The 44,350-nt window shown below is 68.5% G+C and carries 53 protein-coding genes and 3 tRNA genes; 28 read left to right on the top strand and 28 right to left on the bottom strand.

Features of this window, described 5'->3' with window-relative positions; translation table 11 throughout:
* Both BLQ03_RS14570 and BLQ03_RS14565 read left to right on the top strand, forming a co-directional pair.
* Window positions 1-335: transposase (locus BLQ03_RS14570; protein ID WP_139166751.1), on the top strand; the 335-nt coding region annotated here is incomplete at its 5' end.
* A gap of 17 nt (window positions 336-352) precedes the next feature.
* Window positions 353-802 (top strand): response regulator, encoded by a 450-nt coding sequence (locus BLQ03_RS14565; protein ID WP_090757056.1) that lies wholly within the window; start codon window positions 353-355, stop codon window positions 800-802.
* A 52-nt stretch (window positions 803-854) separates the two neighbouring features.
* Here BLQ03_RS14565 and BLQ03_RS14560 read toward each other — a convergent pair whose 3' ends face one another.
* The gene (locus tag BLQ03_RS14560; RefSeq protein WP_090757055.1) at window positions 855-1,124 is read right to left on the bottom strand and encodes a DksA/TraR family C4-type zinc finger protein; all 270 of its coding nucleotides are present in this window, start codon (window positions 1,122-1,124) and stop codon (window positions 855-857) included.
* Window positions 1,125-1,331: 207 nt separating this feature from the next.
* On the opposite strand from BLQ03_RS14560, the gene ihfA reads away from it, so the two are divergent.
* The 4 genes from ihfA (at window position 1,332) to BLQ03_RS14540 (ending at window position 3,615) form a co-directional block, all read left to right on the top strand.
* Window positions 1,332-1,631, top strand: coding sequence for an integration host factor subunit alpha (gene ihfA / locus BLQ03_RS14555; RefSeq protein ID WP_090757054.1), 300 nt, complete (start codon window positions 1,332-1,334; stop codon window positions 1,629-1,631).
* Between the two features lie 7 nt (window positions 1,632-1,638).
* Entirely contained in the window at window positions 1,639-2,331 is a 693-nt protein-coding gene (locus tag BLQ03_RS14550) for a MerR family transcriptional regulator (RefSeq protein WP_090757053.1), read from the top strand.
* Between the two features lie 67 nt (window positions 2,332-2,398).
* A tRNA-Pro gene (locus BLQ03_RS14545) sits at window positions 2,399-2,476 on the top strand.
* A gap of 65 nt (window positions 2,477-2,541) precedes the next feature.
* Window positions 2,542-3,615, top strand: a complete 1,074-nt coding sequence (locus BLQ03_RS14540; RefSeq protein ID WP_090757052.1) for a 2'-deoxycytidine 5'-triphosphate deaminase — start codon at window positions 2,542-2,544, stop codon at window positions 3,613-3,615.
* 3 nt (window positions 3,616-3,618) lie between these two features.
* On the opposite strand, the gene BLQ03_RS14535 is transcribed toward BLQ03_RS14540, so the two are convergent.
* From BLQ03_RS14535 to BLQ03_RS14515, 5 genes are all read right to left on the bottom strand, one after another.
* The gene (locus tag BLQ03_RS14535; protein WP_090757051.1) at window positions 3,619-3,837 is read right to left on the bottom strand and encodes a hypothetical protein; all 219 of its coding nucleotides are present in this window, start codon (window positions 3,835-3,837) and stop codon (window positions 3,619-3,621) included.
* Between the two features lie 10 nt (window positions 3,838-3,847).
* Window positions 3,848-4,426: an SMC-Scp complex subunit ScpB gene (gene scpB / locus BLQ03_RS14530; RefSeq protein WP_090757050.1), complete on the bottom strand. Its 579-nt coding sequence runs from the start codon at window positions 4,424-4,426 to the stop codon at window positions 3,848-3,850.
* A gap of 44 nt (window positions 4,427-4,470) precedes the next feature.
* Window positions 4,471-5,238, bottom strand: coding sequence for a segregation and condensation protein A (locus BLQ03_RS14525; RefSeq protein ID WP_090757049.1), 768 nt, complete (start codon window positions 5,236-5,238; stop codon window positions 4,471-4,473).
* Window positions 5,239-5,391: 153 nt separating this feature from the next.
* Entirely contained in the window at window positions 5,392-6,012 is a 621-nt protein-coding gene (gene rpsD, locus BLQ03_RS14520; protein ID WP_090757048.1) for a 30S ribosomal protein S4, read from the bottom strand.
* 134 nt (window positions 6,013-6,146) lie between these two features.
* Window positions 6,147-7,355 carry a multidrug effflux MFS transporter gene (locus BLQ03_RS14515; protein ID WP_245688934.1) on the bottom strand — a complete coding sequence of 403 codons (1,209 nt, stop codon included), beginning with the start codon at window positions 7,353-7,355 and terminating at the stop codon, window positions 6,147-6,149.
* A gap of 104 nt (window positions 7,356-7,459) precedes the next feature.
* On the opposite strand from BLQ03_RS14515, the gene BLQ03_RS14510 reads away from it, so the two are divergent.
* The 4 genes from BLQ03_RS14510 (at window position 7,460) to BLQ03_RS14495 (ending at window position 9,212) form a co-directional block, all read left to right on the top strand.
* Window positions 7,460-7,885: a DUF1489 family protein gene (locus BLQ03_RS14510; RefSeq protein ID WP_090757061.1), complete on the top strand. Its 426-nt coding sequence runs from the start codon at window positions 7,460-7,462 to the stop codon at window positions 7,883-7,885.
* Between the two features lie 40 nt (window positions 7,886-7,925).
* A tRNA-Gly gene (locus BLQ03_RS14505) sits at window positions 7,926-7,999 on the top strand.
* 107 nt (window positions 8,000-8,106) lie between these two features.
* Entirely contained in the window at window positions 8,107-8,862 is a 756-nt protein-coding gene (locus BLQ03_RS14500; protein WP_090757047.1) for a sulfite exporter TauE/SafE family protein, read from the top strand.
* Window positions 8,863-8,864: 2 nt separating this feature from the next.
* The gene (locus BLQ03_RS14495; RefSeq protein ID WP_090757046.1) at window positions 8,865-9,212 is read left to right on the top strand and encodes a RidA family protein; all 348 of its coding nucleotides are present in this window, start codon (window positions 8,865-8,867) and stop codon (window positions 9,210-9,212) included.
* Here BLQ03_RS14495 and lpxB read toward each other — a convergent pair.
* The 14 genes from lpxB to pyrH form a co-directional block, all read right to left on the bottom strand.
* A complete protein-coding gene (gene lpxB, locus BLQ03_RS14490; RefSeq protein ID WP_090757045.1) occupies window positions 9,196-10,350 on the bottom strand; it encodes a lipid-A-disaccharide synthase in 1,155 nt (384 codons plus the stop codon). The two genes, BLQ03_RS14495 and lpxB, sit on opposite strands and share 17 nt — an antisense overlap.
* Before the next feature lie 55 nt (window positions 10,351-10,405).
* Window positions 10,406-11,203: an LpxI family protein gene (locus BLQ03_RS14485; RefSeq protein WP_090757044.1), complete on the bottom strand. Its 798-nt coding sequence runs from the start codon at window positions 11,201-11,203 to the stop codon at window positions 10,406-10,408.
* 7 nt (window positions 11,204-11,210) lie between these two features.
* Window positions 11,211-11,996 (bottom strand): acyl-ACP--UDP-N-acetylglucosamine O-acyltransferase, encoded by a 786-nt coding sequence (gene lpxA / locus BLQ03_RS14480; RefSeq protein WP_090757043.1) that lies wholly within the window; start codon window positions 11,994-11,996, stop codon window positions 11,211-11,213.
* On the bottom strand, window positions 11,989-12,477 hold the full coding sequence (fabZ, locus tag BLQ03_RS14475) for a 3-hydroxyacyl-ACP dehydratase FabZ (RefSeq protein WP_090757042.1): 489 nt from the start codon (window positions 12,475-12,477) through the stop codon (window positions 11,989-11,991). Before fabZ ends, lpxA begins: the two co-directional genes overlap by 8 nt.
* Before the next feature lie 67 nt (window positions 12,478-12,544).
* The gene (locus BLQ03_RS14470; RefSeq protein WP_090757041.1) at window positions 12,545-13,198 is read right to left on the bottom strand and encodes a nicotinate-nucleotide adenylyltransferase; all 654 of its coding nucleotides are present in this window, start codon (window positions 13,196-13,198) and stop codon (window positions 12,545-12,547) included.
* A 2-nt stretch (window positions 13,199-13,200) separates the two neighbouring features.
* A complete protein-coding gene (locus BLQ03_RS14465) occupies window positions 13,201-14,022 on the bottom strand; it encodes an OmpH/Skp family outer membrane protein (RefSeq protein WP_090757040.1) in 822 nt (273 codons plus the stop codon).
* Entirely contained in the window at window positions 14,022-16,418 is a 2,397-nt protein-coding gene (gene bamA / locus BLQ03_RS14460) for an outer membrane protein assembly factor BamA (RefSeq protein WP_090757039.1), read from the bottom strand. Before bamA ends, BLQ03_RS14465 begins: the two co-directional genes overlap by 1 nt.
* 100 nt (window positions 16,419-16,518) lie before the next feature.
* Window positions 16,519-17,853 (bottom strand): RIP metalloprotease RseP, encoded by a 1,335-nt coding sequence (rseP, locus tag BLQ03_RS14455; protein WP_090757060.1) that lies wholly within the window; start codon window positions 17,851-17,853, stop codon window positions 16,519-16,521.
* Entirely contained in the window at window positions 17,850-19,025 is a 1,176-nt protein-coding gene (gene dxr, locus BLQ03_RS14450) for a 1-deoxy-D-xylulose-5-phosphate reductoisomerase (protein WP_090757038.1), read from the bottom strand. Before dxr ends, rseP begins: the two co-directional genes overlap by 4 nt.
* 1 nt (window position 19,026) lies before the next feature.
* The gene (locus tag BLQ03_RS14445; RefSeq protein WP_090757037.1) at window positions 19,027-19,842 is read right to left on the bottom strand and encodes a phosphatidate cytidylyltransferase; all 816 of its coding nucleotides are present in this window, start codon (window positions 19,840-19,842) and stop codon (window positions 19,027-19,029) included.
* Window positions 19,839-20,576, bottom strand: a complete 738-nt coding sequence (uppS, locus tag BLQ03_RS14440) for a polyprenyl diphosphate synthase (protein WP_090757036.1) — start codon at window positions 20,574-20,576, stop codon at window positions 19,839-19,841. The genes BLQ03_RS14445 and uppS overlap by 4 nt, the downstream gene beginning before the upstream one ends.
* 4 nt (window positions 20,577-20,580) lie before the next feature.
* A complete protein-coding gene (gene frr, locus BLQ03_RS14435; RefSeq protein WP_090757035.1) occupies window positions 20,581-21,144 on the bottom strand; it encodes a ribosome recycling factor in 564 nt (187 codons plus the stop codon).
* A gap of 87 nt (window positions 21,145-21,231) precedes the next feature.
* The gene (locus BLQ03_RS14430; protein ID WP_090757034.1) at window positions 21,232-22,131 is read right to left on the bottom strand and encodes an MBL fold metallo-hydrolase; all 900 of its coding nucleotides are present in this window, start codon (window positions 22,129-22,131) and stop codon (window positions 21,232-21,234) included.
* A gap of 53 nt (window positions 22,132-22,184) precedes the next feature.
* Window positions 22,185-22,874, bottom strand: coding sequence for a UMP kinase (pyrH, locus tag BLQ03_RS14425; RefSeq protein WP_090757059.1), 690 nt, complete (start codon window positions 22,872-22,874; stop codon window positions 22,185-22,187).
* A gap of 125 nt (window positions 22,875-22,999) precedes the next feature.
* On the opposite strand from pyrH, the gene miaA reads away from it, so the two are divergent.
* Together miaA and BLQ03_RS14415 are read left to right on the top strand one after the other, a co-directional pair.
* Window positions 23,000-23,902 (top strand): tRNA (adenosine(37)-N6)-dimethylallyltransferase MiaA, encoded by a 903-nt coding sequence (miaA, locus tag BLQ03_RS14420; protein WP_090757033.1) that lies wholly within the window; start codon window positions 23,000-23,002, stop codon window positions 23,900-23,902.
* 80 nt (window positions 23,903-23,982) lie between these two features.
* Complete coding sequence (locus BLQ03_RS14415; protein ID WP_090757032.1) at window positions 23,983-24,909, top strand: helix-turn-helix domain-containing protein; 927 nt, start codon at window positions 23,983-23,985, stop codon at window positions 24,907-24,909.
* A gap of 22 nt (window positions 24,910-24,931) precedes the next feature.
* Here BLQ03_RS14415 and BLQ03_RS14410 read toward each other — a convergent pair whose 3' ends face one another.
* The 3 genes from BLQ03_RS14410 to BLQ03_RS14400 all read right to left on the bottom strand — a co-directional run bounded on the left by BLQ03_RS14410 (window position 24,932) and on the right by BLQ03_RS14400 (window position 28,020).
* Window positions 24,932-25,741, bottom strand: coding sequence for an RlmE family RNA methyltransferase (locus BLQ03_RS14410; RefSeq protein WP_090757058.1), 810 nt, complete (start codon window positions 25,739-25,741; stop codon window positions 24,932-24,934).
* On the bottom strand, window positions 25,741-26,871 hold the full coding sequence (locus tag BLQ03_RS14405; RefSeq protein WP_090757031.1) for a Ppx/GppA phosphatase family protein: 1,131 nt from the start codon (window positions 26,869-26,871) through the stop codon (window positions 25,741-25,743). Before BLQ03_RS14405 ends, BLQ03_RS14410 begins: the two co-directional genes overlap by 1 nt.
* A 141-nt stretch (window positions 26,872-27,012) precedes the next feature.
* Window positions 27,013-28,020: a Hint domain-containing protein gene (locus BLQ03_RS14400; RefSeq protein ID WP_245688932.1), complete on the bottom strand. Its 1,008-nt coding sequence runs from the start codon at window positions 28,018-28,020 to the stop codon at window positions 27,013-27,015.
* A gap of 464 nt (window positions 28,021-28,484) precedes the next feature.
* Here BLQ03_RS14400 and BLQ03_RS18400 point away from each other — a divergent pair, with 464 nt between their 5' ends.
* The 5 genes from BLQ03_RS18400 to BLQ03_RS14375 all read left to right on the top strand — a co-directional run bounded on the left by BLQ03_RS18400 (window position 28,485) and on the right by BLQ03_RS14375 (window position 33,300).
* Entirely contained in the window at window positions 28,485-28,655 is a 171-nt protein-coding gene (locus BLQ03_RS18400) for a hypothetical protein (protein ID WP_090757029.1), read from the top strand.
* 3 nt (window positions 28,656-28,658) lie between these two features.
* Window positions 28,659-29,840, top strand: coding sequence for a vWA domain-containing protein (locus tag BLQ03_RS14390; protein WP_090757028.1), 1,182 nt, complete (start codon window positions 28,659-28,661; stop codon window positions 29,838-29,840).
* 41 nt (window positions 29,841-29,881) lie between these two features.
* A complete protein-coding gene (locus BLQ03_RS14385) occupies window positions 29,882-30,568 on the top strand; it encodes a M48 family metallopeptidase (protein WP_090757027.1) in 687 nt (228 codons plus the stop codon).
* 145 nt (window positions 30,569-30,713) lie between these two features.
* Complete coding sequence (locus BLQ03_RS14380) at window positions 30,714-31,919, top strand: hypothetical protein (RefSeq protein WP_090757057.1); 1,206 nt, start codon at window positions 30,714-30,716, stop codon at window positions 31,917-31,919.
* A gap of 25 nt (window positions 31,920-31,944) precedes the next feature.
* Entirely contained in the window at window positions 31,945-33,300 is a 1,356-nt protein-coding gene (locus tag BLQ03_RS14375) for a cytochrome P450 (RefSeq protein WP_090757026.1), read from the top strand.
* Here the strand turns inward: BLQ03_RS14375 and BLQ03_RS14370 are convergent.
* Window positions 33,297-33,689, bottom strand: coding sequence for a group III truncated hemoglobin (locus tag BLQ03_RS14370; RefSeq protein ID WP_090757025.1), 393 nt, complete (start codon window positions 33,687-33,689; stop codon window positions 33,297-33,299). The genes BLQ03_RS14375 and BLQ03_RS14370 overlap by 4 nt on opposite strands.
* A gap of 68 nt (window positions 33,690-33,757) precedes the next feature.
* A tRNA-Thr gene (locus tag BLQ03_RS14365) sits at window positions 33,758-33,832 on the bottom strand.
* 145 nt (window positions 33,833-33,977) lie between these two features.
* On the opposite strand from BLQ03_RS14365, the gene BLQ03_RS14360 reads away from it, so the two are divergent.
* The 6 genes from BLQ03_RS14360 to BLQ03_RS14335 all read left to right on the top strand — a co-directional run bounded on the left by BLQ03_RS14360 (window position 33,978) and on the right by BLQ03_RS14335 (window position 38,468).
* Window positions 33,978-34,190: a hypothetical protein gene (locus BLQ03_RS14360; RefSeq protein ID WP_090757024.1), complete on the top strand. Its 213-nt coding sequence runs from the start codon at window positions 33,978-33,980 to the stop codon at window positions 34,188-34,190.
* Entirely contained in the window at window positions 34,190-35,473 is a 1,284-nt protein-coding gene (gene murA / locus BLQ03_RS14355; protein ID WP_090757023.1) for a UDP-N-acetylglucosamine 1-carboxyvinyltransferase, read from the top strand. Before BLQ03_RS14360 ends, murA begins: the two co-directional genes overlap by 1 nt.
* On the top strand, window positions 35,466-35,942 hold the full coding sequence (locus BLQ03_RS14350; RefSeq protein ID WP_090757022.1) for a DUF2948 family protein: 477 nt from the start codon (window positions 35,466-35,468) through the stop codon (window positions 35,940-35,942). Before murA ends, BLQ03_RS14350 begins: the two co-directional genes overlap by 8 nt.
* A gap of 136 nt (window positions 35,943-36,078) precedes the next feature.
* The gene (gene hisD / locus BLQ03_RS14345) at window positions 36,079-37,383 is read left to right on the top strand and encodes a histidinol dehydrogenase (protein WP_090757021.1); all 1,305 of its coding nucleotides are present in this window, start codon (window positions 36,079-36,081) and stop codon (window positions 37,381-37,383) included.
* 90 nt (window positions 37,384-37,473) lie between these two features.
* Window positions 37,474-37,956 carry a UPF0262 family protein gene (locus BLQ03_RS14340; protein ID WP_090757020.1) on the top strand — a complete coding sequence of 161 codons (483 nt, stop codon included), beginning with the start codon at window positions 37,474-37,476 and terminating at the stop codon, window positions 37,954-37,956.
* Window positions 37,957-37,961: 5 nt separating this feature from the next.
* Entirely contained in the window at window positions 37,962-38,468 is a 507-nt protein-coding gene (locus BLQ03_RS14335) for an arsenate-mycothiol transferase ArsC (RefSeq protein WP_090757019.1), read from the top strand.
* On the opposite strand, the gene hisH is transcribed toward BLQ03_RS14335, so the two are convergent.
* The 3 genes from hisH to BLQ03_RS14320 form a co-directional block, all read right to left on the bottom strand.
* Window positions 38,465-39,100: an imidazole glycerol phosphate synthase subunit HisH gene (gene hisH / locus BLQ03_RS14330; RefSeq protein ID WP_090757018.1), complete on the bottom strand. Its 636-nt coding sequence runs from the start codon at window positions 39,098-39,100 to the stop codon at window positions 38,465-38,467. The two genes, BLQ03_RS14335 and hisH, sit on opposite strands and share 4 nt — an antisense overlap.
* Window positions 39,101-39,712 carry an imidazoleglycerol-phosphate dehydratase HisB gene (gene hisB, locus BLQ03_RS14325; RefSeq protein WP_090757017.1) on the bottom strand — a complete coding sequence of 204 codons (612 nt, stop codon included), beginning with the start codon at window positions 39,710-39,712 and terminating at the stop codon, window positions 39,101-39,103.
* A gap of 70 nt (window positions 39,713-39,782) precedes the next feature.
* Complete coding sequence (locus BLQ03_RS14320; RefSeq protein WP_090757016.1) at window positions 39,783-40,961, bottom strand: hypothetical protein; 1,179 nt, start codon at window positions 40,959-40,961, stop codon at window positions 39,783-39,785.
* Between the two features lie 227 nt (window positions 40,962-41,188).
* Between BLQ03_RS14320 and BLQ03_RS14315 the strand changes: the two genes are divergently transcribed.
* From BLQ03_RS14315 to BLQ03_RS14295, 5 genes are all read left to right on the top strand, one after another.
* Window positions 41,189-42,469: a tyrosine-type recombinase/integrase gene (locus BLQ03_RS14315; protein ID WP_090757015.1), complete on the top strand. Its 1,281-nt coding sequence runs from the start codon at window positions 41,189-41,191 to the stop codon at window positions 42,467-42,469.
* Window positions 42,470-42,601: 132 nt separating this feature from the next.
* The gene (locus BLQ03_RS19215) at window positions 42,602-42,820 is read left to right on the top strand and encodes a helix-turn-helix transcriptional regulator (RefSeq protein WP_090757014.1); all 219 of its coding nucleotides are present in this window, start codon (window positions 42,602-42,604) and stop codon (window positions 42,818-42,820) included.
* On the top strand, window positions 42,817-43,281 hold the full coding sequence (locus tag BLQ03_RS14305) for a hypothetical protein (RefSeq protein WP_090757013.1): 465 nt from the start codon (window positions 42,817-42,819) through the stop codon (window positions 43,279-43,281). Before BLQ03_RS19215 ends, BLQ03_RS14305 begins: the two co-directional genes overlap by 4 nt.
* 72 nt (window positions 43,282-43,353) lie before the next feature.
* Complete coding sequence (locus BLQ03_RS14300; protein WP_139166750.1) at window positions 43,354-44,037, top strand: hypothetical protein; 684 nt, start codon at window positions 43,354-43,356, stop codon at window positions 44,035-44,037.
* 45 nt (window positions 44,038-44,082) lie between these two features.
* Window positions 44,083-44,350 (top strand): transposase (locus tag BLQ03_RS14295; RefSeq protein WP_139166749.1); only part of this gene is annotated, 268 nt, incomplete at its 3' end.

Genomic DNA, 44,350 nt, shown 5'->3' with positions numbered 1-44,350 from the left:
CGGGCCTGCGAGGGCGCCCCCGCACCCGTCCCAAGTATCTCGCGGGCGACAAGGCCTACAGCTACCGGCCCGTCTTCGCCTACCTGCGCCGACGCCGGATCCGGCCGGTCATCCCACCCCGCCAGGGCGGCAACATGGGCAAGGGCTGCCCGCGACGCTTCGACCCTGATCGCTACCGCAGGCGCAATGTGATCGAGCGCTGCGTCGGATGGCTCAAAGGCTGCCGCTCCATCGCGACCCGACATGAGAAGCTCGCCGTCAACTTCGGCGCCATGCTGAAGCTCGCCTTCCTGCGCCAATACCTGCGGACCCTCAGGCCGTCAGACAGGACCTAATTGCGCAGCTTGCTGCGATGTCGCCGCGCGTGCCCGTGGTGCTGGGCCTCTCGGGCGATCCGGAAAACGAGGCCGAGGCGCTGACTGCAGGCGCCGACGGTTTCATCGGCAAGCCGGTCGAAAGCCTGGCGCAGTTCCAGCACGCGATCCTGTCGGCCCTGCCGCCCGAGGCGCGCCCGACCGGCCTGCGCATGGTCAGCGAGGAAACGGTGCATCCCGATCCGGGCGCGCTGCGCGACGACCTTGCGCATGTGGCCGAGGTGCTGGCCTCGTCCTCCGACACAGGCGCGATCGACTACATCGCCCGTTTCCTTGCAGGCGTCGCGCGATCCGCAAGGGACGAGCCGCTGGAACAGGCCGCGACGGCGCTGGCGCGTGATCATTCGGCGGACCGGGCGCTGGCGGCGGATCTCGCCCGGATCAGCGGGCTGGTGCAGGACCGCCTTGCCGCGGCGGGCGGCGCATAGACAGCCATCACGGGCGCAATCAGCCCCGCCTGGCGCGATACCAACAGCCGCCCTACTTCAGCAGGCTGTCCTTGGATGCGCGGCGGTTCATCCCGCCCGTGGGCCGGAGCACGCGGTCGGCCTCGGACTGGCAGGAGATGCACAGCTTGACGCCGGGCTGGGCAAGGCGGCGCGCCTCGGGGATGGGCTCGCCGCAATCGGCGCATTCCGACAGGCTCTCTCCGCCCGCGCGATTACGCAGCCGCATCCGCGCCAGGGCCTCCTGGGTGCTGACCTCGATCTGCTCGTTGACCGCGCCATCCGTCGCCCAGCCGCCTGCCATTCCGTGCTCTCCCCCATTCTGCTGTCGCACCTTGAGGATGTAGGCGAGATCGCCCGCAGGGCAAGAACCACTTGCCCGTGCCCGAAAGCCGCGCAAGAGGGTTGTCCTGAAAGGTTTTCCCTCGACCAAATCTGGAACGAACCGGTCTCGGCATGGTTGACTTGCTGAATCCGGGACAACAATCTGTGACGAATGAAAGGCCCGCGCATGAGCGAAAAGACGCTGACCCGAATGGATCTGGCCGAAGCGGTGTTCCGGGAAGTGGGATTGTCCCGCCACGAAAGCGCGCAACTGGTCGAAAGCGTGCTGGGCCATATCTCGGACGCCCTGGTGCGGGGCGAGCAGGTCAAGATCTCGTCCTTCGGCACCTTCTCGGTGCGCGACAAGAACGAGCGCATCGGCCGCAACCCCAAGACGGGCGAGGAAGTCCCGATCACCCCCCGCCGTGTCCTGTCCTTCCGCCCGTCGCACCTGATGAAGGAACGCGTCGCGGCGGGGAACAAATAGGCGCCGCATGAAATCTCCGCAGGCCTTCCGCAGCATCGGCGAGGTTGCGCGGCTTGTGGGCGTGGCCACCCATGTGCTGCGCTACTGGGAAACGCAGTTTCCGGCACTCGCGCCCGTCCGTCGTCCAGACGGGCGGCGCTATTACCGGCCCGACGACCTGCTGCTGGCGGCGGGGCTGTGCGAGGTCATGCGCGAGGAGGGCCTGACCATCCGTGGCGCCCAGCGCCTGATCGCGCTGGACAAGGGGGCGGCCCTGCGCGAACGCGGCCGCCTGCGGCTGGAAGCCGCCGCCGATCAGAAGGCCGCGGAAGCAACCGGCAGGCGCAAGGGCGCACCCCGGACAAGGGCACAGCGGAGCACGGAGCAGGCCGGCGGTGCGGCCAGGGTCCAAGGGGAAGCCGATCCCTCGACAGGCTCCGCCCTGCCGCGTCCGGACGGGCAGGTGGCAGACCATGAGACCAACGGGTCCGAGGTCATGGCGGGCATCGCGCTGCCACCCTCGGTTGGTACAGACGAGCAAACTGCAGATGCTTCTGGCTCGACGGAAGCTGTGGAACCCGCCCCGCCCCAGGATTGCTCCGCCTGGCTCGACCGGCTGACCATCATCGCCGCGGCCCTGCGCACGCGTGAGCATCCCCTGCCCCCCGATGCGCGTCCCCTGCATGACGCCCTGCGGCGGCTTCAGGACGACCGCTCCTGATCCTTGTGCGGAAATCGCCCCAGAGGCCCTTGTGCAGCCCCTCGGCTTCGATCTATACGGCTCGCGTCGGGCCGTGGCGCAGTCTGGTTAGCGCGTCCGTCTGGGGGGCGGAAGGCCGCGAGTTCGAATCTCGCCGGCCCGACCATCACGAAACGCCCACCCTTCGGGGTGGGCGTTTGACAATCAAGGGCTTGGCAGAGGCGTGTTGAGATGAACGGCGTTCTTCCCGACAGCGCGCTGCGCAAGCTGATCGAGGATGGCGCGATCCGGGCGCCCATCGACTTCACCCCCGACCAGGTGCAACCCGCCAGCCTCGACCTGCGCCTTGGCACGACCGCCTGGCGGCTTCGGGCCTCGTTCCTCGCAGGGCGCGGCCGCAGCGTGGCGGACCGGCTGGCCGATTTCGAGATGCACCGCATGGACCTGACCCATGGCGCAGTGCTGGAAAAGGGCTGCGTCTACCTTGTCCCGCTGCTGGAGCGCCTTACCCTGCCCGAGGGGATCGAGGCGGTGGCGAACGCCAAGTCCTCGACCGGGCGGCTCGACCTGCTGACGCGGCTTGTCACCGACGACGGGACCGAGTTCGACCGCCTGCCCGCCGGCTACGACGGCCCGCTTTACGCCGAAATCTGCCCGCGCAGCTTTTCCGTCCTCGTGCGTCCGGGGATGCGGCTGAACCAGCTGCGCCTGCGGCAGGGCCATGCCGTTCTGGACGACACCGCGCTGGCGGCGCTGCACGCCGCGCAACCACTAGTCGATGGCGAGCCGCTGATCGACCAGGGTCTGGGTTTCTCGGTGGACCTGCGCCCGGCCGACGGCACTCTGGTGGGCTATCGCGCCCGTCCGCATACCGGCGTCATCGACCTCGACCGGATCGGCGGCTATGCCGCGCGGGATTTCTGGGACGACCTGCATGGCGAAGACGGACGCCTGATCCTTGACCCCGGCGCCTTCTACATCCTTGTCAGTCGGGAAACGGTTTCGATCCCGCCGGACCACGCCGCCGAGATGTCGCCCTACCTGGCGATGGTGGGCGAGTTCCGCGTCCATTATGCGGGCTTCTTCGATCCCGGCTTCGGCCACGGCCCGGCGGGTGCAGGGGCGCGCGGAGTGCTGGAGGTTCGCTGCCACGAGGCGCCCTTTGCCCTGGAACACGGGCAGGTCGTCGGACGCCTAGTCTATGAACGGATGAGCGCCCCGCCGGAGCGGCTCTATGGCCACGGCATCGCCTCCAACTACCAGGGGCAGGGCCTGAAGCTCGCCAAGCAGTTCCGGCAGGGCTGAAGCTCAGCGCAGCTTGCGCGTGATGCGGGCGGCCTGACGGGCGCGCTTGACGGCCTGCCGCGCCGCCTTGGCCTGCTTGGCGGCCGCGGGTGAAGGCTTGCCATCCGCCGTGGTGCCGCCGGTGCGCCGGGTGGCCAGGTCAATGCCCTTGTTCATCCCCCAGCTCATCAGCCGGCGGGTCAGCATCCGGCCGATGGGGCCGAAAAGTCCGTTCAGGTTCATGCAGCAGTCCTCAGTCGCCGAAGAGGTCATCCCCCGGCTCATCGCGCGGAATATCGGTGGCCTTCGCCTTTCCCGCAAGACCCGTCGGCCTGCTGTCCAGAAGGCCCGCCGCGCGCAACTCGGCCAGTCCGGGCAGGTCCTGGGTGCTGGCAAGGCCGAAATGATCCAGGAATGCCTCGGTCACGACAAAGGTGACGGGGCGGCCGGGGCTCTGCCGGCGGCGGCCAAGACGGACCCAGCCCGTCTCGATCAGTTGGTCCAGCGTGCCGCGGCTGACGGCAACACCGCGGATCTCCTCGATCTCGGCGCGGGTGACGGGCTGGTGATAGGCCACGATCGCCAGCGTTTCGGTGGCGGCGCGGGACAGGCGTCGGGCTTCGACCACCTCCTCCTGCATCAGGAAGCCCAGGTCTGCGGCGGTGCGGAAGGCCCAGGCGTCGCCCACCCGTTCAAGCTCGACACCCCGGCCGGCGTAGCGCGCGCGCAACCGACGCAGCGCCTCGGCCGGGTCCGAGCCCGCCGGAAGGCGTGCGGCCAGGTCGCGCAGGGTCATCGGCTGGGCCGAGGCGAACAGCAGCGCCTCGACCATGCGTTCCTGCTGGTCGAGGGGCGGCGGCAGGAAGGACGGCCCGCTCACCGCACGCGCAGGGTGATGGGAGCGAAGGCGCCGCCCTGCCGCAGCTCGACCCGGCCCTGCCTGGCCAGCTCCAGCGAGGCGGCGAAAGTCGCGGCGGCGGCCGAGCGGCGCCGGGCGGGCGTGTCTTCCCATCCAGCGGGCAGGAAGCGAGCCAAGTCCGTCCAGCTGCCCGCGTGGCCGATCAGCCGCCGCATCCGGTCCAGCGCATCCTCGAGCGTCCAGATGTCGCGGCGGTCATAGGCATAGGGGCGGAACTCGTCGCGGGTGCGCAGGCGGGCATAGGCTTGCAGGATATCGATCAGCCCCGTCTTCCAGGTGACCGAGCGGACACGCGCCACGGTTTCCGGCACGCCCCGCGCAAAGCGGTCCTGCCCCAGCCGTGCACGCCCCATCAGCCGCGCTGCCGCCTCGCGCATGGCGTTCAGCCGCTCCAACTGGAAGGCCAGGTGCGCGGCGAGATCCTCGGCCGAGGGCTCCGTAGCCTCGGGCTCGGGCGGCAGCAGAAGCCGGGATTTCAGATAGGCGAGCCAGGCGGCCATCACGAGGTAATCCGCCGCCAGCTCGATCCGCAGGCTGCGGGCCTGCTCGATGAAGGCAAGGTACTGCTCGGCCAAGGCAAGGACGCTGATCTGCATCAGGTCCACCTTCTGCCTGCGCGCCAGCGTCAGCAAAAGATCCAGCGGGCCGTCAAAGCCCGGCACATCCACGATCAGGGCATCGTCCGGGCGCGTGGCGGGATCGGGCCTGTGCAGGCTTGCAGTCATGCGCCACCCTTGGAAAGGGCCACTCGCACTGTCAACCGCCTGCATCTTCTGTCGCCAAATATCCCGGGGTCCGGGGCAGCGCCCCGGTCCGGCGGCACCCAACGAAAAAGGCCGCCCGAAGGACGGCCTTTCCGAAAACCCGCAGGAACCGGATCAGTTCTGGGCGTAGTATTCGACGACCAGGTTCGGCTCCATCTGCACCGCATAGGGCACGTCGCCCAGCGCGGGGGTGCGGACAAAGGTCGCCGTCATCTTGTTGTGGTCGACCTCGATGTAGTCGGGGACGTCACGCTCGGCCAGGCCCACGGCTTCCAGCACGATGGCCAGCTGGCGCGACTTCTCGCGGACGGCGATCACGTCGCCTTCCTTGACGCGGTACGAAGCGATGTTCACGCGCTGGCCGTTCACGGTGACATGGCCGTGGTTCACGAACTGGCGCGCGGCCCAGATGGTCGGCACGAACTTGGCGCGGAAGACCACGGCGTCCAGGCGACGCTCGAGCAGGCCGATCAGCATCTCGCCCGTGTCGCCGCGCTGACGCTCGGCTTCCGAGAAGATGCGGCGGAACTGCTTTTCGGTCAGGTCGCCGTAGTAGCCCTTGAGCTTCTGCTTGGCGCGCAGCTGGGTGCCGAAATCCGACAGCTTGTTCTTGCGGCGCTGGCCGTGCTGGCCGGGGCCGTATTCCCGCTTGTTCACCGGGGACTTGGCGCGGCCCCAGATGTTTTCGCCCATGCGGCGGTCGATCTTGTACTTGGCAGAGGTGCGTTTCGTCACCGCTGATCTCCTTCGTTCGATTTGAAGGGCGTTGTCCTTCTCCCCCGAGCAGGGGCGACAGGTTTCCCCTTGCGGGGTCCACCAACACCAATGGAAGCGGCGCTTATAGACGCGCGGGCAGCAGAGTCAACCGCTCACTTCATCCGGCCCATGATGAGCCAGGCCAGCGTCGAGCAGATCACCGCCGCCAGCGCGACCGGGATCGCCGTGCCGTCATAGGCCAGCCCCACCGGCGCCGCGATGGCCACCGCGCCCAATGTCGAGATGGCCGAGACGACCGAGGCGGTCAGCCCCGCGATGTGCCCCATCCGCTGCATGGCCATGGCGTTGAGGTTGCCGAAGGTCAGCCCCGCCATCATGAACAGCCCCACCGCCCAGAGGAAGAACACGGGAAAGCGCAGGCCCTCGGGCAGCACGTCCGTCACCAGCAGCAGCAGGAACAGCGCCGACACCCAGATCTGGACCGCATAGGCTCCCCGCGCGATCCGGCGCATCCCGATGCGCATCACCAGGCGCGAGTTGATGAGCGTTCCCGTGCCCGCCAGGATCGCCATGGCCGCGAACCACAGGGGAAACTGGCCGCCCTTGTCATAGGTTTCCCCGAACAGTTGCTGGGCCGAGGAGAGCAGCGCGAACATCTGCCCGAATCCCAGAGAGATTGTGATGGTGCTCAGGACAACCTGCCGGTCCGACAGCACCTCGCGCACCCCGGTCCACAGCGTCCCGACCTGCAGGGGGCGGCGCGCGACGGGGGGCAGCGTCTCGGGCTGGCGCAGGGACAGCCACAGCCAGCCGATTGCGCCGAACAGGATGAAGCCGACAAAGACGCCGTGCCATCCCATCAGGTGGATGAAGCCCACGCCGATCAGCGGGGCCAGGGCCGGCACGATCATGAAGACCATCATGATGAAGCTGGTGATCCGCGCCATCTCGCGGCCCGAATAAAGGTCGCGCACCAGCGCCGTGCCGACGATCCGGGGCGCGGCCGCACCCAGACCTTGCGCGAAACGCGCCGCCAGCAGCAGCTCCAGCGAGTTCACGAACAGCGCCACCGCCGAGGCCACGAGATAGACTGCAAAGCCGATCGCCATGGCGGGCTTGCGTCCGATCGCGTCCGAAACGGGACCCGCGAACAGCGTGCCCAGGCCCATTCCGGCCATGAAGCTGGTCAGGATCAGCTGCGCGCGGTTCACGTCGTCGGGCGTCAGTTGCGCGGCGATCTCGGGCAGCGCGGGCAGCATGGCATCCATCGAGAATGCGACGGTGGCGAACAGGAATGCGAGCATCGCGATCAGCTCGCCCTGCGGCAGCCGGCGCGACGCCTGAGCGGTGTCGGTGGTCATGGAAATATCCTTTCCCCAAGGCTGCTACGCCCTCGTCCGGGCACCCGCAACCCTGCGGCGTCCCGCCCCTGTTAACCTTTGAGGGCGTCGCCTATATGGCCGCCATGACCACCCCCTCCCTGCACATGATGAAGCTCTGCGTGGGCGCCCCCCACCCCGAGTCGCTGGAACGCTGGCAGGCCGAACGCTTTGGCGACGGCCCGGCCGAGCACATCACCCGCATGTGGCCCAAGCGTGCCGAGGAGCTGCTCGCGGGCGGCTCGATCTACTGGGTCTTCAAGGGCACCATGCTGGCGCGCCAGCGCATCCTGGACCTGCAGCAGCGGACGGGCGGCGACAACATCACCCGCTGCGCCCTGATCCTGGACCGCGAGGTGATCCGGGTGTCGGCCGTCCCGCGCCGCGCCTTCCAGGGCTGGCGCTACCTGGTGCCTGCCGACGCGCCGCCCGATCTGCCCGCCGGGCGCGCGGCGGAATCGCCCCTGCCGCCGAAGCTCGCGCGCGAGCTGGCCGAGATGGGGCTGCTCTGAGCTTGACCGGGGCTGCGGCCCGCGCTATCGGAAACGTGTCGCGGGTGTAGCTCAATGGTAGAGCAGAAGCTTCCCAAGCTTACGACGAGGGTTCGATTCCCTTCACCCGCTCCACTCCCCTGACTGCTTGAAGTTTCGCCCAGCGGAAACGCGCGGGCATCCTGCTTGCTGTTCGGGTGCCGTCCCGCCACCCTTGCCGCGACTTCAGCCAAGGGTGCGACGTGACCGATTATCTTCTGCTGCTTGTCGCCGGGTTCCTCGGCGGGATGCTGAATGCCGTGGCAGGAGGAGGCACGTTCATCGTCTTCCCCGCGCTGGTCTTCACCGGCGTGCCGGTGGTCATGGCCAATGCCACCAGCACCGTGGCCGCCCTGCCCGGCTATCTCGCCGCCACCCTCGGCTTCTGGCGCGAGGTGGCGCTCATCCCGCGCGACATCATGCTGCGGCTGACGATCTGGACGCTGGTCGGCGGGGCGGCCGGGTCGGCGCTGCTGCTGGTGTCCTCGAACGAGACCTTCGCGGCCATTGTGCCCTTCCTGCTGCTGGCGGCGACGCTGATCTTCCTGGCGGGGCCGCGGCTTCATGCCTTCACCTCGCGCTTCCGGGGGGGCGTCACGGCCTTCGGCGCGGGGACGCTGCTGCCGGTCGCGATCTACGGCGGCTATTTCAACGGCGGCCTCGGGATCGTGCTGCTTGCGCTCTTCTCACTGTGGGGAATGACCGACATCCACACGATGAACGGGCTCAAGACCTGGCTGTCCTTCGCCTTGTCCACCATCAGCCTTGTGATCTTCGCGGTGGGCGGTCAGATCGCGTGGCTGCCCTGCCTGGTCCTTGCCATCGGCGCCATCGCGGGCGGGCTGGGGGGCGCGCCCGTCGCGCGGCGTATTCCCGTTCCGGTACTGCGCGGGTTGATCGCGGTCGTCGGCTTCGGCATGACGGCGCTATTCTTCTGGCGCCTCATCAACGGAGCATGAACATGGCGGACATCAAGCGGATCGAATGCGGAACCCGGATGAGCGAGGCGGTCATCCACAACGGCGTGGTCTATCTGGCCGGACAGGTCGGCAACCCCGGTGAGAGCGTGGCCGACCAGACCCGGGAAGTGCTGGCCCAAGTGGACCGCCTGCTGGCGGAAGCGGGCACCGACAAGACCCGCATCCTCAAGGCGCAGATCTGGATGGCCGACATCGCCGACTTCGCCGAGATGAACGCTATCTGGGACGCCTGGGTGCCGCAGGGGAACTGCCCCGCCCGCGCGACCGGCGAGGCGAAGCTGGCCACCCCCGACTACAAGGTCGAGGTGATCGTCACCGCCGCGCTGTAACGGCCGCGATCACCGAACGGGCCGCCCGCACGCCGGGCGGCTCTCCGCCGCGGCCCAGCCGCTCCATTGTCAGGTCCATTGCGGCAAGCTGCTCGGCCCGCGCGTCCGCGTCGTCCAACAGGCGCAGCAGGGCATTCGCCATGGGCCCCGGCTGGCAGCGCCGCCCCAGGAACTCGGGGACAGTGCGGGTCTCGCTGACCAGGTTCACCAGCGTCACGGTGTCGGTCTTTAGCAGCAGCCCGATCAGGGCGCGGCTGACCGGCGCCATGTCATAGCCGATTACCATCGGCACCCAGTTTGCCGCAAGCTCCAGGCTGACCGTCCCCGAAGCCGCCAGCGCCAGGTCGGCAGCGGCAAAGGCGGCGCGCTTGTCCGCCTCGCCCTGCACGACAACGGGGGCAGTCGGCCAGCGCCGGACCATCCCCCTCACCATGTCCGCAACGCCCGGCACGGTCGGCAGCACGACGCGGATTTCCGGCACGCGGTCGCGCAGCCGCATCAGCGCCTCGTCGAAGCGCGGGCCCAGCCGCTCGACCTCGCCCCGGCGCGAGCCCGGCAGGCACAGGACCAGCGGTGCATCCGCCGCAATGCCATGGCGCGCACGGAAGGCAGCGGCCTCGGCCGGCGAGGCCAGCGGCTCGGCCACGACCGGGTGGCCCACGAAGTCGCAGGTCATGCCTGCCGCCTGCATCAGCGGCGGCTCGAAGGGCAGGATCGCCAGCACATGGTCGATGACCTGCGCCATCTTCGCCGCCCGGCCCGAGCGCCAGGCCCAGACCGAGGGCGCCACGTAATGCACGGTGCGGATCCGGGGCGCCGCCGCGCGCACGATCCGCGCCACCCGCAGCCCGAAATCGGGGCTGTCGATGGTGACCAGCACATCGGGTGCGGCGTCGATCACCGCTTGGGCCGTCTGCGCGATCCGGCGCTTGAGCGCGCGGTATTTCGGCAGGATTTCCCAGATGCCCATGAGGCTCAGCTCGGACATGGGGAAAAGGCTTTCCAAGCCCTGCGCCGCCATGCCCTCGCCGCCGATGCCTTGGACCTCAAGAGCGGGGTCAAGCTCGCGCAGCCCTGCGATCAGCGCGGCCCCGAGGCGGTCGCCCGAAGGCTCGCCCGCGATCAGGAAGGCCCTCATGCCCCTACCCGCAGGGCCAGGGCAGCAGAGGCTCCTTCGTGACCCGAATGCTCCGTCACTCCAGTGCCCACAGGAACAGCCCCGCATCCTCTGCCGCAGCGAGGGTCGCCTTGCGGTCCAGCAGCAGAACGCCGCCCGCCGCCCAGGCGATCCCGGCAAGCTCCGCCCGCGCCGCTTGGGCCACCGTGTCCGGCCCGATCGCCGGAAGGTCGATACGCCGGTCCTGCGCGGGCTTAGGCGCCTTGTAAAGCACCCCCTTCGCGCCACGCGCATCCGGCCGCAGCCCTTGATGAAGGGCCGCAAAGTCCAGCATCGCTTCGGTCCCCGGCAGTGTTTCAAGCGCCAGGCACAGGCCCTGCGCCACGACGCAGCCCTGCCCGATGTCCAAGGGTCCCGTCACGGCCAGGATCTCGGCCGCCCGCGCCGCATCCGCCCGGTCGGCGGCAGAAGGCTCGCCCGTCAGCACGCCGGGACCGGGCACCAGGTCCGGGCGGATCGCATCCACGCCCGCGACCTCGAAGCCCCATTCCTCGAAGATCGAGATCAGCTCGCGCAGCGCCCCGTCGTCGCCCGACTGCATTGCGCCCAGGAAGCGCGGCACCAGTGTCGCGGTGCGAGGGTCGAACATCTCGGGTTCAAGCCGGGGGCGCCGCACCGCCCCCGCGAAGACCACGCGGCTGACATCGGAGTCGGCCATGGCGTCCAGCAGCGGAACCAGCCGTTCCAGTCGGAAGGTTTGGGCCGGGATTGCCGGGGCAAAGCCGTCCAGAGCGTAGACGAGGGGCGCGTCCAGCGCCTCGGCCACCAGCCCCGGCAGCGCGCCCTGCCCTGCGACAATGGCGGTCCGGCTCATCGCCCGCTCAACCCTGCGGCCGCAGGAAGCTGCGCTCGCTGGGTCCGAGGATGAAGTCCAGAACCTCGCGCTCCATGGGCGTCACCTCGCCTTCGGACTGCTGTCGCGCGGTTTCGCGGAAGGACCCGGCCCCCAGCATCGCCAGCAGCTCGCGCAGCGCCGCGATCTCGGCCCGGCCCGCGCCGCGCCGCTTGAGGCCCACGAGGTTCAGCCCCTCCATCTGCCCCCGTGGCCCCGACACGAGCGCATGGGGCAGCACGTCCGCCGTCACCATGGTCAGCGCGCCGATCATCGCCCCGCGCCCGATGCGGACAAACTGGTGGACGCCCGACAGGCCGCCGACGATCACCTCGTCTTCCAGCACGCAATGCCCTGCGACGGCCACGCTGTTGACCAGAATCACGCGGTTGCCGATCCGGCAGTCGTGGGCCACGTGGCTGCAGGCCATGAACAGCCCGTCGTCCCCGATCTGCGTCAGCCCGCCGCCGCCCGCCGTGCCGGGGTTCATGGTCACGTATTCGCGGATACGGTTGCGGGCGCCGATGACCAGTCGCGTCCGCTCGCCCTGGAACTTGAGGTCCTGGGGCACCTCGCCGATGCAGGCAAAGGGAAAGACAACCGTCTCGGGGCCGATCTCGGTCTCGCCCGCGACAACGACATGGGATTTCAGCTCGACCCCGTCGCCCAGCCGCACCTGCGGGCCGACATGGCAGAAGGGGCCGATGCGGACGCCCTCGCCCAGAACGGCCCCCGGCTCGACGATGGCCGAGGGATGGATCGCGGTCTCAGCCATCCGAGGAGTCGCTGCGCAGGTCCATCATGGCGGTGAACTCGGCCTGCGCGCAGACCTGCCCGTCCACCTTCGCCTCGCCCGTGAACTTCCAGATCTTGCCGCCGGGACGCTTGACGGTGACGTGCAGCTCGACCACGTCGCCCGGCTGGACCATGCGGCGGAACTTGCAGCCGTCGATGCCCATGAAATAGGTCAGCAGCGGCTTGTCGATGACGTTGAGGCTGATGCCCACGACGACCGCCGCCGTCTGGGCCATCGCTTCCACGATCAGCACGCCCGGCATGATCGGCTGGTCGGGGAAATGGCCGGGGAAATGCGGCTCGTTCGCCGTCACGCACTTGATCCCCACCGCGCTTTCGAAGGGCACGATGTCGCGCACCTTGTCGATCAGCAGGAAAGGGTATCGATGCGGGATGATCCGCTTGATGAGGGCGAGGTCGGCAGAGCCGTGGGGGGCGGGGTTGCGCTCGGTCTCGGCCATGGTTCCTCCGGCTTTCCTGGCCGTCCGTACCAAATGCCGCGAAGCCTTGGCAAGGCTGGGCCCGTGATCAGGGCCCGAGGCCAGCCAATGGCGCCCCCGCGTCAGGGCGCTCGGCGGCCTTCCGCCGGGCCGACCGGATCGCGGTCGAGGACAGGGCCGTCATCGGCACGTTGATCAGGACCCAGGCAGGCGGGGTCATGTCGGCCAGCCGGGCCGCCTGGTGCTGCGGCAGGCGCCAGCGTTCCAGGATGCGCGCCGCCCGTGCCGACCGGGCGGGCGTGCGCGACCCGGGGCGGGCGACCACGCCGATGGGCACCTGCGCGGTGATGCCCCGCCAGCGGTCCCAGCGGCTGAACTGGATCAGGTTGTCCGACCCCATCAGCCAGACAAAGCGGACACCGGGAAAGCGCGCCTTCAGCGCCGCGATGGTGTCGGCAGTCCAGCGGGTGCCCAGCCGCGCCTCGATCCCCGTCACGACGATGCGCGGATCGTCCGCGATCCGCCGCGCCGCCCCGATACGTTCCGCCAAAGGCGCGGGACCGTGAGCTTTAAGCGGGTTGCCGGGACTGACGAGCCACCATACCCGGTCCAGCCGGAAGCGGCGCAGCGCCATTTCCGTAATGTGCAGATGCCCCGCATGGGCCGGGTCGAAGGACCCGCCCAGCAGTCCGATCCGCTGCCCCGGCAGAGCGATCGGGTTCAGGTCGGCCCCCTCCTCCACGGTCAGCGCGCGCCCTGCGGCGTCCGTTCGGCTTCAGAGCCCGGCCTGCCGCCTATGGGATCGCTCGATCCCTCATCCTCTGCCGCCTCGGCCTGAGCACGTGCGGCAGCGGCGATGATCTCGCGTCCGTCGCCGAGTTCAGCGTCCAGCGCGGCAATCGTGGCGGCGGTGGCGTCGATCCGCTCGTCGGCGATCAGAACCGTGCGCTGGTCCAGGACGACCAGCGCCCCGCGTGCGGCCATCACCCGGCCCAGAACAGGCGCGGCGGCCTGGAAGAACAGGGCGCGGTCGCGCTCGGCCGTCTCGGTCAGGGCCTCCAGCGCCGCCTGTCGTTCGGCACGGACCGCCGTCACCCGTTCGTCGAAGCGGGCGGCGCGGGCGCGGAATTCGTCCGGTGACAGGGTGGCGCGGGCAGCGGTCAGCGCATCCTCGTCGGCAACGAGGTCGGCAAAGGCGCGGTCGTTGTCGGCCGCGACCTGCCGGGACTGGGCGGCAAGCTCGGCCTGCGCCCGCAGCCCCCAGCGGGACCGGCGATACATCGCCTCCTGATCCACCGTCAGGACCGCGCGCCCCAGGGCTTGCACGGCCCCGTCGAGCGACCCGGCCGGAGGCGTCACCCGCAGCGGCGCCCCCTGTCGGGACGGCTGATTGCCCGGCGGCGGCAGGTCAGGCCCTGCAAGACCCCCGGCGTCCGACGGGGATGCGGAGGGGCTCGGCGCCTGCGGCGCTGGCGAAAGCGGAAGATCCTGCGCCAGAACTGGCGCCACCCCCAGCAGGGCGGCCAGCAGAACGGCCCATCCCGCCTGTCCCGCCGTCGGGCGCATCAGAACCGGGTCGAGATCGACAGGTCGAAGGGCTGGTCCTCGTCGTAGTCCTCTTTCTTCACGGCCTTGGACAGGTTGAAGCGCAGCGGACCCACGGGCGTCGTCCAGAACAGCGACACGCCGACCGAGGCGCGCACCTTCATGCCGTCATCGACGGTGCCGTCCACGAACTCGGTCCGGTTGCCGTCGCCGTCACGGTCGTTGGTGTCACGGTTGTAGCCTTGGGCGTTGTCCAGCCCCCAGACCGAGCCCGCGTCGGCGAAGATACCGCCGCTGATGCCGTATTCCTCGGGCAGGCCCAGCGGGAACTGGGCTTCGGCCCGCACGGCCCAGAAGAAGTTGCCACCCAGCGCATCCTCGTTCGGCGCGTTCAGGTCGCGCGGGCCATAGCCGTTCGCCTCGAAGCCCCGGATGCGGCCGCTGCCCCGGAAGCGGTCGGTGATGCGGCTTTCCGTATCGTTCAGCATGACCAGCGCCCCGGCCTCGAACTCGGCGCGCAGGGCCACCTCCTCGCGCCAGGCGCGGCTTTCGACGCCGGCCAGCATCGTGGTGGTCACCGATTCGACGTCGCCGCCGACGCCCGCGAAATCCTGGCTGAAGCGCAGCTTCCAGGCGGTCAGCGGGTCCAGCCCCGTGCCGCGCGTGTCATAGTTGTAGGTATAGCCCAGGGCCGAGGTGACGCGTTCGCCCTGCTCGCTCACGAGGATGGGGGACGAGCCGATGAACTCACCCGTTTCGGGGCTGATCTCGACGGGGTCCACGTCGAACAGCTTGTCCTTGCTCAGGCGATAGCCCAGTTCCAGACGCCCGTTCGGGCTGACCGGGAACTCCAGCCCGGTCGAGAAGCCGACGCTGCGGGTGTTCAGCTTGGCGTTCTCGTAGTCCGAGGTCCGGTACCAGGTCGAGAACCGGGCGCGCAGGTCGCGGTTCAGGAAGGCGGGCTCGATGAAGGTGAAGTCGAAGCCCTGCGAGCCGCTGGCGGTCGAGAAGGACAGGTTCACCGTCTGGCCGCGGCCGAGGAAGTTCGTTTCCGACAGCGAGGCGTTGAAGCCCACGCCCTGGCTGGCACCGTAGCTTGCGCCGAAGCCAAGGCTGCCGGTCGGCTGTTCCTCGACGTTGACGTCCACGATGACCTGCTGGGGGCTCGATCCCTGGCGGGTTTCCACCTGGGCGTCGGCGAAATAGCCCAGGGCGCGGATGCGCTCGGCCGAGTTGCGGATCTCGCGCGGGTTCAGCGGGTCGCCCTCGACCGTGCGGAACTGGCGGCGGATCACCTCGTCCAGCGTGGTGGTGTTGCCCTCGATGTCGATGCGCTCGACGAAGATCTTGGGGCCGCGGGTCAGGGCAAAGGTCAGGTCCAGCGTCTGGTTGCGCGGGTTGCGCGTGACGCGCGGCTCGAAGTTGACGAAGTCGGCGCCCTGCTGGATCGCCAGTGCTTCCATCCGGCGGATCGTGTTCTCGACCGCCTGCGGGCTGTAGACCTGCCCGGGCCGGACCCGGTTCTGCGCCACGTAGGAATCGGCGGCCAGGCCCGGAACCTCGCTGATCACGTTCACATTGCCGAAGGTGTAACGCGGGCCTTCGTAGATGTTGTAGGTGACGTAGAAGGCATCGCGTTCGCGCGTGACCTCGGGCGCGACGGCCTGCACGCGGAAATCGGCGTAGCCGCGCGAGCGGTAGAAGTCCGTCAGCAGCTGCTCGTCCAGCTGGGTCCGTTCAGGCGCGAAGACGTCGCGGCGGATGAAGTTGCGCAGGATGCCGGCCTGCTTGGTCGCCAGCACGTTGCGCAACCGGCGGTCGGAAAAGGCGCGGTTGCCGGTGAAGCCGATGCGCTCGATCTCGGTCAGGTCGCCTTCGCGGATCTCGAAGACCAGGTCCACGGCATTGCCGGGGCGGCGGATCACGCGGGGATCGACCCGGGCGGCATAGCGGCCTTCGCTGGCGTAAGCGGCGGCGATGGCCTGCGCGTCCTCCTCGGCCTGGCTGGGCGAGAAGACCCGGCGCGCCTGCGAGCCGACAATCTGGCTCAGCTGCTCATCCTTGATGCGGCGGTTGCCCTCGAAGCTGATGACGTTGATCGTGGGATATTCGCTGACCCGGATGGTCAGGGTGCGACCTTGGGGCACGATCTCGACCGTCTCGAACAGGCCCGACTGCTGCAGGCGCTGCTGGGCGTCGTTCAGGTCGCCCAGCGACAGGTCCGATCCGCGCCGGATGTTGGCGATGGACAGCGCCGTTTCCGCATCCACGCCCTGCGCGCCTTCCAGACGCACCTCGTTGTAGACCACGGCCGCAGCCGGTCCCGCCGTTCCCAGGACAGCCGCAAGCGCCAGCCCCGACACAAGCGCCCGCGCGCCCCTGATGCCCGGGCCAAGGCCCATCGTCCGATCCATCATCGCCCGCCCCTCGCGTCTGGCCCATCGCGCCGGTTGTCCCGGCCGGATTTGGGGCAGGATTAACCCCGCGCAGGGTCGGGTGTCAAAGCAAACCCCTGATCTAGCGGCACAGGATGTCGTTGGAGAGGCCGAAGAACATCAGCATCAGCACCAAGGCCATGCCGATGCGGGTCAGGATGTCCATGGCACGCGCAGAAGGCGGGCGCCCGGCCACGGCCTCCCACGTGTAGAAGGCCAGGTGGCCGCCATCCAGAACGGGGATCGGCAGCAGGTTCAGGAAACCGATGCCCGCCGACAGCACGGCGACCAGCCAGAAGAAATTGCCCGCGCCCGAGCTTGCCGCGTCGCCCGCCACCTCGGCGATCGAGATCGCGCCGGACAGGTTGCAGCGCCCGATCTGGCCCGTGACCATCGCCACCATGCCCGTGAGAGAGCCCCAGATCACGTCCCAGGTCTGCTGGGCGCCCATCGACAGCGCCTCGAACGGCCCCGGCGTGCGCGTGGAAGGACGGATGTAGCCCTCGCCCCCCGTCACGCCGATGAGCCAGCGTTTTTCAAAGCCACCCCCGGCACTTGGCAGGTCCTGTTCACGTGGAACAAGAACAAAATCAGCCTCGCCCTCGCCTTCGCGCCAGACTCGCAGGGTGACGGGACGCCCTTGCGCGGCCTCGACAGCGGGGCGCAGGTCGGTGAAGCGGTTGATGGGTCGGCCTTCGACCGCCAGGATCACGTCGCCCGCGCGCAGATCGACGGCCGAGGCTGCGCTGCGCGGACCCACGCCCGAGATGCGCGGCGGCGCGACATCGGGGGCGGTGACGGTAAGCTCGTCCCCTTGCCTCCGGACGGTCCACTGCTGCTGGGGCGCGGCCGGCAGGGTCTCGGTCAGCCGGAACAGGGTAGCCCAGCCATTGACCGGCTGGCCGCCCACGGCCAGCACCTCGTCGCCGGGGCGCAGTTCGTTGACGATGCCCGGCGGCGTGGGGGCGATCTCGCCCACGACGACGCGGTCCGTGGCGATCCCCTGCCAGGCGATCACGCCCGCAAAGACAAGGGCCGCGAGGATGAAGTTGAAGACCGGCCCCGCCGCCACGGTGGCAAAGCGTGCCCAGAGCGGCGCCCCGCCCAATGTCTGCCGCGCCAGCGCCGGGTCCATGTGCCCGTCGCGCGTCATGCTGGCCGCGTCGGCGTCACCCAGAAAGCGGACGTAACCGCCCAGGGGAATCGCCGCCACCTGCCAGACGGTGCCACGCCGGTCGCGGCGCGCGAACAGGCGGGGTCCGAAACCAAGCGAGAAGACCTCGGCCCGGATGCCGGACCAGCGGCCGACAATGTAGTGACCGTATTCGTGAACGCCCACGATGATGGACAGCGCGACGATAAAGGCCACAACCGTCCAGGCGAGCCCGCCCATCTGTCCGACAAGTTCCTGGATCATGCCGCCGCCGTCTGCCAGGCCGCCGCGTCCCGCCGCGCCTGCGCATCCCATTCCAGCACCGCCTCAAGACTGTCGGGGCTGGTCCCGAAACCCGGCCGACCGGCGGCGAGGTCCAGCGCATGGGCCACCGCCCCCGCCATGTCGGTGAAGCGGATGCGACCCGCAATGAAGTCGTCCAGCGCCTGTTCCTTGGCGGCGTTCAGCACCGCGCCCGCAGCCCCGCCTTGAGCGATCACCTGCCGCGCCAGGGCCAGCGCGGGCCAGCGCGTCTCGCACGGCGCGCGGAAGGTCAGGCTGCCCAGGGCGGCAAGGTCGAGCCGGGCCAGCGGCAGCTTCTCGCGCCGCGGCCAGTGCAGCGCATGGCCGATGGCGTGGCGCATGTCCGGTGGACCCAGATGCGCCAGCGTGCCGCCGTCCACATAGGAGACCAGAGCGTGGATGATCGATTCAGGGTGGACCAGCACCTCGATCCGGTCGCCCGGCAGGCCGAAGAACTCATGCGCCTCGATGACTTCCAGCGCCTTGTTGAACATCGAGGCGCTGTCGATGGTGATGCGCTGACCCATGTCCCAGTTCGGGTGGCTGGAGGCCTCGGCCACCGTGGCCTGCGCCAGCCGTTCCAGCGGCCAGTCCCGGAAGGCCCCGCCCGAGGCGGTCAGGGTGACACGCTCGACCACTTCGAGGCTGTCACCATCAAGGCATTGGAATACGGCAGAATGTTCGGAATCGACGGGCAGGATCGTGGCGCCGGTGCGCCGGGCCGTGGCCATCAGAAGCCGACCGGCGGCCACAAGGCTTTCCTTGTTCGCCAACGCGAGCGTGCCACCGCGCTCGACCACGCGCAGCCCCGGCGCGAGTCCCGCAGCCCCCACAATCGCGGAAAGCGTCCAGTCGGCGGGCCGGTCCGCGGTCTCGGCGATGGCCTGCGTGCCCGCGGCGGCCTCGATCCCCGTCCCCGCCAATGCCGCGCGCAGATCAGGCAGCAACGCCTCGTCCGCGATGACGGCGATCTCGGCGTGCAGGGCCCGCGCCATTTCGGCCAGCCGTGCCACGTTGCGCCCGCCGGTCACCGCGACAGCGCGCCAAGTCTTGGGCCCGCCCGAGCCCATCAGCAGATCGAAGGCGCTTTCCCCGATCGAGCCGGTTGCGCCGAAGATCGAAATGCTGCGCATGTCAGCCGACGACCGGCAGCCAGCCGGCAAGCCCCAGCAGCGTCGCCGCGGCCAGCGATGCGGACATGGCGTCGAAACGGTCCATCAGCCCTCCGTGCCCCGGGATCAGGCGCGAGCTGTCCTTGACGCCCACACGGCGCTTGATCCAGCTTTCGGCAATGTCGCCCATCTGCCCCGCAAATGCCAGAATGGGGCCGATCACGATCACGCCGGGTCCTGCTCGGCCGAAGATCACGAGGATGATGCCCAGCAACGCGGCGCCGATCCAGCCGCCGGCCGTCCCGCTCCAGGTCTTCTTGGGGCTGATGGCGGGCCAGAACTTGGGCCCGCCGACGCTGCGGCCGACGAAATACCCCAGAACGTCCGAAAGCACGACAAGCGCCACGATCCACAGCGCCTCGCCCAAGCCGAAGGTCAGACGGATCCACAGCAGGCCCCAAGCTGCCAGCACCATCAGCAACGCGAAGCCGACGTAGGCCGGGCGCAACTCGCGCCGCGAGGCGCGGGTGCCCCAGGCGAGCGGCAGGATGAAGGCCAGCGTGCCCCAGCTTCCTGCAAACAGCGTGGCCGCCATTGCCAAGCCCGAGACCAGGCCGACGCCGACCACCTGGCGCATCCGGGGCGCAGGAACGACAAGGCGCGTCAGTTCCCACATCAGCATGGCGACCAGCACGGACAGCCCGACGCTTGTCGCCACGACCGGCAGCACCAGCAGGCCTGCCCCGGCAACGAGGATGATCAGCGCCGAGCCGACGCGCTCGGCCAGGTCGCCCCAGCGGCCCGGGCTTGTCACGCGCGGCAGACGCGGGGGCGTCATGCGGCGCCGAAACGACGCTGGCGCAGGCTCGTCCGGTCCAGGATCTCGGCCAGATGCGCCGGGGTGAAGTCAGGCCACAGCACGGGCGTGAATTCATATTCCGCATAGGCGGCCTGCCAGGGCAGGAAGTTCGAGGTCCGCGTCTCGCCCGAGGTGCGGATCACGAGGTCCGGGTCGGGGTGGCCTGCCGTGTCGAGGCATGCTGCGAAATCCGCCTCGGTGGGTTTTCCGATCTCTCCGGCCTCGATGCGGGCCGCCAGACGCGCTGCGGCGCGCGCAAGTTCATCCCGGCCGCCGTAGTTGATGGCGACCGTCAGGTTCAGGCGGCAGTTGCCGGCGGTGCGCGCCTCGATCCCCGACATCAGGGTCTGCAGCTTGGGGTCCAGCCGCTCGCGCCCGCCGATGAAGCGCATCCGCACGCCCTCGGCCGACATGGCGTCGGCCTCGCGCCGGATGTAGCGGGCGAAGATGCCCATGAGGCCCAGCACTTCCTCGGTCGTGCGCTTCCAGTTCTCGGTCGAAAAGGCATAAAGCGTCAGCCAGTTCACGCCCAGGTCGGGCGCGGCGCGGACGATCTGCTTGACCCGCTCGGCCCCGCGCCGGTGGCCGACGAGACGGGGCCAGCCCCGCTCGGTCGCCCAGCGCCCGTTGCCGTCCATGATGATCGCCACGTGCCGGGCGCGGGACGCGCCGGGGGCGAAGGCGGGCGCGACGACAGGCGCTGCGTCGGCCATGATGTCAGACCTGCATGATTTCGGCTTGTTTCGCCTCGAGCGCCTTGTCCACCTCGGCGATCATCTTGTCGGTCAGCTCCTGCACCGAGGATTCCCAGAACTTCTGGTCGTCCTCGGCCATGCCCTTGGTCTTGGCCTTCTTGATCTGGTCCATGCCATCGCGGCGCACGTTGCGGATCGCGACGCGGGCACTTTCGGCATATTGGGCGGCGACCTTGGTCAGCTCGCGCCGGCGCTCTTCGTTCAGTTCGGGGATCGGCAGCATGATGATGGTGCCGTTCAACTGCGGGTTGATGCCGAGCCCGCTTTCGCGGATCGCCTTTTCCACCTTCCCGACCATGCCCTTGTCCCAGATGTTGATCGTGACCATGCGCGGTTCCGGCACGTTCACGGTCCCCAGCTGGTTGATCGGCGTGGGCGAGCCATAGGCGTCCACGGTGATCGGATCGATCATGCTGGCCGAGGCGCGGCCCGTCCGCAGCGAGGAAAACTCGTGCCGCAGGCTGTCCATCGCGCCTTTCATCCGGCGCTCAAGGTCATCCGTATCGATCTCGATCTCGTCGGCCATAGGTCTGCTCGCAGATGGTTTTTTCGCTCTATAGCCGCTTGCGGCCGGGTTTGTATAGGTGCGCGACTGCCGCAGTTGCCGACAGCTTTACGGTTTCTCGTAGGCGCTGCCGTCCTCGGCCCGGCGCGGGCGGGCCACATACTCTCCTTGCGCGGGTACCGCCACCTCGCGGAAGTGCTGCGCCAGCCGGTGCAGGGCCCCGCGCATTTCGGGGCCGCGCATGGGCTGGCCGTGGAAGGTCACCGCAAGGTCGGGGTCCAGCTTGGCAAGCCTGCGCACCGACTCCCCGGCCGCCTCCCAGTCGATGGTGAAATACATGGGCGGGCCGTGCATCTCTGGGTCCTGCGTGGCCACGTCATAGGCCGATTCCTGCCCCGTGGTGCAGAAGGCGTCACCCACGATCAGGGCGCGATCCGTTTCGCGCCACAACGAGACATGGCCGACCGAATGGCCGGGCGTGTGGATCCAGCGCCAGCCGGGCATATGGGGCACGCTGCCGTCCTCGGGCAAGGCACGAAGCCGCGCGCCCACATCGACGGGCCTGGTGGGATAAAGCCGCGACAGCCGCGCCATCAGCCCGCCACCGACACTCGGGTCGGCGAGCGGATAGGCGGCCGATCCGTTCAGGTAGGGGTGTTCCAGAGGATGGGCGTAGACAGGGACGTCCCATTCCTCGGAAAGCTGTTCCAGGGCGCCCACGTGATCGAAATGACCATGCGTCATGATGATGGCGGCGGGGCGCGACCCTTCTCCGAACCGCGCCTGGGCCGCGCTGCGGATCAGGGCGGCGGTGCCCATCAGCCCCGCGTCGATCAGGACCCACTGGCGGTCGCCGGCCCCTGACGGGCCATGAAAGATCACGTTGACGATGCCGAGCCGGCGATAGGCGATGTCGGGCGCAACCTCATTCGTCTTGTCGCGCCGCGCGGCGTCGAGTTCCGGTTCGAGGGCGCTTGCCTCGTCGGACAGGGGGATCTGGTCGGACATGGACGCCTCGCGCTTGCCTTTGGGGCAGAACGAACGCGAGGGGTCCGGGTTCCTCAGCCGTGAACGCGGGTATAGGTGCCGTCGCCGGCCAGGATGCCGCGGAATCCGCCGGGCTCGTCCAGCGAGAAGACGATGATCGGCAGGTTGTTGTCCCGCGCCAGCGCGATGGCCGAGGCGTCCATGACGTTCAGGTGCTTCTGCAGCACCTCGTCATAGGTGACGTTGTCATAGCGCACCGCGTCGGCGTGCTTCTTGGGGTCCTTGTCATAGACCCCGTCCACCTTGGTGCCCTTGAAGATCGCTTGGCAGTTCATCTCGTTGGCGCGCAGCGTGGCGGCGGTGTCCGTGGTGAAATATGGGTTCCCGGTGCCGGCGGCGAAGATGATGACGCGCTTCTTTTCCAGGTGGCGGATGGCGCGGCGGCGGATATAGGGCTCGGCCACCTCGTCCATGCGGATGGCGCTGATGACGCGGGTGTGGATCTTCAGGGCCTCGAGCGCGGCCTGCATGGCCAGGGCGTTCATCACCGTGGCCAGCATCCCCATGTAGTCGGCGGTCGCACGCTCCATCCCCTGGGCGCTGCCCTGAAGGCCGCGGAAGATGTTGCCGCCGCCGATCACCATGCAGATCTCGGTGCCCATGTCGTGGACCGACTTCACCTCATTGGCGATGCGCGCGACTGTCGGCGGATGCAGGCCGTAGCCCTGGTCGCCCATAAGCGCCTCGCCCGAGATCTTCAGCATCACGCGGTCATAGCCCGCGGGCGGATGGATCAGGGAGGACGCAATCGCGGGGGTTGTCAGGTCGGTGTCGGTCATGCTCAAGCCCCCGGATTACATCGGCGCGCAAAATGCCGCAGATAGGGCGCATGATCAACACGTCCACCGCCACATCTTCCGATCGCCTGATCGAAGGGCTCGATCCGGCCCGCCCCGTGCTGATCGCAGGACCCACCGCCTCGGGGAAATCGGCGCTGGCGCTGCGGATCGCGCAGGCCATGGGGGGCGCGGTGGTCAATGCAGACGCGCTGCAGGTCTGGTCCTGCTGGCGGGTACTGACCGCGCGACCTTCGCCTGGGGACGAGGCCGCCGCGCCGCATCGGCTTTATGGCCATGTCGCGCCGGGCCGTGCCTATTCGGTCGGCGACTGGCTGGCCGAGGTGGCGGCGCTGCTTCAACAGGGCTGCCCGCTGGTGATCGCCGGGGGGACCGGGCTTTATCTCACCGCACTGACCTCGGGGCTGGCCGTGATCCCGCCCGTGCCGCCCGAGATCCGGGCCGAGGGCGACGCCTGGCTGGCGCGCGGGGACCTGGCCGGCATGGTCGCGGCGCTGGACGCCCGCACACGCACGGGCCTCGACCTGAAGAACCCCGCCCGCGTCCAGCGCGCCTGGGAGGTGCTGCGCGCCACGGGCCGGGGCCTGGCCGACTGGCAGGCCGAGACACCGCCCCCGCTGATCGCGCCCGAAGCCGCGCAGCGCATCGTCCTGCAGATGGACCGCGACCGTCTGGCAGAGCGGATCGCCCGCCGCTTCGACGCGATGCTGGACGCGGGTGCGCTGGAGGAAGTGCGGCAGGCCCTGCCCTTTTGGCAGCCCGGCGCACAGTGGACGCGTGCGATCGGCGCGACCGAGCTGAAGGACTACCTGGAAGGCCGCGTGACCATGGACGAGGCGCGCGAGCGCGCGGTCATCGCCACGCGGCAATATGCGAAAAGCCAGCGCATCTGGTTCCGCAACCGCATGCGGAACTGGACGATTCTGGAGGTCTGAAAGGCGCCGGCGGAACGCTTAAGGGTTTCTTGGTGTTTGATCTTTACTGATCCGTCCTCAGAAACCGCAGGGGGTCCACCATGTCCGCCGAGCCGAGCCGCCCAGACGAGATCCCCCTGATGCCGCGTCCCGCCGAGGCGCCTTTGACCCTGCGGACCGAGCCTGCGAACTCGCCCCAGCCGACCGTGCCGGTCACGCCCTTTGCCGGGCGGCCGCGCCTGCCGGAAAGTGGGCTGCGGGTGCTGCCGCTGGACAGCTTCGTCTGGGGCGGCGCGACGTGGGCGGGCGGACTGCGCCGGGGACGGACGCGGGGCGACCACTGCCTGATCCGGGTGACAGCGGGTACCATGCGGATCATCCTGCCCAGCGGCGCCGTCGATCACGGGGCGGGCAGCGTGGTCTTCATCCCCGCCGGCATTGCCTTCGCCGCGGAACCGCAGCCGGGCGTCCGCGGGCAGGTCCTGCTGATGGCGCGCCAGATGGCCGAGCGGCTGTCCTTGCCCAGCCGCATTGTCGTGGGTGCAGGCGTCAGCGACGCCTTTTCGGCCGATCTCGCGGCGCTTGCCGCCCGCGCGCATGACCCGATCGCTGCCGCGACCGCCGCCTGCCGGGTCGAGCTGATCGCGACCTCGCTGGAACGGCTCGCCGCCCGTCCCCAAGCCAGCCGGCCCGAACTGCCGGGGCGCGACAGCCACGCCCTGGTTCAGGCCTACCTGGATTTCGCAGGCCGGGAAATGGGGCGCGGCCGCACCATCGCCGACCTGGCCGATGCGCTGGGCGCGACCGCGGCGGGTCTGGACGCCGCCTGCCGCAAGCACCGGGGCTGTTCGGCGCTGGACCTGCTGTACGAACTGCGGCTGGACCGCGCGCGGGCCATGCTGGCCGATCCGCGCCACAGCCTGTCCCAGATCGCCGAGGAACTGGGCTTCACCGGGGTCGCCCACATGAACCGGGTGTTCATGGCCGCGACCGGAAGGCCCGCCGAGGCCTTCCGGCGGCTGAACTGAGAGGATAGCTGCAGAAGAAGCTTCAGACCTCCCCGCCCTTGCCATCCGCGTCTCCGGCCGTATCCTCGGCACGGTCCCGCCGTCCCCGGAAGCCCATGGCCACGACGAACTTCTCGGAGGAGTCCGAGCGGCTTGCCGGGGGCTTCACATTCGCCACCGAGGTGAAGTTCTGCTTGAGGATCGCCTGCAGCCCCTGCTCGGCCCCGCCTGCCAGCACCTTGGCGACGAAGGTGCCGCCCGGTTCCAGCACGTCGAAGGCGAACTGGGCCGCCGCCTCGACCAGCGCCACGATCCGCAGATGGTCGGTCCCCTTGTGCCCCGAGGACGACGCGGCCATGTCCGACATCACCACGTCGGCCGTACCGCCCAGCCAGGCCTTGACCTTCTCGTCCGCTTCCTCGGCCAGGAAGTCGAGCTGGTGGATCTCGGCCCCCGCGATCGGATCGACCTCCTGCAGGTCCACGCCCAGCACGCGACCCTGGGGCTTGCCCTTCCGCTCGCCCAGCGCATTCACGCGGCCGACAGCGACCTGGCACCAGCCGCCCGGCGCGCAGCCGAGGTCGACCACCCGCGCGCCCGGCTTCAGGAAGCCGTACTTGTCGTCAAGCTCGATGATCTTGTAGGCCGCACGGCCGCGATAGCCTTCGCGCTTGGCCCGAGCGACATAAGGGTCGTTCAGCTGGCGTTCGAGCCAGAGGGTCGAGGACAGCTTGCGCCCCTTGGCGGTCTTGACCCGCACCCGCAGGTCGCGCTGGCCGCGCCCGGAACTGCCCTTCCCTGCCCGGCTGCCCGGCTTGGTTCCGCCGCCCGAGTTGCCCGAACCAGCCGTCATCATGCCACTCCCATCAATCCATCCGAGGTCAGCACCCCGTCGCGCACCATCTGCGCATAAAGCAACCCCTCGCGCAGTCCGCGGTCCGCGACCGACAGCCGACTGGTGGGCCAGACCCGCATCAGCGTCTGCAGGATCGCCGCGCCCGACATGATCAGCGCGTGCCGTTCCCGGCCAATGCGGGGATCGGCGCGCCGCCCGTCGGGACCCAGGGCGAGGTAATTCTGGATCACCCGGTCGATCTGGGCCGTGGTCATCGTCAGCCCGTCCACCTTAGTCCGGTCATAGCGCTTGAGCCCGAGGTGGCTGGCCGCGACCGTCGTGACCGTGCCGGAAGTGCCGATGATCTGGAACTTGTCGTCGGCCTTGATCCCGGTCGTGTAGGGCTTGAAGCCCTCCAGCATCTGCTCGAACTGCCAGCTCATCAGGGCAAAGCGCGCGGGATCGTCGGTCACGTCATCAAACTGGTCGCGCAGCGTGGCCACGCCCAAGGGCACGCTGATCCAGTCCACAACCCGCGCCGCGCCCGGCGAGCAGTCGTGGAAGCCGTCCGCCAGACGCATGATCGCGCGCGGACGTTCCACCGGCTCGACATCGCCGAGGTCGATCCAGACCAGTTCCGTCGAGCCGCCGCCGATGTCCACCACCAGCAGTTGCTCGGTCCGCAGGCTGACCAGCGGCGCGCAGGAGATCACGGCCAGCCGCGCCTCTTCCTCGGCCGGGATGATCTCGAGCGGCAGGCCGGTCTCGTGCTTGATCATCCGCAGGAAGTCGCGGCTGTTCCTTGCCCTGCGGCAAGCCTCGGTCGCGACCAGCCGCATGCGACGCACGCCATGCTGCTCGATCTTGCGCCGGCACACCTGCAGCGCATGAACCGTCCGGATCATCGACTGACCCGAAAGACGGCCTGAGGCTTCAAGGCCGTGCCCCAGCTGGACCGGCTTCGAGAAGCTGTCGATCACCTGGAACTGACTGCCCATGGGGCGGGCAATCAGCATCCGGCAACTGTTGGTGCCCAGATCGAGGGCCGCATAAAGCGACCCGTCGTCGGGCTGGCGGGTGACGGCAGGCGAGGCCACCGGAACCGGGGCCGAGGACGCGTCCGCACCCGCGGGACGCCTGGGCGCCATCTGCAACGCCCTCCGAAATCGTGTTGAGTTGAAACTAAGCGTCTCCCGGATTCTGTTCAACCCCGCCGATCCCGTCAGGGATTCGCGGGAACGAAAAAGGGGCCCGAAAGGCCCCTTTCCGATGATCCGAGGATGTGCCGCTTACTGCAGCGGGATACCCGCGTGACGCGCCGCGAGGTCGCGGCCCTGCCGGCCGCTGAGGAACAGCCGCGCGCCCGGCACGGGCTCCGCCCCTGTCGCCAGTTCCGGGAACAGCGCGAAGATCTCGGCCCGGGCGGGCTCGCCCACCGCGCGCAGGGCCTGCTCGCCGGTATAAAGCGATTCGGACTGCGCGCCCTCGGCATAGACGACCTCGTGGCGGTCGAAGAGCAGGTGGACATAGGTGATCTCGGTCAGGTCCTCGGCCACCTCGACGCCGTCCAGCGCCAGCAGGTGCTTGGCCGCCACCAGTACCTCGTCGGTGCCGAACAGCGCCTGTGCCACGTCCGAGCGCACCATCATCCGGTGCTGCGGCGAGACCAGCAGGTCGCGCTTGGGCAGCCGGTCGCCCAGCGCGCCCTTGCGGATGCGGATGGGGCGCAGGTTCGGGTTCGCGGCAAGATCCACGGCATCCAGCGTCCGCATGCCGATCCAGCGGACGGGCTGCAGACCGTTGTCGGCCGTCTGCACCAGATCGCCGATGGCCAGCTTCTCGACCGGACGCTGGCCCTTGGCGGTCGCCAGGCGCACCCCGGCGGTGAAGCAGGGGATGGGCGTCCAGTCGTCAGGCGGGCAATAGTTGTAGTCGTTGTCCTTATCCGGAATGGGGCAGATCAGTTCGATCGAGGAGATCGGCTTGGCGCCGATCACGTCGCCGCCTTTGCCGTTTTCCGGAGGAACCACGAAAGTGCGCCCCAAATCATCCTGAATAACGGTCAGCACCGTATTGGCGCAGGTGCCGTCCGCATAAGTGATCTGGGCGGTGAATTGCGAAACGCCATCATACCTGAAATGGCTGACCTGCTTGACCTCTCCCGATTTGCGATCGGGCACCTCGACGGCAGGCGAGGTCTTGAACGTGTCGTAGCAACCGAAAAGATTGTTGCCTTCGAGCTTGCCGTCCCGGTTCAGGTCGCTGGTGACCGTGATGTCGACGATGTTGTCGGCCAAGGGATTATCGTGCGAACCGAAGGTGGTACCGGACAGGCAATGAGCCGTTTCCGAACCGGGCAGGATTTCATAACGGTCAATATACTGATCGCTATGAACGTCACCAAGGTAGATGGCCTTGAACGTCGTGTCACAGCCGCCCGGCTCGGGGCAGGAGCAGAAGGTCATACTGGCAACTCCGACAATCGGAAAAACTGATAAACAACGCGGCAACAAGCGCGTTCTGGATTGATGCCGCAGCACGCGAACAAATAGAACACCAATAAAGATTAAAAATACACGCACCCAGAGAGCGACCGGAATCATTATGCAATTTCCGCGCGAGCCGGAGGCCAGAAATACCTGCGGCAGATCAATTCGGAAGAACCTGCCCCCGTGTCTGCCGGCGATCCCCCTTGCTTGTCAGCCCGGTCCGATTCGCTTACAGCAGCGGTTCATCCGTCCATCCATCCGGGAAGCGGCCCATGATCGTCATCGTCGCCATCGTGCTTGGCGCCCTTCTCGGGGACCTGCGGGCGCGCCGGGCGCAGGGGAACCGCAAGGACCGCCTGCAATACGCGGCCGTCCACGCCATCGCCTTCGCCATCGTGGCGCTGTTCGTCACGATCCTGCTCGACCGCGCGCTGCGGGGCTGAGGCATGTTCCGCCCGTTCCTCGATGCGCTGCGCCGCCACGGGGTTCCGGTCAGCTTGCGGGAATGGCTGGACCTGATGGCCGCGATGGAGGCCGGGGTGGCGGGCTGGTCGGTCGACGACTTCTACACCGTCGGGCGCGCGATCCTGGTCAAGGACGAACGCCACATCGACCGCTACGACCGTGCCTTCTCGGAAAGCTTCGCCGGGCTGGAGACGGTTCCGGTCGAGGCGCTGGTCAGCGAGGCGGCCCTGCCCCGCGACTGGCTGGAAAAGCTGGCCGAGAAGCTGCTGACCCCCGAGGAGCGCGCCGCCGTCGAGGGCGCGGGCAGCTTCGAGGCGCTGATGCAAAAGCTGCGCCAGCGTCTGGCCGAGCAGAAGGGCCGGCACCAGGGCGGGAACAAGTGGATCGGGACGGCGGGCACCTCGCCCTTCGGGGCCTATGGCTACAACCCGGAAGGCGTGCGGATCGGGCAGGACGAAAGCCGCCACCGCCGCGCGGTCAAGGTCTGGGACAAGCGCGAGTTCCGTGACTTCGACGACAGGGTGGAACTTGGCACCCGCAACATCAAGGTCGCGCTGAAGCGCTTGCGGCAGTGGGCGCGCCATGGCGCGGCCGACGAACTGGACCTGCCCGGCACCATCCGCGCCACCGCCGATCACGGCTATATCGACGTCCAGACCCGGCCGGAACGCCGCAATGCCGTCAAGGTGCTGCTGCTCCTGGACGTGGGCGGCAGTATGGACGACCATATCCGCGTCGTGGACGAGCTGTTCTCGGCCGCCCGTGCCGAGTTCAGGAACCTCGAGCACTTCTACTTCCACAACTGCCTTTACGAATCCGTCTGGCGCGACAACCGCCGCCGCTGGAACGAGACGGTCCCGACCTGGGACCTGCTGCACCGCTATGGCCGCGACTGGAAGGTGATCGTGGTTGGCGACGCCTCGATGTCGCCCTACGAGATCGTCGCGCCCGGGGGGGCCAACGAGCACTGGAACCCCGAGCCGGGCGAGCTGTGGCTGCGCCGCCTCTGCGAGACCTGGCCCGACCACGTCTGGCTGAACCCCGTCCCTGAACGCCATTGGCCCCACACCCAGTCCATCGGCATGATCGGCCGGATCTTCGAGAACCGGATGATGCCGCTGACACTGGAAGGACTGACGCGGGCCATGCGCGTTCTCGGCTGAGCGCCGTTGATTGCTGCCGGTCCCGCGCCCAGATTGGCGCCATGAAGCTGCTGCCGATCCTTCTCATCATCCTTTACGCCGTCGTCATGTGGCTGCTGTCGGCCTGGCGGCTGCGCCAGCAGCTGACCGAGAACTCGACGCCGCTGGACGACCCCCGGCTTGCCGCGGCGCTGGACCGGCTGGGCCGCGCCATGGGGATCGGTCCGGTCAGGGCCCATGTCTACGAGATCAAGCCGGTCAACGGCCTTGCCGCGCCCGACGGACGGGTGTTCCTGACGCGCGGCTTCCTCGACCAGCTCGACGCCGGGCGGGTGTCCGAGGCAGAGCTTGCCTCGGTCATCGCGCATGAACTGGGCCATGTCACCCATGGCCATGCGCGCCGCCGGATGATGGATTTCGCCGGGCAGAACCTAGTGCGCATGGTGCTGGCCACGACCTTCGGCCGCTTCATTCCCTTCATCGGCCCCTGGATCGCGAGCCTGGTTGCCTCGGCGCTGGCCGCAAGGCTGTCACGCGAGGACGAATACGAGGCCGACGCCTTCGCCGCCGCGCTGATGGTGAAGGCTGGCTTCGGCACCGCCCCGCAGAAGGCGCTGCTGTCGCGGCTGGACAAGTTGACCGGCATGACGGGCCGCCCGGTGGCGTGGCTTGCCTCGCACCCGCCGATCCCGCGCCGCATCGAGGCCATCGAGGCGTTGGAGCGCCGCTGGAACCTGCCCGCCGCCTGACGAGCCTGCAGGCACCTGCCAGATCTTTCTGACTCCCGATGCCCCGAACCCCAAAGGCCGGTCGGGATCTCCCCTTCACATGGCACCGCCGCTTGCCCCCGGTGCCCCAGCCAATATGCTGCACGCGCAACAATCCGGGCGCCAGATGAGCCGATCCTTCCGCCGCCGGGTGCTCTACATCCCCGGCTACGATCCCATTCCGGCCCGCCGCTATCGTGAGCTTTACCGCCGCGAGGGCGAGGCGCAGGCGCGCATCTCGGGCTATCGGCTCGACTTCGGCCCGCGGCGCGACCGCAGGGGCTTCGGCTGGGGCGTGACGGGGCATTTCCCCGAAGGCACGGCGCAGGCCGACATCGAGGTGCTGGTCTGGTCAGATGTGGTGCAGAGCTCGATGGGCCGCTCGATCCCCGCAACTTATGCGCAGCTCGTGCGGACGGCCTGGGCCTATATCGGCTCGGGCGCGCTGTTCCGGCTGATGCGGCTGCGGCGCGCGCCCGTGATCGCGGCGCTTTATCCCATCGTCGTGCTGCTGGCGGAACTGGCACTGGCGCTGATTGTCAGCGCGGGGGTCTGGTGGATGGGCGCGTGGCTGGCCCACTGGCTGCTAGGACTGGTCGCGGGGCTTCTCGCGGCCGCCGCGATCCTGTGGGGATTTCGGCGTAACGACGGGCGCATCTTCGCCTATTACCTGATGCACGACTATGCCTTCACCGCGCAGGACGGCGGGGCCTATTCGCCTGCGCTGGAGGCCCGCATCAAGTCCTTTGCCGACCGCATCGCGGTGGTGCTGGCGGACGACTGGGACGAGGTGCTGGTCGTGGGCCATTCCTCGGGCGCCTATATCGCGGTCTCGGTACTGGCCGACCTGATCCGCTCGGGGCGGGCGCGGGGCGACGGGCGGCTGTCCCTGCTGACGCTGGGCCATGTGGTGCCGATGGCCGCCTTCCTGCCGCGCGCGGGACGGCTGCGGCAGGATCTTCGCTATCTCTCGGCATGGCCCGAACTCGCCTGGGTGGACGTGAGTGCGCCGGGGGACGCCTGCTGCTTCGGCCTCTGCGATCCCGTCGCTGTCTCGGGGGTCGAGCCGCCCGACCGGCGCGGCCCGCTGGTGCTGTCGGCGGCCTTCACGCGGACGCTGTCACCCGGAAAGCAGCGGGAACTGCGGGGCCGCTGGTTCAGGCTGCATTTCCAGTATCTCTGCGCCTTCGACCGGCCCGGCGACTACGATTACTTCGCCCTTACCGCCGGGCCGTTGCGTCTGGCGGATCGCTATGCGGGCCGCAGCCACTCGCCCGCCCGCATCGCAAGGGCGGTGAACGACTGGCCCGGTCGACGGAAGGGGGCGCCATGAGGAATGCGCTGCCGCGAGGCGCACGATGATCCCGCCCAAGCCCCGCACGACGGAAGGTCGCGGCGGCGTCCTGCGCTATGCCCTGCGCTTCCGCCGCGACCTGCTGTCAGCCTTGCCCGCGCGGCTTTACCGCGCCTGGATGGCCGAGTTCCGCAGCCCCCTGCTGCGCAGCGTGGTTTGCAACGACCCGGCGCTGGTCAAGCTGGTCCTGCAGGCCCGCCCGCGCGACTTTCCCAAGTCGAACCGACTACGCGAGGGGCTGGCCCCCCTGCTGGGCCAGTCGGTCTTTGTCACGAACGGTCCCCTCTGGGAACGCCAGCGCCGCATCATCGACCCGGCCTTCGAGGGGGGGCGCCTGGGCCATACCCTGCCCGCCATGTGGGACGCGGCCCTTTCCGCAACCCACCGCCTCGCCGCCCATGCGGGAACCGAGATCGACGTCGAGCCGGAAACCAGCCATGCCGCCGCCGACGTGATCTTCCGCACGCTGTTTTCCGTGCCGATCGAGGACGAGACGGCGGCGCAGGTCTTCGCCGCCTTCCGCGCCCACCAGGACGCCCAGCCCATCGTCAACCTCGCCGCGCTGGTACCGCTGCCTGCGTGGGTGCCGCGCTGGCACGGGCGGCGGACGCGGCACACGGCCGCCACCATCCGCGGCCTCATCTCCCGGATGGTCAATGCCCGCGCGGCCGAGATCGATGCGGGCCGCGCGCCCGACGACCTTGCCAGCAAGATCATGACCACGCCTGACCCTCAGACAGGTCAGGGCTTCACCCCCGACGAGATGGTGGACCAGGTGGCGATCTTCTTCCTGGCGGGGCACGAGACCTCGGCCAGCGCGCTCGCCTGGGCGCTGTGGCTGCTGGCCGCCGCGCCCGAGTGGCAGGACCGCGTCGCCGCCGAGGCGCGCGAGGTCCTGCAAGGGGACCGCCCGGACCTGTCCGCCGTGTCCCGCCTCAAGACCGCCCGAGCGGTCTTCCGCGAGACCATGCGGCTTTACCCGCCCGTTCCCATGATGGTGCGCGAGACGGTGCAGCCCGAATGCCTCCGCGACCGGAACCTGCCGCGCGGCACGCAGGTCGTCCTGTCGCCCTGGCACCTGCACCGGCATGAACGGCTGTGGGACACCCCCGACGCCTTCGACCCGGCGCGCTGGGACACCGAGAACGGCCGCGCCTGCGCGCGTTCGGCCTATATCCCCTTCAGCGCCGGCCAGCGCGTCTGCCCCGGCGCGGGCTTCGCCATGATCGAGGGGCCGCTGATGCTGGCGCTGATCTGCCGCGAGTTGCGGCTGTCGCGCGGGGCGGTGGACCCGGTGCCCGTCGCCCGCCTGACCGTGCGCGGGCGCGACGGCATCCGCCTGAGGATCGACCGGCGCTAGCGCAGAATGGGCGGGCCGCCCGTGTCGCGCACCCCCATCCGCAGCCCGGCACCGATCCTGTGCGCCAGCGCCGACCAGGCGACCGCCGTGTCGCGCGGAAGCACCCGGATCAGCGTCGCGTCGAACAGCATCAGCCAGTCGTCGAAATGTGCGGGCCGAACGTCGCCAGCCGCCCGATGGACCTGCATCGGATTCCCGTCATAGCCCCGCTCGTAAAGGATCGCGTTGCGCCAGAAGGCGGCGATGCGCTCCTCATGCGCGGGCCAGTCGGCGACATGGGCCGCAAAGACGGGGCCCAGCACCTCGTGCCGGCGGACGGCGGCGTAGAAGGTCTGGACGACCTGGGAAATCTGGTCGGCGGTGACGTCGAAGCGGGACAGGATGCTCATGCGCCCGATGTGGTCACACCGGGTCGCCAAGGCAAGGCGGCAGCTGGTCGCATGGAAGATTGGAAAAATGGTGCTGCGAGAGAGGATTGAACTCTCGACCTCACCCTTACCAAGGGTGTGCTCTACCACTGAGCTACCGCAGCGCCGGTGGTCCGCTTGGACCGTGCGGGGCGATTTAGACGCAAGCCCGACGACGTGCAAGGGGAATTACGCGGAAAACCGCATCTAGCCCTCCGGCTCGCCCGCGCGCTGCTGGACGGGCGGGATTGCCGCAAGTAACAGGGCGCGGTGAGCAAGGACCGCCGCCCCCCACCCTCCTCCGACAGCCGCCAGGCGCGGCTGACGGCTGCGCTGCGCGCCAACCTGGCGCGGCGCAAGGCGCAGGCGCGCAGCCGCGCCGAAGGCGAGGCCGAGGGGGACAAGGCAGCCGGCCTCATGACGGGCAGCAAGAACAACGGCCCCGCGGGCGAGACCCCGGACGAGGGCGCGAGCGAGGACTGATGGACACGATTCTGGTGCGCGGCAACGGTCCGCTGAACGGCGAGATTCCGATCGCGGGAGCGAAGAACGCCTGCCTCACGCTGATGCCCGCGACCTTGCTGACGGACGAGCCCCTGACGCTGACCAACGCGCCGCGGCTGTCGGACATCCGCACCATGACAGCGCTGCTGCAAAGCCTTGGGGCAGAGGTCGCCCGCCTGCAGGACGGGCAGGTGCTGGCGCTGTCGAGCCATGCGCTGACGAGCCACCGGGCAGATTACGACATCGTGCGCAAGATGCGCGCCTCGATCCTGGTGCTGGGGCCGATGCTGGCGCGGGACGGCCACGCGGTCGTCTCGCTGCCCGGCGGCTGCGCCATCGGAGCGCGGCCCGTGGACCTGCACCTGCGCGCGCTGGAGGCGATGGGGGCAGAACTCGACCTGCGCGACGGCTATGTCCATGCCAAGGCGCCGGCGGGCGGGCTGAAGGGCGCGGTGATCGACTTCCCCCTGGTTTCGGTTGGCGCAACCGAGAACGCGCTGATGGCGGCCACGCTGGCGCGCGGAACCACGGTCCTGAACAATGCCGCGCGCGAGCCCGAGATCGTCGATCTCGCCCGCTGCCTGCGGCGCATGGGCGCCCAGATCGAGGGCGAGGGCACCTCGACCATCACCGTGCAGGGCGTGGAGCGCTTGGGCGGCGCGACGCATCCCGTCGTCACCGACCGGATCGAATTGGGCACCTACATGCTCGCCCCTGCCATTTGCGGCGGCGAGGTGACCTGCCTTGGCGGGAAGATCGAGCTTGTGCAGGCCTTCTGCGAGAAGCTGGACGAGGCCGGGATCAGCGTCACCGAATCCGAGCGCGGGCTGACGGTCAGCCGCCGGAATGGCCGAGTGAACGCCGTCAATGTCGTGACCGAGCCCTTCCCCGGCTTCCCCACCGACCTGCAGGCGCAGATGATGGCGCTGCTCTGCACCGCCGAGGGCGTCAGCGTGCTGGAGGAGACGATCTTCGAGAACCGCTTCATGCACGCCCCGGAACTGGCCCGCATGGGCGCGCGGATCGAAGTCCACGGCGGCCACGCCCGCGTGACCGGGGTGGACAAGCTGCGCGGCGCGCCGGTCATGGCGACGGACCTGCGGGCATCGGTCAGCCTGATCCTCGCGGGGCTTGCGGCGGAAGGCGAGACGGTGGTCAGCCGCGTCTACCATCTGGATCGCGGCTATGAGAAGGTCGTGAGCAAGCTGCGCGGCGTGGGCGCGGACATCGAACGCATCAAGGAGCAGCCGATCCATGACTGACGCGCGCTATGCCGACGCCGGGCCGGACATCTCTCTGGCGATCCGGGCCGAGGATGCCGAGGACCTGCGCATCCTCGCCACGCTGGCGCAGGACGCGGTTCTGACGGCGGGCGACATGCTGCACGACGGCCGCGCGCGGCGCTTCAGCCTGCTGCTGAACCGCTTTCGCTGGGAGGACGCCGAGGCCGCGCGCCGCGAGGGGCGGCCCTATGAGCGGGTGCGCTCGCTGCTGGTGATCTCGGACGCGCTGCGGGTCCGGCATGACGGGATCGACCGGGCCGATCCGGGCACGGTCCTGTCGCTGCTGGACCTCGGCTGGCAACCGGGCGACGATGGCACGGGCATTCTGACCCTGAATTTCGCGGGCGACGGGACCATCGCCATCGACGCGGAATGCCTGTCGGTGGACCTCCGCGACGTGACGCGGCCCTATCTGGCCGTGTCGGGCGACATGCCCCGGCACGAGTGACACAAGGGGCCCCGCGCCTCGCCATCGCTGGCGGCTCACTCCAGGGGATTTGGGCCGGGAAGAAGACGCGGGCTTCGGCTTGAGAGGCGGGGCCCGCGGCGGTAACAGGCGAGCCAAGCCGCCGAAAGGACCGACCATGCCCGTCTTCCTGTCCACCTCTGACCCCGATTTCGAGGCGCGCTTCGCCGCCATGCTGTCGGCCAAGCGCGAGGATTCCGCCGACGTGGGCGACGCGGTGGCCGGGATCATCGCGGAGGTACGAGCGCGGGGCGACGCGGCGCTGGTCGAGCTGACCGCGCGCTTCGACCGGCTGGAGCTGACGGCCGAGGGGCTGCGGTTTTCCCCGGCCGAGATCGAGGCCGCGGCGGCGCAGGTGTCGGCCGAGGATCGCACGGCGCTGGAACTCGCGGCCGAGCGCATCCGCGCCTATCACGCGCGACAGATGCCCGAGGACGCGATGTGGACGGACGAGGCGGGCGCACGGCTGGGCTGGCGCTGGACGCCGGTGTCCTCGGCCGGGCTTTACGTGCCGGGGGGACAGGCGAGCTATCCGTCATCCGTGCTGATGAACGCCATTCCCGCACGCGCGGCAGGGGTCGGGCGGCTGGTGGTCTGCGTGCCAACGCCGCGCGGCGAGGTCAATCCGCTGGTGCTGCTGGCCTGCCAACTGGCGGGGGTCGATGAGATCTACCGCATCGGCGGCGCGCAGGCGATTGCGGCGCTGGCTTACGGAACCGAGACGATCCGGTCGGTGGACAAGATCACCGGACCGGGAAACGCCTATGTGGCGGCGGCCAAGCGGCAGGTCTTCGGGCGCGTCGGGATCGACAGCATCGCGGGCCCGTCCGAGGTGCTGGTGATCGCGGACGGGGCACAGAACCCGGAATGGCTGGCGCTGGACCTGCTGGCGCAGGCCGAACATGACGCCGACGCGCAGTCGATCCTGGTCACGCCGGACCAAGGCTTGGCGCAGGCGGTCGCGGCCGAGGTCGAGCGGCTTCTGCCCACCCTGCCCCGCGCCGCCATCGCGGGCGCAAGCTGGCGCGACCACGGCACGGTCATCGTGACGCGCGACCTGACCGAGGCGGCGGCGCTGTCCGACCGCATCGCCCCCGAGCATCTTGAGTTGTGCGTGGACGACCCCGAGGCGCTGTCCACGCGGGTCAACCACGCGGGCGCGATCTTCCTCGGCGGCTGGACGCCCGAGGCGGCGGGCGACTATGTCAGCGGGCCGAACCATGTCCTGCCGACGGCGCGCTCGGCGCGGTTCTCGTCGGGGCTGTCGGTGATGGACTTCCTCAAGCGCACCACGCTGTCGCGGCTGGACCCCGGCTCGCTGTCCGCCATCGGCCCCGCAGCGGTGCGGCTGGCGGAATCCGAGGGGCTGTCGGCGCACGGGCGCTCGATCACGGCGCGGCTTGCCACGCTGAACCGGGGTTGAGGCCCGCCTTTCCGCTTGAATGATCCGGCGCTTGCCGTGATCGTGGCAGCCGCCCGGAAGGGGGCAGCGCTAGCCAAGGGGGCTCGTCCGATGACAACCGATCGCCTCATCCGGGTCGAGATCGACGATTCCGCCCTGCCCCCGGCCACGCCCGAGATGGAGCAGGAACGCCGCGTCGCCATCTTCGACCTGCTGGAAGACAACAGCCTCGCGCTGCCCGGCCGCCCCGACCAGCCCGCGCCCGGCGGACCCTATGCGCTGCTTCTGGCCGTGCGTGACCGGCGGCTGGTGTTCGAGCTGTCCTCGGAAGCGGGCGAAAGGCTGGCCGAGTTCCACCTGTCGATGGGCCCCCTCCGGCAAGTGGTGAAGGATTACTTCCAGATCTGCGAAAGCTACTTCGACGCCGTCAAGCGCCTGCCGCCCGCGCAGATCGAGGCCATCGACATGGCCCGGCGCGGCATCCACAACGAAGGGGCGCGGACCCTGCAGGAACGGCTCGACGGCAAGGCCACGGTGGACATCGACACCTCGCGACGGCTTTTCACCCTGATCTGCGCGCTGGTGACGGAATAAGGCCCATGGAGGACAAGGCCGGCATCCCGAACTCGGTCCTGTTCTGCTGCGATCACAACGCCATCCGCTCGCCCATGGCGGAAGGCATGATGAAGAAGCTCTACGGGCGACAGGCCTATGTGCAGTCGGCGGGCGTCCACAACGACATGGAGATCGACGGCTTCGCCATCGCCGTCTGCCAGGAGATCGGGGTCGAGTTGTCCCGCCACCGCACCCGCAGCTTCGACGAGATGCGGGCATGGGGCGACGACCTGGGGCAATTCGACCTGGTGGTGGCGCTGACGCCGGCCAGCAAGCACCAGGCGCTGGAGCTGACGCGCCATTACCATCTCGAGGTGGAATACTGGCCCATCATGGACCCCTCGGGGCTGGCCGAGGGGCGCGAGGCCAAGCTGGGCCTTTATCGCCAGTCGCGCGACCAGATCATGAAGCACATGCTGGCGCGCTTCGGCCCGCCGATCGAAGACGACGCGGGGGACTCGATCCCTCTGGCGCAGGGCGGCGCGGCCTAGGGCTTCCAGTCGAGGAAGTTGCCGAGGATGCGCAGGCCCAGCGCCTGCGATTTCTCGGGGTGAAACTGCAGTCCCACGATGTTGTCGCGCGCCACCACCGCCGTCACCGGCCCGCCGTAATCGACCGAGGCGACCAGATCCTCGGGCCGATCGGTCACGAAATGCCAGCTATGGACGAAATAGGCATGGCCGCCCGCGGGCACGCCCTCCAGCACCGGATGGGGGCGATGAAGGATCAGGTCGTTCCAGCCCATGTGCGGCACCTTGAGGCTGGGGTCGTCCGGCATGATGCGGTCCACCCGCCCCCTGATCCAGCCGAAGCCGGGAGTCGGGCGGTATTCCAGCCCCTCGGTCGCCAGCATCTGCATCCCGACGCAGATGCCGAGGAAGGGGACGCCACGCTGCGTCACGGCCTCTTCCAGCGCCTCGTGCAGGCCCGGCACGGCCTCGAAGGCCGCGCGGCAAGCCGGGAAGGCGCCGTCGCCGGGAAGGACGATCCGGTCGGCGCGCGCGACGACCTCGGGGTCGGACGTCACCTGCACCTCGGCGCCGCGATGGGCGCCGACCAGCGCCACCGCCTTGGCCGCCGAGTGCAGGTTGCCGCTTTCATAATCGATCAGGGCCACGCGCATTTACAGCGCCCCCTTGGTCGAGGGCAGTTCTCCCCCCATGCGCGGATCGGGCTCGACAGCCTCACGCAGGGCACGGGCCACGGCCTTGAAACTGGCTTCCGCGATGTGGTGCGAATTCAGCCCGTGCAGCCGGTCCACATGCAGGGTGATGCCGCCGTGGGTGGACAGCGCCTGGAAGAACTCGCGCACCAGCTCGGTGTCGAAGCTGCCGATCTTGTCGGTCGGGAAGTCCACGTTCCAGACGAGGAAGGGCCGCCCCGACAGGTCCAGCGCCGCGCGGATCAGCGCGTCGTCCATCGCCAGGTGGAAGCTGCCATAGCGGCGGATACCGCGCTTGGTGCCCAGTGCCTTCGTCAGCGCCTGCCCCAGCGCAATGCCGCAATCCTCGACCGTGTGGTGGTCGTCGATATGCAGGTCGCCCGTCGCCTTCAGGTCGATGTCGATCAGCGAATGACGGGCAAGCTGGTCGATCATGTGGTCGAAGAAGCCGACGCCTGTCCTGCTGGACGATCGGCCTCGCCCGTCCAGATCGATCGTCACCGTGATGTCGGTTTCCGCCGTCTTGCGGCTGACGGTGACGCGGCGGGCCGTGTCGGTGGTGGTGTCAGGCATCGCGGCCTCCATCTGCGGGACAGTTGCGATTAGCGCAACAAGGCAGGCAGGCGCAACGCCGCGGGTCTGTTCAGTCGAGCCAGAGCTTCGCCTGCTTCAGCCGCTTGCGGATGCCGCGCTCGGGCGCATGGACCGGGTAGTCCGCGAACATGGGGCGGATCGTGCGGCGCCCCTCGCCCGCGCGCAGCAGACGCTCGGCCGCTTCCCACTCTGACAGCAGGGGAACGATCTCTGGCCGCGCGGCGACAGCCTCAAACTCGTCGAGGGCACGCTGCGGACCGCGCGCGTAAAGCAGCGGCAGGTTGCGGTAATGCCAGGTAATGTCCCCATCGAGGCCCGCAAGTTCGGGGCCGGGGCGGCCGCCGCCGAAGCTGTGGATCACCAGTGGCAGCACCACCTGGTCCAGCCACGGGTCAAGCGACTGGCAGGCCAGCGCCTCGCCCGGGTCGTTGCGCACGGCCAAGGCCCAGTCGCGGAAGCGGCGACCGAACTCGGGCCCGTCCGCGCCGAAGAACCAGCCGGCGTTGAAGTAAAGGAACCGCTCCCAATGCTCCTCGGGCTGGGACAGGTCCAGCGAGCCGTCCATCTCCAGCCCGAAGCGGTCGTAAAGCGAGTGCCAGATCGAGGCGTAAGTCTGGCGATAGGCGGGAGGCTGCGGCCAGCTTCCCTCTCGCCGCATCGAGGCCGAGGGGCGCGAAAAGTCGAAGGGCAGCGCGCCGATCTCGCCCAGGATCAGCGTGTCGCTGTCGAGAAACAGGAACGGCCGGCCCGCATCCAGCAGCGCCAACGCCTCGATCTTGTTGCCGTAAGGATAGCTGCGGCCGAAGTCGTGGGCGACCAGGGGGCGGATCTCGGCGCCGAACGCCTTCAGCGCGGCGCGGGCCTGCGGTGACATGCGCGGATCGGTGCCTGACCATGCGCCCTCGGGCTGCGGCTCGGCGACGATCAGGCGGCCCTGAAAGCCGGGCGCGTTGCGGCGCAGGCTGGCGGCCAGAATCGCGGCCTGCCGGTCGATGCCGCCGCCCTGGCCGACGACCAGAATGTCGAAATCGGACTGCGCCTGCGCCGGTTCAATGCGGACAGGCGATTCGGTGGCGCCAGCAGCAATGCCATTCTCGCGCGCAGGTTTCGCACGCGCGGCGCGTTCTGCTTGCCGTTCGGCGCGGCGCGCCTCGCGTTCGGCGATGCGCCGGGCCTTGCGGGCGTCGCGTTCGGCCTGGCGGCTGTTCGGATCAGGATTGTCGGTCATCTGCGCCCCCGGTCAGCGATCAATGACCACCATATTCCCGGCATGTTGGGGAATGGTGGGCGACCCTGCGGCCATTCGCCCCTCTAAGCCACCCCAAAGCGGCATAAATCGGCGGATTAAGTTGTTGTTTTTCATATACAAAAGCCTGTCCGCCATATGAATCCATTGCAAGCCCGCCCAAGCCAATTTAAGCTGCTATTATGGGTGTAGTAATGGGTGTATATGCCATGCCAAGGGCTGCTAAAGAACTATCGGCTATTGAGGTGAAGCGGCTCAAATGCCCGGAGGGGCGGCGGGGGGCTATGGTGGCGGTCGGTGGGGTCGCGGGCCTTTATATGCAGTTGCTGTCCACAGGCGGTCGCACATGGATACTTCGCACCAAGGTAGGCGACAAGACGCGCGACATTGGCTTGGGTGGCTACCCGGATGTCACGTTGGCAATGGCGCGCGACAGGGCGCGCGAGGCCAAGGACAAGATCAGACAGGGCATCGACCCGGCGGAGGAGCGCAAGGCGGCCCGCGCGGCGCTGGCGGCGGCCCAGCGGCGGGGGCTGACCTTCGGCGATGCCATCGGCAAGTACAGCGAGGCGAAGCTGGCAGGGGTCGGCGAGCAAGGCCGCTGGGTGTCCTCGCTGGACCGCTACGCCCGCCCGCACATCGGCGACATGCTGATGCAGGACATTGCGGTGCAGGACGTGCTGCGCGTCCTCAATCAGCCGCTGGAGGAAGGCGGCACCCTCTGGACCAATAAGACGGATACGGCGACCCGGGTGCGGTCCCGCATTGAAGCCATCCTATCATGGGCCACCGTGGCAGGGCACCGGACGGGCGATAACCCGGCGCGCTGGGGAGGCAACCTCAAGGAGCTGCTGCCCGCGCCGTCCAAGATCGCCAAGGGCAGCAATCACCCCGCCTTGGCGCTGGCCGACGCGCCCGCTTGGTTCGCGGCCCTGCGCCAGCGGGACGGCATGGGCGCGCGAGCGCTTGAGTTCCTGACGCTGTGCGCCAGCCGGTCGGGCGAGATCCGGGGCGCGACATGGGACGAGCTGTACGGGCTGGACGGCGACAACCCTATGTGGGTCATCCCAGCGTCCCGCATGAAGGCAGGCAATGACCATAGGGTGCCGCTGCCGCCGCAGGCTGTGGCGCTGCTCAAGGCCCTGCCCCGCTTCGCAGACAGCCCGCTTGTCTTCCCCTCCTCCAAGCGCGACGCCCAGCTATCCGACATGACCCTTTCCGCGACCATGCGGCGGATGCACGAGGCCGAGGTCGAGGCGGGGCGCAAGGGCTGGCTGGACCCACGCAGCGGCAAGCCCGCCGTGCCGCATGGCCTCCGTAGCACCTTCCGAGACTGGGCTGCCGAAACGGGGGCCGACCACATCGCCGCCGAGCTTGCCCTTGCCCATAGCGTAGGCTCGGACGTGGAACGCGCGTATCGTCGCAGCGATATGGTGGAACGGCGGCGTGAAATGATGACTAATTGGGCGCAATTCTTGATTATCGCATGATGTGCGAGGTCAAGTTCCACATCAAGATCAAAGAAAGTTACGTAAGAACAGTTTGTTAGCGCAGTTTATTTGCGAATATACTCAATTGAATTATTGCCTACCTATTAATCACAAAGCTATATTAGGGCTTATATGGCATTAAGCATAAGGAGCCCTGCTATGAAATACCTATCCGTGAAGCAAGTCTCTGAAAGACTTGGTATCTCGATTCCCTGTGTGTGGAATTGGTCAGGAAATGGACCGTACTCCGTTCCTGATTTTCCCAAGCCCTATAAGCTGGGGCCGCATATGGTCCGCTGGCGGATTGACGAGATTCAGGCTTGGGAAGAATCGCGGGAGAAAGTGAAATGAGCTGGACCGTTGATGACTATCTCGACGTTGAGGAAAACGACCTTGAATGGTTCGAGAGCAACCCGGATCGCATTCTGCGCCGCCGCACGGCGTTTCCGTTTGAAGTGGAGGCGCTGGATGAGTCGGCAAGCCAGTGGGGAGTTGAGCGGTCTATCTGCGAGTCTTCCGAAACCCTATGGGCACTCGTCCTGCGGGAAGCCCCGATAACGAGGCTCTACTATACCGACCCGGAAGACTTCTACGACTATGGCGAGCCAGCGGTAAATGACGATTTCACGCTCATGATGATGTGGGACAAGATCATGAAGAAACCCAATAAGACTACCTCCTTAATCAAGGTGAACAACGCCGGGAGGATAAGTATCAGCGGTACCCTGATCGACCTGCATTACCTCCAAGGATTCAAGGCAGCTATGATCGCCTACCGCAAGCACCAGCGCAAAACGCTTACGCTGCAATGACGAGAAAGAAAAAGCCCCGGCGCATTTGATACGCCGGGGCAAGTCTCACCAAAGCTAAGGGAATAATAGAGAATGCCCAGCGAAAATGCAAGCCCCGGATTTTGCACCGGCATGGGTGCCTTTGATACCCGCGCCAATTCAGATCGACCTTATGAGGGGGTCACGTGGGACGACATCGTGGCTATGGCCGAAAACCCACGCACCGTCGCTAAGGAGGAAGCGCAGTGGATCATCCCCAGCTATTACCGGGGGCCTGATGCGCGTAGCCATGCGGTGCAGCGCGAGCGGGGGAAGTTCTACGCCCTCGCCTTCGACATAGACGAGGACAACCCGTCCCTGGAGGAGGTCGTGGCCGCCGTAGGCAAGATGCTGGGCGGCGTTCAATGCCTGATCTACGCAACCCGCAGCGCCAAGCCCGAGGCGCGCAAATGGCGCGGGCTGCTGCCGCTAAAGCAGCCGCTGCCGGGCGCATGGTATGGGCCGATGCAGGATGCCTTGTTTGACGGCTTGGAAAAGGCCGGGCTGCACCCTGACCGCAGCTTGGCGCGCACAGCCCAGCCAATCTACTTGCCCAACAAGGGCGAGCACTATGAGAGCCGGTTGATCGAAGGGCCGCCGCTGGACATCGCAGCCCCCTCCGGCCTTACCAGCCGGGCGGAGGCATATGCGGAGTTACAGGAGGCCGTCAGCAGCGGGCAGGCGCGGGCGGAAGGCCCCCGCAGCCACCTCGCCGCCTTTAGGGTCAGGACCCATTGATTTGCCTGCTGCTGCGTGATTCAGTCTCCGTGAGGAGACTGATCGATGAGCAACCTTTTTTGGCTGACCGATGAGCAGATGGCACGGCTCCGGCCCTTCTTTCCGAAGAGCCACGGCAAGCCGCGTGTTGATGATCGGCGTGTTCTGAGCGGCATTATCTTCATCAATCGCAATGGTTTGCGGTGGTGCGACGCGCCCAGGGAATACGGTCCGGCTAAGACGCTTTACAACCGTTGGAAGCGGTGGGGCGATATGGGCGTCTTTGCGCGGATGATGGAGGGGCTGGCAGCAGCGAGCCCTGAACCGAAGACGA

The sequence above is a fragment of the Paracoccus chinensis genome (assembly GCF_900102885.1).
Taxonomy (GTDB): domain Bacteria; phylum Pseudomonadota; class Alphaproteobacteria; order Rhodobacterales; family Rhodobacteraceae; genus Paracoccus; species Paracoccus chinensis.
The sequence above is the reverse complement of the archived record's forward strand: the minus strand, read 5'-3'. Positions and strand labels throughout refer to the sequence as shown.

Bases quoted from the DNA above. Each gene is read 5' to 3' on its own strand.
- BLQ03_RS14350 (WP_090757022.1), top strand. From the start codon at position 35,466: ATGACTGACGCGCGCTATGCCGACGCCGGGCCGGACATCTCTCTGGCG.
- BLQ03_RS14385 (WP_090757027.1), top strand. From the start codon at position 29,882: ATGAAGCTGCTGCCGATCCTTCTCATCATCCTTTACGCCGTCGTCATG.
- hisD (WP_090757021.1), top strand. From the start codon at position 36,079: ATGCCCGTCTTCCTGTCCACCTCTGACCCCGATTTCGAGGCGCGCTTC.
- BLQ03_RS14405 (WP_090757031.1), bottom strand. From the start codon at position 26,871: ATGGCGCCCAGGCGTCCCGCGGGTGCGGACGCGTCCTCGGCCCCGGTT.
- lpxB (WP_090757045.1), bottom strand. From the start codon at position 10,350: ATGAGGGCCTTCCTGATCGCGGGCGAGCCTTCGGGCGACCGCCTCGGG.
- BLQ03_RS14305 (WP_090757013.1), top strand. From the start codon at position 42,817: ATGAGCTGGACCGTTGATGACTATCTCGACGTTGAGGAAAACGACCTT.
- BLQ03_RS14495 (WP_090757046.1), top strand. From the start codon at position 8,865: ATGGCGGACATCAAGCGGATCGAATGCGGAACCCGGATGAGCGAGGCG.
- BLQ03_RS14370 (WP_090757025.1), bottom strand. From the start codon at position 33,689: ATGAGCATCCTGTCCCGCTTCGACGTCACCGCCGACCAGATTTCCCAG.
- BLQ03_RS14535 (WP_090757051.1), bottom strand. From the start codon at position 3,837: ATGAACCTGAACGGACTTTTCGGCCCCATCGGCCGGATGCTGACCCGC.
- BLQ03_RS14565 (WP_090757056.1), top strand. From the start codon at position 353: ATGTCGCCGCGCGTGCCCGTGGTGCTGGGCCTCTCGGGCGATCCGGAA.
- hisH (WP_090757018.1), bottom strand. From the start codon at position 39,100: ATGCGCGTGGCCCTGATCGATTATGAAAGCGGCAACCTGCACTCGGCG.
- BLQ03_RS14380 (WP_090757057.1), top strand. From the start codon at position 30,714: ATGAGCCGATCCTTCCGCCGCCGGGTGCTCTACATCCCCGGCTACGAT.
- BLQ03_RS14445 (WP_090757037.1), bottom strand. From the start codon at position 19,842: ATGACGCCCCCGCGTCTGCCGCGCGTGACAAGCCCGGGCCGCTGGGGC.
- BLQ03_RS14550 (WP_090757053.1), top strand. From the start codon at position 1,639: ATGAAATCTCCGCAGGCCTTCCGCAGCATCGGCGAGGTTGCGCGGCTT.
- BLQ03_RS14300 (WP_139166750.1), top strand. From the start codon at position 43,354: ATGCCCAGCGAAAATGCAAGCCCCGGATTTTGCACCGGCATGGGTGCC.
- ihfA (WP_090757054.1), top strand. From the start codon at position 1,332: ATGAGCGAAAAGACGCTGACCCGAATGGATCTGGCCGAAGCGGTGTTC.
- murA (WP_090757023.1), top strand. From the start codon at position 34,190: ATGGACACGATTCTGGTGCGCGGCAACGGTCCGCTGAACGGCGAGATT.
- BLQ03_RS14320 (WP_090757016.1), bottom strand. From the start codon at position 40,961: ATGACCGACAATCCTGATCCGAACAGCCGCCAGGCCGAACGCGACGCC.
- dxr (WP_090757038.1), bottom strand. From the start codon at position 19,025: ATGCGCAGCATTTCGATCTTCGGCGCAACCGGCTCGATCGGGGAAAGC.
- BLQ03_RS14510 (WP_090757061.1), top strand. From the start codon at position 7,460: ATGACCACCCCCTCCCTGCACATGATGAAGCTCTGCGTGGGCGCCCCC.
- BLQ03_RS14540 (WP_090757052.1), top strand. From the start codon at position 2,542: ATGAACGGCGTTCTTCCCGACAGCGCGCTGCGCAAGCTGATCGAGGAT.
- fabZ (WP_090757042.1), bottom strand. From the start codon at position 12,477: ATGGCCGAGACCGAGCGCAACCCCGCCCCCCACGGCTCTGCCGACCTC.
- lpxA (WP_090757043.1), bottom strand. From the start codon at position 11,996: ATGGCTGAGACCGCGATCCATCCCTCGGCCATCGTCGAGCCGGGGGCC.
- miaA (WP_090757033.1), top strand. From the start codon at position 23,000: ATGATCAACACGTCCACCGCCACATCTTCCGATCGCCTGATCGAAGGG.
- BLQ03_RS14335 (WP_090757019.1), top strand. From the start codon at position 37,962: ATGGAGGACAAGGCCGGCATCCCGAACTCGGTCCTGTTCTGCTGCGAT.
- scpB (WP_090757050.1), bottom strand. From the start codon at position 4,426: ATGGTCGAGGCGCTGCTGTTCGCCTCGGCCCAGCCGATGACCCTGCGC.
- BLQ03_RS14410 (WP_090757058.1), bottom strand. From the start codon at position 25,741: ATGACGGCTGGTTCGGGCAACTCGGGCGGCGGAACCAAGCCGGGCAGC.
- BLQ03_RS14340 (WP_090757020.1), top strand. From the start codon at position 37,474: ATGACAACCGATCGCCTCATCCGGGTCGAGATCGACGATTCCGCCCTG.
- BLQ03_RS19215 (WP_090757014.1), top strand. From the start codon at position 42,602: ATGGCATTAAGCATAAGGAGCCCTGCTATGAAATACCTATCCGTGAAG.
- BLQ03_RS14515 (WP_245688934.1), bottom strand. From the start codon at position 7,355: ATGACCACCGACACCGCTCAGGCGTCGCGCCGGCTGCCGCAGGGCGAG.
- pyrH (WP_090757059.1), bottom strand. From the start codon at position 22,874: ATGCTGAAGATCTCGGGCGAGGCGCTTATGGGCGACCAGGGCTACGGC.
- BLQ03_RS14315 (WP_090757015.1), top strand. From the start codon at position 41,189: ATGCCAAGGGCTGCTAAAGAACTATCGGCTATTGAGGTGAAGCGGCTC.
- BLQ03_RS14430 (WP_090757034.1), bottom strand. From the start codon at position 22,131: ATGTCCGACCAGATCCCCCTGTCCGACGAGGCAAGCGCCCTCGAACCG.
- BLQ03_RS14525 (WP_090757049.1), bottom strand. From the start codon at position 5,238: ATGACTGCAAGCCTGCACAGGCCCGATCCCGCCACGCGCCCGGACGAT.
- bamA (WP_090757039.1), bottom strand. From the start codon at position 16,418: ATGATGGATCGGACGATGGGCCTTGGCCCGGGCATCAGGGGCGCGCGG.
- BLQ03_RS14560 (WP_090757055.1), bottom strand. From the start codon at position 1,124: ATGGCAGGCGGCTGGGCGACGGATGGCGCGGTCAACGAGCAGATCGAG.
- BLQ03_RS18400 (WP_090757029.1), top strand. From the start codon at position 28,485: ATGATCGTCATCGTCGCCATCGTGCTTGGCGCCCTTCTCGGGGACCTG.
- hisB (WP_090757017.1), bottom strand. From the start codon at position 39,712: ATGCCTGACACCACCACCGACACGGCCCGCCGCGTCACCGTCAGCCGC.
- BLQ03_RS14390 (WP_090757028.1), top strand. From the start codon at position 28,659: ATGTTCCGCCCGTTCCTCGATGCGCTGCGCCGCCACGGGGTTCCGGTC.
- rseP (WP_090757060.1), bottom strand. From the start codon at position 17,853: ATGATCCAGGAACTTGTCGGACAGATGGGCGGGCTCGCCTGGACGGTT.
- uppS (WP_090757036.1), bottom strand. From the start codon at position 20,576: ATGGCCGACGCAGCGCCTGTCGTCGCGCCCGCCTTCGCCCCCGGCGCG.
- BLQ03_RS14375 (WP_090757026.1), top strand. From the start codon at position 31,945: ATGATCCCGCCCAAGCCCCGCACGACGGAAGGTCGCGGCGGCGTCCTG.
- BLQ03_RS14465 (WP_090757040.1), bottom strand. From the start codon at position 14,022: ATGCGCCCGACGGCGGGACAGGCGGGATGGGCCGTTCTGCTGGCCGCC.
- frr (WP_090757035.1), bottom strand. From the start codon at position 21,144: ATGGCCGACGAGATCGAGATCGATACGGATGACCTTGAGCGCCGGATG.
- BLQ03_RS14485 (WP_090757044.1), bottom strand. From the start codon at position 11,203: ATGAGCCGGACCGCCATTGTCGCAGGGCAGGGCGCGCTGCCGGGGCTG.
- BLQ03_RS14415 (WP_090757032.1), top strand. From the start codon at position 23,983: ATGTCCGCCGAGCCGAGCCGCCCAGACGAGATCCCCCTGATGCCGCGT.